Raw genomic sequence first — 57,671 nt, forward strand, 5'->3', positions numbered from 1 at the left:
ATCAGCTGTTTGGCAAAACCAAGACGCTGGCTCAATCCTGCCGCCAAAATCACCACGATTAAATTACTAGGCGTGACGCTCATGATATACCTGTTGAATTTGGGCAGTGATAGATAAAGCCACCGCTTCGGGCGTATCACCACCGAGCGCTAAACCCACAGGATAGAACAAATTAGCAGATTTCACCAGTTGATAACCATCGTCAATCTCACTAAGCAACTGCTCAGTACGATATGTGGGCCCTAATTGCCCAATAAAAAAAGGCGAGTTTTGGGCTTTAAAGGCTTGGCTGAGCCATACTCTGTCTTGACTCAGACTATGGGTCATTATCACCACAGCGGTCGGCTGCGGTGACTCAAAAAAAGTCTGTACAGACTCGGCTTTTTCAAGGGCAATCTGTACAAAATTGGCGTGAGCCTGCCCGCGACAACGGGTAATCACATCCAAACGACTATCAATCACCGTCACCTGCCAGCCTTGCAAATTTGCCATGGTCATCAAAGGTAAACAATCTTGCCCCGCGCCAAAAATTAATAATTGTAGCGGTGGTTGTAGCGTTTCTATAAAGATGCTTAGTTGTTGCGATTGTTTTTGATAAACATGCAGCATAAAGCGACTTTTACGGCTGGCAGCGACTTGATTAACCAATTGCCAATCTTGTTGACCCAATTGCGACAACTGCGTCAAGGGCAGATGTTGCCCAACTATAAACTCATCTGAGTTTGAGGTGATAACTGTAGCCAGTGTTTGTGGCTGTTTTGTCTGTTTTAAGCGCTGAAAACAGGCAAATAATACAGATTGTTCATTTAAAATCAGACGTTCAAATAATACTTGAATGACGCCTTGACAGCCAAGCCCAAAGCCTTCTTGCTCATCACTGTCATCGACCACCTCATCTTGTGATAACTGGCTATCGGTTGCGGTATGATAGGTTTTGAGCGTTGCCCCATCTCGCGTTAGCCAAAAGGCTCGCTGTACCAAGTGCTTTTCAAGACAACCGCCACTCACCATGCCTATGGATTGACCATCGGCTAAAATCAACATTCTAGCACCAGGTTGCCGATAGGCTGACCCTTCGACACTCACCACGGTGGCTAGTACCGCTTCACTGTTGGGCGGTAACTGCTCAAGGGTAGCAAAAATATCAAACAAGTGGTTCATAGCAAATGACAGTGTACCCGATTACAGTAATGGCAACTGGTACAGCAGTTTATCCAAGGTAATGGGATAGTCTCGTACTCTAACGCCTGTGGCATTAAAGATCGCATTGGCAATGGCTGCCCCTGCCCCTGATAATGCCAATTCACCTATACCCTTGCTATGGAGCGGATTGGCATAGGGGTCAGTTTCGGGTAACATTATTACCTCTAAGTCAGGCACATCAGCATTCACACACACCTGATACTCGGCTAAATCGTGATTACATAGACGACCGTCACGTTTGTCATGGTGAATTTGCTCCATCAAGGCAGCCCCTATACCAAACACCATACCACCAAAACACTGCGAGCGCGCTGTTTTTTCGTTTAAGATACGCCCTGCGGCAAATGTGCCTAGCATACGGCGAACCCGAATTTCACCGGTTACCCGGTGTACCCCGACTTCAGCGAACTGTGCGCCATAGCCTGCATGACGGTATTCTTTTTTGGTTTTACCAGGTTCGATTTCACCATTAGCTACCAAGCCATGAGGGGCATATTGCTGCAAAAAACTGCTCAGCGGTAACTGGGTATCGACTTGTTCCCAATCGAGTACATTATCATGATTGTCTACAGAGACCTCAGAATTAAGCCCTGTTTTTTCTGCTAGTTTATCCAACGTATCGGTTAACGTATGGTTAATTTTTTCGCCAATTTTTTCAGCTAGGCTAGGGTCATGCTCAAATTGTCTATATAGATTGCCTTGTTTAAAGCCAATGCTATCGGCATGCAGCCCCACACTCTGGGCAATCTTTTCTCGTAGCGCTTCACATGCCAGATAAATTGAACTACCAGCGCTTGAAGCTCCCCAGCTACCGCCTGACCCTGCAGCAGGGGGCAGATCGGTATCGCCAAGTTTGACCTCGACATGGTCAATCGGTAAGCCCAGCATATCGGCAACCACTTGCGCAAAAATAGTATAGCTACCTGTACCGATATCAGTCATGTCAGTTTCGATACGAGCCATGACCCCAAGCGGTTTGTCAGAGGGCAACAGGCTCACACGGGCTTGTGAGGGTTTTAATTCGTTGCTACGCGCGGCGCACGCCATCCCATAGCCAATCAGCCAATCGCCTTCAAGGCGACTTGCGGGCGTTTGTGGGCGTTCATCCCATCCAAAGGCTTTTGCCCCCTGCTCCATACACGCCAGCAATTTTCGGGTGCTGTAGGGAATTTTTTTGCTTGGGTCTTCGCTCGGTTCATTGCGTTTTCGCAGTTCGATTGGGCACAGCTTTAACGCATGCGCCAGTTCGTCCATGGCACATTCGAGTGCCAACTGACCCACTGCTTCGCCAGGGGCACGCATAGAGCCTGTTAAGGTAAAATTCATGCGCGCCATTTCGTATTTGATTTGGCGATTGTCACCGCCATACAAAAAGTGGGTAGAGACCGCCACTGGCTCAAAAAACGTTTCTGAAGGTAAATTGGTGACAATGCTATTATGAATAATGGTATGGATTTTACCATCTTTATCCGCCCCCAATGCCACCCGTTGTTCAGTGTTGGTGCGTCTGACGGTAGTTTCCATGACTTGCGGTCGGGTCATGTTCACCAGTACGGGGCGTTTTAAGTCTTTAGCCGCAATGGCTGCCATCACCGACTCTGGTGAAATACCCAGTTTTGAGCCAAACCCACCACCAACATAGGGCGATAGCAAACGGACATCATCTTCCGGTATATCTAAGGCTTTGGCAAGTTGTACTTTGGAAGAGGCAAGCATTTGGTTAGAAGTATGAAGGGTTAGCTTACCTTCAAACCAACGCGCCAACGAACTGTGCGGTTCCATCGGCATGTTACTTTGGCTTGGCGTGGTATAAGTCACATCGACTTTGACCTCTGATTGCTTAAGCGTTTTTTCAGGTTTGCCAATGTCGTCACTTTTATCGGTTACCCAATCGATAAATTGGGTGTGCTTTTTTTGCTTGTTAAAGTCAAAATGCCCATGTTTTTCATCATTTTCATAGTCAATCTGTAACGCCTTCGCGCCTTCTTGAGCCGCTTCTAGGGTTTCTCCGACCACCAAGGCAATGGGCTGTCCATGATAAAAAACCTCACTTGCCCCTTGCACAGGTGCCATTTTGACACCCCCTTGTTGCGGGTTGCGTAAAAACAATGGGTCATGAAACACCCCAATCACACCTGCAACTTGTAAGGCGGTATCTTTATGTACTTTTTTTACCTTGCCTTTACCAATGGTTGCGCCGACCATCACCCCATGAAACAAGTCGTCAAATTGGTGCTCAGCAGTATATGTGGCTTTGCCTGCGACTTTTAGGTGTCCTTCGATACGGCTCAGTGGTTTGCCAACGAGTTTACTATCGGTCGTATCTAGCCGTGACTCGACAGGCTTGTCCATGGTCATTTTTTTTTCAAGGGGCGATTCGCCAAAAATTTGTGTTAGGCTCATGCACTCACTCCACTACTTAAAGGACTTGATTGATTGGGTTGTTGTAACGCCCGCTGCACAACATGGTGTAAAAGACGCTGTACTAGCACGGTCTTGTATTCGGTTTGTTCATCGGTTTTTGCTTCTTTGAATAGCGTCGCCACCGCAAGCTCAATACTCACGGCATCGCCCGTGCTGCCGATCAGTATTTTTTCAATCTCGGTATTTCGCCACGGCTGACTGCCAATACCGCCAAATGCAAGTCGCACATTAGTGAGTGTATCATTATCATGCTCAATCACGGCAGCGACGGACACCAAAGCAAAGGCATACGACGCACGGTCACGCACTTTGTCATAACTATGCACGCCTTTTAAGGAGGGCGGTAGAATGATATGGGTAATCAAATCACCTAAATTCAAACAAGTTTCGATATGGGGGGTTTGCTCAGGTAAGCGATAAAATTCAGCGATAGGCACTTGGCGGGTTTGCCCGTCCGCTTGCTGGATAACAATGACCGCATCAAGTAATCGCATTGCCACTGCCATATCCGATGGATGGGTGGCAATACACTGCTCGCTTGTGCCTAAAATTGCTAAGTTCTGATGAAGACCTGCTTTTGCCCCGCAGCCAGAATTGGGCTCACGCTTATTACACGGACTATCAGGCTGATAAAAATAGTAACAACGGGTGCGCTGTAGTAGATTGCCACCGGTACTGGCTTTGTTACGCAGTTGCGGCGACGCACCCGACAACAAGGCACGGGCAAGCACCGCATAATCTTGACGAATGACAGGGTGAGCCGCTAATTCACTGTTACTGACCATAGCGCCGATTTTTAACCCACCTTCTGGCGTGGCTTCAATTGTATTAAGCGGCAAACGTGAAATATCAATCAGCTGTGTTGGCTGTTCGATTTCGAGTTTCATCAAATCAAGTAAATTGGTACCCCCAGCGATAAAAAACGGACGCTTCGCCTCACTCAAATGCCCTTCAGCTAAAATGGCTATTTTGACGGCGTCATCCACCGAGTTGGCGCGCTGATAATCAAACGTTTTCATAGCGACACTCCTGTAGCCTGAGTAGCTGCTGTCTGGGTGGTTACCTTATCTGTCTCTGCCGAAAAACCTGTTTCTTGTAATACTTGTTTAATCGCTCGCACGATGTTGGGATATGCCGAGCAGCGACAAATATTACCGCTCATACGCTCAGAGATTTCTTTATCCAATTGTTGTTTAAATTGTGTTGTATCTTTTGATAAAGGTTGCATCAAATCATCCGACACATGACTTGCCCAGTTTTGGCGTAGCTCTTCAATCATCGCTTTGGTCGAGCAAATTTGCCCAGGGGTACAATAACCACATTGAAAGGCGTCATGTTCCAGAAACGCTTGTTGAATCGGGTCAAGCGCTTCAGGTGAGCCAATGCCTTCAATGGTCTCGATGTTATCGCCCTCGTGCATGACCGCTAGGGTCAGACAGCTGTTGACCCGCTGACCGTTAATCAGCATGGTACACGCGCCACACTGACCGTGGTCACAGCCTTTTTTGCTGCCTGTCAAGCCAAGATGGTTGCGACAGACATCCAGCACCGTGGTGCGTACATCTAGATTCGTCAACGTGTGTTGTTGCTGATTGATAGTAAGTGTTAAGGATTGTGGCATAAAGTTGCTTCTCGTCTAGTTGTTATAGGTTTATTGGTAAGTGTGTTATCTAGAATTAACGCCTGTTATTAAACTTATTTCTAGAAATTCGCTATGCCTTGCCTACGCAAGGATGATGCTAACATTAGAAGGGTTTGTTATTTTTGCGTATGTAGCCATCCCGATTTTTTGGCAATTTTTTTGGCAGTTTCTTTTGCTAATTTTTTTACTAGTTTTTTTGCCAGTCTATTTTGCTAGGTAATTGATTATATTTTTTGAATCAGCTTTTGTATGTTTATTCGTGTAAAGCTCTCAATCAGCAGTATTTAGCTTTTATAAAATTCTGATGGTGTACTTGGATATTATTGGGCGTGCTGACACTTGGCTATTTTGTAGCAAATAATTCATTAACATGGTATTAACTAGGTAATTTTTTTATCATTATCGTGACTGAAATTGTGACTGCAGAGTTTTATATACCGCATAGACTATCAACGATTGTCAAACTTTCCACACTTACTTGCGGTGTTGTGCCGCTCAGTACTCACCTCGCTCACCTTGCTCACCGCTTACGGTGATTTTTTGCCTTTGCCATCGCAAAATACACCCTGTGTTATCAATTTGGAGGATTCATGCGATTTTTTGCAAAAAAGACTGTATTTTTCACAAAAAAAGGGTATTATGCCCCCATAAATTTTGAACGTTATATTGTTAGGTCTTGGGTGCAGTGTCATGGCATTTTGGGGTTTTGCGGTATAACGTTTTTGTTTTGGTGTCAGTCATCCCGACTGATATTTTATTCACAAGTTCGAGAAAGATAGCCACAAGCAAATTTTCTTAAACCCTTATCTGAGATGGTAATCCGATATGAGCGTTCACACCCCTGTACACCCTATTTCTCATGCCACTAACGAATATTACTTAACTCGTCAAAGCACGATGGAATCTAATGTTCGTAGTTATCCCCGCAAACTACCGCTAGCTATAGCTAAAGCCCAAGGTATTTGGGTCACTGATGTTGAAGGCAATGATTACCTTGATTGCCTAGCCGGTGCTGGCACATTAGCCTTGGGTCACAATCACCCAGCCGTCAAACAAGCCTTATACGATGTGTTAGAAAGTGGCCTGCCACTGCACACCCTAGATATCACCACACCTGTCAAAGATGCATTTACCGAATCCTTGCTGTCTTTTTTTCCAAAAGATTTCGTATTGCAATTTTGCGGTCCGACCGGTGCTGACGGTACAGAAGCGGCGATTAAATTAGCAAAAACTTATACAGGGCGTGACAACGTTATCGCATTTAGCGGTGGTTATCACGGTATGACCCATGGCGCGCTTGCCATGACCGGCAATTTGTCTGCTAAAGAGAAAGTTGGCAATTTGATGCCAGGGGTACAGTTTATGCCCTATCCGCATGAATACCGCTGCCCACTTGGGCTTGGTGGTGAAGCAGGCGTGGATGCGCTGACTTACTACTTTGAAAACTTTATTGAAGATGTTGAAAGCGGCGTGGTCAAACCTGCAGCGGTCATCCTAGAAGCGATTCAAGGGGAAGGCGGTGTCGTGCCTGCGCCCAAAAAATGGCTACAGAAAATCCGTGAAGTGACCGCTAAGCATGATATCGTATTGATTTTGGATGAAGTGCAAGCTGGGTTTGCGCGCTCAGGCAAAATGTTTGCCTTCGAACATGCCGACATCGTGCCTGACGTGGTAGTGATGAGTAAAGCGGTTGGGGGTGGTTTGCCATTGTGCGTACTTGCCATCAACAAAAAATTCGACGCATGGGCGCCAGCCGGTCACACCGGTACTTTCCGTGGCAATCAGCTTGCAATGGCGGCATCGATTCAAGTATTGGATGAAATCCGCAGCAAAAACTTGGCAGAAAATGCGCGTATCCGTGGTGAATTCTTGCGCGATGAACTCAAAAAAATCGCCAAAGAATTTCCTTGTATCGGTAACGTGCGCGGTCGCGGCTTGATGACCGGTATTGAGATTGTCGATGAGCGTAAACCTGCTGACCGTATCGGCTCGTATCCTGCTGACATTGACATGGCAAATGCGATTCAAAGAGCGTGTTTTGACAACAAGTTACTGCTGGAAAAAGGCGGTCGTGGCGGTACAGTGATTCGCTTGCTTTGCCCGATTAACATCACGCAAGAAGAATGTGATGCGGTGCTTGAACGCTTTAAAAAGGCAGTGGCTGAAGCCGTGCAAAAAGTACGTGGATAATTGATTATTGCCTATTAAGACGGTAAAGTTACTGACATAGCTTTGCCGTTTTTATTATCTGTTTATTTCATTTTGAGTAAAATATGGAAACCACTATCGCCAAGACCGAACGCCTGATTCGAGAAATCAATCGGATTCATGGTGAGTATTGGCAAGATTATTTTGAAACAGGCAAGGTACAAAAAATCAATCTATCACATACGCTCAAAACCGTCCCTATTGAGCCTATTTTGTCATATCGGCTTAATTTGCATGAAGCGATCAATGATTATTTGGCATTTGCCGATACCCAAAATATCGATTTTTTTTACCGTGTTAAAACGGCTGAAAGTATCTATGACAAAGTCAATCGCTATTTGGCACGAGAAAACCAGTACCCAGTCAATAATATTTTAAATGATATTTTTGGTGCTCGGATAATTTTGCCATCGGCTGATGTGACAGACATCATGGAAAAACTGGATGATTGGAAAACAGATTACAGTCTAAAAAATTGGTATTTACGTGATCTCGACGGGTACATCGGTGTGCATGTGTATTTTAAAAATGCGAGCAATTTTTATTATCCGTGGGAATTGCAAATTTGGGATATAAACGATGCCAAAGCCAATATTGTAAATCATCAACTGTATAAGCGTAATTTTGTAAAATAAATTAACCATTTGCTCGTATCACTCTGTTTAATGACAATTTATAGTTAACTCTATCTTAAAGAATGCAAGGACTTACCATGTCAAACTTATCACAGCACCGCCAAGCGTTATTTTGTAATGACAGCCAATCCATTGCCGATTACCAAAAAAATATGAACACCGCTGTACAAGCCGTCACCGATTGGCTCAAAAACGACAAAATGTACACCGGCGGTAGTATCAAGCAGCTGCGCGCTGAGATTGCTTTTCAGCCATCAAAAGAAGGACTTGGCTTGGAAGATGCGTTAAAACGTTCAGTCGAATTATTTCTTAATAAAAGCTTAAAGGTGCATCACCCACATTCGCTTGCTCACTTGCACTGCCCAACGATGGTGACCAGTCAAATCGCCGAAGTGCTGATAAATGCCACCAACCAATCGATGGACTCTTGGGATCAAAGCCCAGCAGGGTCACTGATGGAAGTGCAACTGATTGATTGGCTACGTCAAAAAGTCGGTTTTGGTAGCGGCCAAGCGGGCGTATTCACCTCAGGGGGCACCCAATCCAACTTGATGGGCGTGTTGCTCGCCCGTGATTGGTGTATCGCTAAAAACTATAAAAATGACGATGGGTCAGAATGGTCAGTACAGCGTGACGGTATCCCAAGCGATGCCATGCAAAAAGTGAAAGTTATCTGCTCAGAAAACGCGCATTTTAGCGTGCAAAAAAACATGGCAATGATGGGTATGGGTTTTCAATCGGTTGTTACTGTGCCAGTCAATGACCAAGCGCAGATGGATGTTGTCGCACTTGAACACACCATGGCGCAACTGAAGGCCGAAGGCAAAATCATCGCCTGTGTGGTCGCTACTGCAGGCACCACGGACGCGGGCGCGATTGACCCAATCCCTGCGATTCGTAAGCTTACCCATGAGTATGGTGCATGGCTTCATATTGATGCCGCTTGGGGCGGTGCGCTGATTTTATCGAATAACTACCGCGATAAACTTGCAGGCATTGAGCAAGCCGACTCTATCACCCTCGACTTCCACAAACATTACTTCCAAAGCATCTCTTGCGGGGCATTTTTGCTCAAAGATGAAGCTAACTATCGCTTCATGCATTATGAAGCTGAGTATTTGAACTCTGCGTATGACGAAGAACATGGCGTACCCAACCTAGTCTCTAAGTCGCTACAAACCACACGCCGTTTTGATGCGCTAAAATTATGGCTGACAGTGGAAGCCTTGGGCGAAGAATTATACGGCTCGATGATTGACCATGGCGTTGATTTGACCCGCGAAGTCGCTGATTACATCAAAGCCACGGATGGGCTTGAATTGTTGGTAGAGCCACAGTTTGCCTCCGTGCTATTTCGCGTGGTACCCAAAGACTACCCGGCTGAGTTGATTGATAGCTTAAACCAAAATGTCGCCGATGAGCTATTTGCCAAAGGTGAAGCCAATATCGGCGTGACGCGCGTCAGTTACCAAAAGCAAGGGGATGCTCACCAAGATGTGCAATCGCTTAAAATGACCACGTTAAGCCCCATCGCGACGCTTGACAATGTCAAAGCCTTATTGGCTCAAGTGTTGGCGCAAGCCGATGACATCAAAGAACGTATTATCACAGGGGATTATCAGCCTGCGATTGATTGATAAGCACAAAAAAAACCGATTCCTTGGCGAATCGGTTTTTTTACTATAGCACTAACATTGACTGTAATTGACCGTCACATCCAGCGTCGGAATCAGATTTGACTGGGCGGCAAAATCCTCGTCTAGGACATTGATAGCAAGCCCGCCCATTGCGGTTTCTTTATATTTTGACATCATATCTCTGCCTGTCTCTTTCATGGTTTTGATGGCTTTATCAAGCGATACCACATGTTGTCCATTGCCTTTAAGCGCAAGCCTTGAGGCATTAATCGCTTTTACTGCCGCCATGGCATTGCGTTCGATACAAGGCACTTGGACCAACCCCGCAATCGGGTCACACGTCATGCCAAGGTGATGTTCGATGCCAATTTCGGCAGCATTGGCACATTGGGCAGGACTGCCGCCAAGCACATAGGTTAACCCTGCCGCCGCCATCGCACACGCCGAGCCGACTTCCCCTTGACAGCCCACTTCTGCGCCTGAGATGCTGGCGTTTTCTTTGATAATGATGCCAATCGCCGCAGCAGTTAGCAGAAAATCATGTAACCCCTGCAGCGTATAACTTGGACAAAAATCTCGATAATAATGCATGACAGCAGGTATCACGCCTGCCGCACCATTGGTGGGAGCAGTCACCACACGTCCGCCACTGGCGTTTTCTTCATTCACTGCCAACGCATACAAATTCACCCAATCCATCACGGCAAGGGCATCATTAAACGCTTTTCGGCTATCGGCAGCGGATAACTGCTGATAAATCGCCTTGGCGCGGCGCTGTACTTGTAAGCCCCCTGGCAAAATACCATCGTGGCGACAACCATCATTGACACAGTCTTGCATGACTTGCCAAATATCGTTAAGTCCACCCAGCAGCTCATCTTCACCCAAGTTAGCCAGTTCATTGGCTCGAACGACTTGGGCGATTGACAGTTGATTGTGTTGGCAAATTTGTAATAATTCTTTGGCGTTGTTAAAGGGATAAGGTACCGGTTTTTTGACGCTTTCAATCACCGGTTCTTTTGCTTGGGCTTCTTGCTCGGTCTGTACAAACCCGCCGCCGATTGAATAATACGTATTTTGGTAAACAATTTCATTGCCTGTAAAAGCAGTGATAGTCAAAGCATTGGGATGATGGGGCAGCGATACCCTACCATTTAGGATTAAATCCTTGTCAGCAACAAAGTTAATTTCATGCTGCTGATTTAGACATAGCGTGTTTTGCGCTTGGATATCGGCAATTTTTTGTAAAATAGCGGCGACATCCGTCGTCTGTGGTTGCTCTCCCATCAAACCTAGCATCACCGCTATATCACTACCATGCCCTTTGCCGGTCGCGCCGAGCGAACCAAACAGCTCGACTTGCACCCTATCCACCTGCGTCAGTAGCTGCTGCTGTGATAATGCGCTAACGAACAGATTCGCCGCTTTCATCGGTCCGACCGTATGCGAACTTGAAGGTCCAATCCCAATTTTAAATAAATCAAAAATACTGATCACTGATAAATCCTATATGCCAATCAGTTGAAAAATTCAATTATGTTGTATCTATTGTGTTAGATAACCACGAATTGCCCATCTGTGTCAATGTGCTATCGGAAAGTTTATCAAATGACAGATGATGGATGATGGATGATAGATACTTGCTACACGCATCGCAACTTTGGCAACTAACCACCTGTGTAACCGCATGAGGAAGAAAATAATTGTTGACAAGGATTAATCTGCTAACGATTCACTTTCTTTACTCGCTAATAAAAGTAGCAGCAATAAACAAACTAAGAAAATCATCATGAGTGCCATGAGATACACGTTGACATACGCCAGTGGCACGCCCATTTGGTTGAGCATCACAGAGGCATTCATCCCAGAGGTGCTAGGCAACACCCAGCGCAAATACTGCAGTGGCTCAGGCAGCATTTGATACGGCCACGAAATTCCTGAGACAAATAGCATCGGCATTGAACTTGCGACCAAAATTTGCATCGCCCGTTCTCGCGCCCCAAACCATACCCCAAGTAGACAGCCCAATGCCGTTACCGCGGGGAAAAACAGGGCAAGCAGTATCAGTGAACCCGTCAGATTTTGGTTACGGATATAATCATTGTTGGAAAATACCCAGCCATAATAAAAACAGCCGAGCACAAAACCAAAACACGCTAAGCCCAATATTCGCGCAAGCCACGTTTTCATCGAAGCGCGGTGTATGTCTTGCTCTGCCCAAGTACCCACTAGCATTGCCGTGCCCATCAAAAACATCTGCTGCAGAATCAATATCGCAACCGCAGGGACAATGTAGCTACCATAGCCTTCGGTACGGTTGTATAACGGATTAATCGTCAGCGCAACAGGGGAAATATTGTTTTTGGCAACCGTGATATCTTGCCCGATGGCGACATTTTTTTGTACTTTCGCCCCTGCGGACACGGTGCCGATGACTTCTAAAAACCCCGTTTGTACTTGTTTATTGAGCAAAAAATAGTTACCGTTGGCAAGGATACTCACCTTGGCAGGTTGTCCTGTGGTCACTTTTTGATATAGCCCTGAGGGTATCACCATGTAGCCTGCAATCTTGCCTTGCCACATCAGCTGCTTGGCACTGTTTTCATCGTTTACAATGGTACTTTGGATGCGCGGATTGGCTTGGGCGTAGCTGATTATGGTCTGCGATAGACTTGAATGGTCATAATCCACTACTGCCACAGGGACATGACGCACCACTTCTTTTGAATACGGCCACGGATAAAAAAAGCCATAAATAATCGGGGCAATCAGTAGCATACTGAGCACCCCTTTGTCTTGAAACACGCTGCGCCATACATGCAAAACTTGCAGCAAAAAACCGCGCTCCCAAATGTTTGGGGCTTTGCTTACGTCGACTTTGCCGGGCGTTGTCTGGGTGGGCATCAGCGTTGCCCCCATTTTTCAGGCTTCAGCAAGGCTTTTTTGGTCAACAACGCGGCTAACAACAAGGTAATCATAACGGCAATAAAAAATCCGATAAAGCTGCTATAGGCAAACGATGGCGGTGCGCCCATTTGTAATTGGGTGGTTTGCAAGTTGAGATAATGGGTTAATGGCAGGGCATTTGCCCAACGCTGCGCGGCAGGACTCATCGCCAAAAATGGAAACGTCACCCCTGAAAAAGCAAATGACGGCGCGGAGATAAATCCGGTAAATGACAAGCCTTGACGATACGAAAACGTGCCGACCGTGAGAATCACCCCAAGCCAAAACGACACCATCATAAACATTAAAAATATCAGATAAGTAATCGCCACAGACGCCAAACGTATGGGGAAAATTTGCATCACCAAGGTCAATGCCACCGCTGCCCAAAGCGTATAGGCAAACATCGCCCAAATTAGTTTGCCATTGAGCCCTGCGATAATCAGCGATAGCTTGGGTTTTTCGTGCCCCAGTGTGACAGGATGGTTAGGATTAAAGGGGCGGTTAAAGGCGTGGTTACTGGCATGGCTACTGGCAAATTTGGGGGATGTTAGCGACTGATACCACTCACCTAACGTCTTGTCGACCAACTCTCGCCCGACAGTTGACGCGCCAATCACCATCGACAAAATATGTAGTAAGGCTGGTACCACCGTGACCGCCAAAAATTGCTGATAGTTATTGGCGGTATTAAACAGTGCCACACTTTGCGATTGTATCGGTGCATAACTGGTTTTGGTCAGGGTGATATCTTCGCCAATGGCGACTCGCCGCTGCATCTCCGCCCCTGCCGAAAAGGTACTAACTGCTGTCTGTACCGCTTTTTGTATCATGCCTGAATGCGTGCCATACTGGGCATTGACATTGAGTAGCAAGCGCGAGGTTTTGCCCGCCAGTAGATTGGTTGAAAAATTCTCTGGAATTTCAACCACCGCCATGACATCGGTAGTCTCGATAGCTTGCTGAGCGGCAGCGGCACTATGAAGGCTTTTGACCACCGCAACCTCAGGCGTCGCATCAATATAACGGATAATCGTCGCGGATTGCGCGGAGTGGTCATTGTCTATGACCGCAATCGGAATCCCGACTGCCATGCCTTTGCTAAAAATCCACCAAACCAAAAATATCAATACGATGGGCATCCAAAACATCAAGGAAAAATCCCAGCGATTTTGCACCAAAAAATCCCATTCACGGCGCGCACTGTACCAAAACGCCGCAAAGAATTGCACAAAGCCTGAGCGATTATCAAACTGCGAATACGCATAACGCTCATTATCATTGTCACCAGCACTGACACTGTCACTGGCATTTGGCACAGCGGACGATGTCGGTGACGGTTTAGAGCGCTTGTTTGAAGTCAGTTTTGATGTCGATTTTGATGCCATAGTTGACTTCATTGTGTTTGGGTTGGCTGCTGGCTTGCCGGTATATCAACCAATACGGTCATGCCCTGTCTTAGGCGTGTATCTGACTGGCTCGGGCGCGCACGAATCTCAAAGGTACGCATATCAAAGCCGTCTTTGCTGTTGGTCGGGCGCCACGTGGCAAAATCTGATAGCACGGAACTTGCGTACACTTTAAACACTTGGCGGTAAGGCTGATTGTTGACCGATAACGCAGGAACCGTACCGCTAAATTCACTGCCGACTGCAAAATGATTTAGGTTATTTTCGGTAACGTTAAGCACGACCCATTGGTTTTTGGGGTCGACAATGGTCATCAGTGGTACGCCCTGTCCAACCACTTGACCTGGTTTGACAATCACGTTGTCCACGATACCCGCAATCGGGCTTTTAAGATTGGCTTCTTCTTTGGCAACCATCGCTTCTTTAAGCTTGCCTTCTACTTGGCTGACTTGTGCTTGGGCAGCGGTTTTATCTTCACTGCGCGCGCCTGTTTTGGCTAACTCATATTGCGCTTTGGCGATTTTAGCTTTATCGACACTGGCGACATAGTTGGTATAGGCTTCGTCACGTTTTTGCCGTGACATCAAGCCTTCTGCCGCGAGTCGGTTGATACGCTCATAGGTGACTTTGGCAAGGTCAGCCGCAGATTGGGCAGCATCGTACTGGTATTTTGCCATTTCAATCTCTTGCGGTCTTGCGCCATTGTTGGCTTTGTCCAGTTGGCTTTGGGCTAATTCTTTGCCTGCTTGTGCTTCTTCGACCTTGGCATTGATTTCTGGGCTATCCATATCAATCAAGCGTGTGCCCACGCTAATTTCATCGCCTTCTTTGACATAAATATTGGCAATACGACCGGCAACTTTGGCAGCGACAGGCGTTTGCTCTACTTCCATATGCCCTTGGATGGTCACAGGCGCGCTGCGCGTTTCGCGCTTGTCTTTGATTAGCCCCCATGCGACCAGTCCAATCAGCCCAAGGATAATCAAAGCAATAATGATGGTGCGGATTTTACTGGGTTTTTTGGTAGGCGGCACGTAGCGGCTATCCGTCGCAGCGGCTGACAGGCTGTCCTCTGCGTGCGGCTCATCGGCAGCTTGGGCGTTCATCGCTGCATTAGCATTATCCGCAGCGCTGTCCAAAGTGTTGTCGTTGTCTTTAGCGTTGTCCATCGCATTGTCTGGTGTTGGGTTTTGTGGATCAGCCATACGGTAAGCCTACTGGTGAAATAAAGACACGGGTTAAAATAATTGATTAGTTCTTACGATGTTCAAAATAAATCGCGGGTAGCTTGACGTCCGCTGCCTGCATATAACGGTTAAACTCTAGCGGCGTACCGCAGCTTTGCATCAAGTCTGCCATTGCCTGTACATAATCATTTGCCGCTTTGGCCTGCTCGGTTTTGGCTTTTTCCAAATTGGCTTCGGCTTGCATCACTTCTACGGCCGTGTTGACGCCTTCTTTAAATCCAAGCTGACGAAAGCGTAGCATCTCACTGGCGAGTTCAATATTGGTATTTAAGGCAATAAAATTATCGCGTGCATTGTTGACTGTTTGCCAATTTTTTTCTACCAATAACATAATATTATCATTGACATCCACTTGGCTAAATTCGGCTTGGTGCAGCTTGGCAAGGCTCGATTGGGTGCTAGTACGGCGATCTACCCCACCCCACAATTTCCAGTTGGCAGACACTCCAGCAATCCAATTTGGGTCAGCGTCGATTTCAGAGCGACCAAAGACGGTGACATTGGGTTTGTAGGCGGATTCACTAAATTCATGCAGCGCTTTGGCTTGGTTGTACTTGGCGGCGACCTTATCAAAACCTGGGTGATGCATTTTAGCCTGCTGCTGAAAATAACTCAGCGGCGGCAACGGCTTGGTGGATACAAATAAAGGCGATGTTGGTTTGATAAAATACGGCGTGCGCAGTAACCGCTGTAGCGCGGTCATGGCAAGCTCAGCATCGTTCAGCGCTTTGCTATTTTCGTATTCGGCATCGGCTAAGGCTTTTTTGGCTTCCAAACGCTCGACTTTTGAAATCAGCCCCACATCGAGTGCGCGCTGTGCGGCATGGTCGGTGGCACGAATCGCATTGAGCGCATCGGCGCGTAGATACGCTGCCATGATGGCAAGCTGGGTTTGAAAATAGCGTTTGGTAAGCGTGGTGTATTGTTCATCCAGTGACAAGTCAGCATCGGCACGGCTTTCATCGGTCATACCATTGAGCAAACTGGTCACTGCTTCGGTTTTATGTCCGTTATAAGCAGACCACAGCACGGTGACATTTGCGCCTGTTCTATTTTTGTCGACATTGGCAGGGATGCTATTGGGAATCGGGTCGGTGATTAAACCACCGATATCTACTGCCGTAGTAGGCAGTGGCAAAGTGATGGGCAAATTGCCAATATTGTTATTGACTGCGTTGTCAATGGCTAGGTTGTTTTTAATGCCCGTGGTATCTATATTGTTATCCACATGTACATGCGTGGCACTGGCACCCAGATACACAATCGGTTTGTTTAAGCCTTTGGTCGACTCAGCTCGCAGCTCATTACTCACGATTGCCGCATTGTCAGCCGCGACTTTGGGTGATACTTTGACTAGGTACTGCTGCGCTTGTGCCAGTGTCAAATTACTGGGCACATCTAGGCCATAACTTGGCGGATAAGGCACCCCATTATTGATAGTAGGATCGTAGCTGAGCCCAGCTGCTTTCCCCCCTTTGACTTCATTGGCGCGGGTCGCGGTTTTTTTCGATGGCGTGTCTGCTGATGGTGCGTCGGTGGCAGGGCTAGCATTGAGTACAGGCTCAGGATTGGGCGGGGTATTGATTATCGGCGTAAACTCCGCGGTATCGCCACTGGTACTGGGCTGCAATCTGCTAGTGGGCTTTGTGGTTGGCGCTGCTGGTGTGGTTTTAGCCAATGTTTTAACAGAATTTTTAGCCGATGTTTTAGCTGATGTTTTAACAGGCGGCTTGTTAGCATTTTTAGTGGGACTACTGGTCGTTTTGGTGGTTTTTGTCGTGGTCGTGGTGGTGGTTTTTGTTGTAGTTTTTGTTGGGGTCGTTTTGGTAGTGCTAGGTTTGGTGACCGTGGTCGCAGCCGTCGCTGCCAAAGATAAGGACAAATTCAACGAAACCATTGCCATCGTAAACGCAGACAGGGTAAGCACGCGTGGTAGTGGCTGCGGATGATGGCTTACTGAGTAAGTCGATGGTTTGATGGATTGATGTAATTTCATACGACTCGCTAATAACTTGCCTATGGCTTTGCCGCAACATAACAACCCCGCAAGCCGTCAATTACCCTAGTAATTGATGCGGTCACCGTTATGATGCCCGTATTACCAAAAAACTGTCTTACCAAAAAACTGTCTTATTAAATAATGTCTTATTAAATAATGCCTAATTAAATAATAATGAAATACCAAAGTGAGCACTAATTGTCATTTTGAATATTAACTAAAGTATAAGATTGTAAAAAGAAAAAAATGACCCGTCAATCTACACTTGTCATATTAACAATATTGTAGTTTTTTTAAAAATATGGCTCATTAAGCCTCACATCATGACTGTTTATTTTTATTTAACAAAGTAAAAATATTTCTCAATCCAAGTAGTCACACAAATCAAACAAGTTAGCTTACCGATGTCATTTAGGCATGCTAAAATGCCTAAAAAAATCCCAGTTCGTACAAGGGATTTTGAACTTTGCCAAACCATACCTAACAACCGCGTTGGGTTTTAACAAAGAAAACACAACATCACTGCTTAACTCATTTAGCCGCCCACGCCCTTGTTTGCTACACTAGAATATTAGGCGTTATTTAAAAAACTTGATTTAAAAACTTGGTGCCATGCTAGATAAGGAAAGAAACGATGCTAAAAGAAAAGGTGCTAAAAGTTAGGCATTTATTGATGGTTGCCATGTTCGCCGTTACTTTATTAGCATGTTCAGTGCCGTCTATGCAACAAAGTTCAAATCCAGCCATAACATCTGAGTCAAAGCCTGCGGTTTCAACTCATACTACTACAAGTACAAGCTATATTTTAGCTGAGCCTTTACCGAATAAAAAATTACGCATCTCGATTACAGCCAAAGAGAAAAGCTTGCGCATTAACAACTGTAATGAGTCTATTACGGTCGCTTTGTTTGAAAAAGATAAAAAAGATGTCGTTTGGGGTGGCGTGTCAGATGCTTGTCGTTCACTTGATATGATTATTCCACAGGGTGCTACGCTAAGTTTTATCACCAAAATTGACGATTCATCGCAGCCTTTGGATTTGAATAAAAATTATCAAGCCCAAATTTTTGGTTTAACTTATGATCCAAATATAACCACCAACCCTATAACATCTACTGAAAGCCTTAGCAACGAATTTAAGCTGATTCCTTAACCAATGAGCCAAACTAACCAAATCCCCCTTGCCCAACGTGTCCGCCCAAAATCGCTTGACGAGGTAATCGGACAAACCCATTTGCTCGGTGCCAACGCACCGATTCGCCGTATCGTTGAGCAAGGTTACTTGCCATCCATTATTTTGCATGGGGAAGCAGGCATCGGCAAAACCACCTTAGCCATGCTATTAGCCGATGCAGTGGGTCGTCCTTTTCGCCCGCTCTCGGCTATCAATGCAGGGGTTAAAGAGCTGCGTGAAGTACTGGCAAAAGATGACGGCCTGTTTGGCGAGCCACCGGTGGTATTTGTCGATGAGATTCATCGGTTCAACAAAGCCCAACAAGATGCACTCCTCGGCGCGGTTGAGTCAGGGGATATTACTTTAATTGGTGCGACCACCGAAAACCCCTCGTTTAGTGTCAATAATGCGCTATTGTCCCGTTGCCAAGTATATCGACTCAACCCCTTGAGCGAAGATGAAATCAGCCAAGTACTACAACGTGCCATTGACGATGATGCAGTTTTTAAACAATTTAAGATTGAAATACAATCAAGCCAAGCGATTTTTGCGCTATCGCAAGGCGATGCGCGTAAGGCGTTAAATTTACTTGAACTCGCCATTCAATCAAGCCCCAATTTTAAGCAAGGCAGCCAGTCACCGATTGTGGTGACTGATGACAGTGTCATCGCGGTGGCAGGTGCAAGTCTGGTACGCTACGACAAATCAGGTGATGGTCATTATGACCTAGTGTCAGCGATGATTAAATCAGTCCGCGGCAGTGACCCTGATGCGGCACTGTATTGGATGGCGCGGATGCTGACAGCGGGCGAAGACCCTGCCTTTATTGCACGGCGGTTGGTGATTTTGGCAAGTGAAGATATCGGACTTGCCAATCCCAATGCGTTACTACTTGCCGATACCGCCCTGCGAAGCGTGCAGAGCATCGGTATGCCTGAAGCGCGGATTATTTTGGGGCAAGCGGTGGTGTATTTGGCGACATCGCCGAAGTCCAATTCTAGTTATCAGGCGATCAATAAAGCGATGCGACTGGCAGAAAATGACCAATCGCCTGTACCGCTACATTTGCGTAATGGCGTCACCAAGCTGATGCGCGCCGAAGGTTATGGTGCCAATTATATCTATCCGCACGACTACCCCAACCATTACCACCCACAGCAGTATCTGCCTGATAATTTGATGGGCACACGGTTGTTTGACTTTGCTGATAATGCCAAAGAACAGCAAACCTATGCCTTTATACAGTGGTTAAAGGGCAATCATTGAACAGCGGTGATTAAAGCGCGGCGGCTAAAAAACCCGTCAAAGCAGACAACGGATGATTTAGCGCAGCCAAATGAACCCTATTCTGTAATAACCAGTACACCATCAGCAATAAAAATACCAATAAAAACCCAAGCTGAATCCACAAAAAATAGCGATGCTTAACACCCAATCGGCGCAGCTTGGCATGGCTATAACTGCCCTTATCAAAGTTGGTATGTTGATGCCTTTGCCATTTGCCCGAACGATAATAGTTTTCTACATCCGCAAGCAACCTTGGCACACTGGCGCTATCAAATTGCGCAGTTTCAAAATAATCTAGCAGGGGGCTGATATCATCGACATCATCCATATCATTGACGCTATCTAAATTGATGCAGTGCATTTTCCAGTGCCCAAACAGCGCATTGGGCGCTTGTCCCTGTCCAATAACGTGAATATTTTTGTGTCTTTTATCGGCTTTGATTTTGTCAAATAGTTGGGTGATAGTACGCTCACTACCTTCCATATATTGTAGAAAGTTGCCTTGCTTGAGAAATAGTACGCTATTGACATTTGCTTGGGTGTTGCGCGCGACTGACTGACGATAGATATCAGGCAACGTCATCGTATGCAAACTTGCTTGTAAGGTGATTTTGCTCGTGTAGATAAGATAAAAGACTGACATCACAGGATCCTTAGATAAATAAATCGGTTAGACGTCTATGACTTTTAATAGCGTTTTCTTCAAACGTATTAAGAATGTAATTTTTATTAATTATTAAGTAATAATATACCAGTTTTTTTTAATTTTTGCTCAAAAATTATACAAAATCACCAATTTTTGTTAATTTTTTCAACCAATCTACCCTAATCTTATGTCTGCGTGCGCTACCAGCGCGTATGGCTATCAATATTTCGCTGCTTAGACTCACTGAGTTAATGCTATAATAGCGCGCAAATATGAAATGAGCGCCCATACTAGCTTCACCCAGTTTGATGAGGTGATTGTTAAGGTTGGTTTGGACAATAGTTTGAACAATACTAGCTGATAGCGCTTATTTTCTGTCCCTATTTGTTAATCAGTTTTTCAACCAGTTTTTTAATCAATGTTATTCCAATAAATCGCTAACAAAGGCACTTTTATGGCATTTAATACAACGGCAGAAATTATCGATGACATCCGTGCAGGCAAAATGGTCGTTTTGATGGATGATGAAGACCGTGAAAACGAAGGCGACTTGGTGATGGCAGCCACCCATGTACGCCCAGAAGATATTAATTTTATGATTACCCATGCGCGTGGCTTGGTGTGTTTGACCATCACCGCTGACCGCAGTGAACAGCTCAATTTACCGCTCATGTCGGATAAAAATGGCGCTAAATTTAGTACCAACTTTACGGTATCAATCGAAGCGGCAGAAGGGGTCACCACAGGTATCTCAGCAGCAGATCGCGCCAGAACCATCCAAACAGCGGTGTCTTCGACTGCCAAACCCGAAGACATCGTACAACCGGGACATGTATTCCCAATCGTGGCACAAAATGGCGGTGTATTACACCGTGCCGGTCATACCGAAGCCGGCTGTGACCTAACACGCTTGGCAGGCCTTGAACCTGCGGCAGTGATTTGTGAAATTATCAAAGAAGATGGCGAAATGGCGCGCCGTGATGACCTAGAGATTTTTGCTAAAGAACATGGCTTAAAAATCGGTACCATCGCTGATTTGATTAATTACCGTATTGCCAATGAGCAAACGGTAGAAGCTATCGCCAATTACCCTATGCAAACTGAGTTTGGTGAGTTTACTGCTTATCGTTTTAAAGAAAAAAATTCAGAGGATACCCATTTGGCACTGGTCAAGGGCAACCCACAAGAAGGCGTGAGCACTGTGCGGGTGCATAGCTTCCAGCCATTGCGCGATTTATTCACCGTGCAGCTACCCAACAGCGGTAAGAGTAACTGGGATATTCATGCCTCACTCAAAGAAATCAGCGAATCAGAGCGTGGCGTGTTCGTCTGGATTGGGCATCAGCAAGCGATTGATATGGGTGAAGCACTCGATAACTTTGTCGCTGACAAACCCAACTCACCGCTTAAACACCAACCCTACCGCAGCATTGGGGTTGGCTCACAGATTTTACGTTATCTAGGCGTGCGTGATATGCGTTTGCTGTCATCACCGCTCAAATTCAACGCGTTATCAGGATTTGACCTAAACTTGGTCGAAACCGTTGCCAACCCACACCACAAATAGCAATTCACCAGACAAAAAAAGCCACGAGCATTGCAGCTTGTGGCTTTTTTAACAATTTTAGTAACAGTTAAACCGTATGACTTTCTAACTCGGCAAGTTGTTGGCGTTGACCCTCAGAAATCGGTTGTTTGTTTTTGCCATTTTGGTCAAAAAACACAATGACGGACGACACGGTAGCGACGACTTTTTGCTGGGCCGTGCTAAAGTAAACATAGTCATGGGTCAGACTGGTATTACCTATTTTTTTGGCACGAATGCCAATCCAAAGCACATCGGGGAAAGTGACCGAATTCAAATACTGGCAAGATGACGAAGCAATCACGGTATGGGTTTGTAAGTTAAACATATCGACTTGTTCAAGGTAGTGGATACGCGCGCGCTGGGCATAGTTGTAATACACCACGTTATTGACATGATTGAACGCATCCATATCGCCCCATTCCACTTTTTGCTCATAGATAACAGCAAAGCCTTTTAATGGGTGATTGTCTTGTTGGGCGATGTTCTGACGGGCAGCATCACTCATTGGGGGATTGGACATATTTTCCTCTCTCATACGGCTACTATTTAACACGAGTTAACACAAGATAAAAATTATTGAATCACTAGCGCAGTCGCATTAGCCCTTGCTGCTGGGTTGTGGCGACCAATTTGCCATTTTGCCAAAATTGACCGTGGTTTAGGCTTTTTGACTGTGACGTGGTATCGCACCACATGTTATAGAGTAACCAATCATTCATATCAAATGGGCGGTGAAAATGCATACTATGGTCGATACTTGCCGCTTGCAACCCTTTAGTCATAAAGCTAATCCCGTGTGGCATCAGCCCTGTACCAATCAAATAAAAATCAGAAGAAAATGCGAGCAGTGCTTGTTGCACTTGAATTGACTGTTTACCCAGCTGCGGAATACGCAGCCAGTTGGCTTGGCTAGGTTCCATGATTTTTGGATGAATCGGGTCACGCGGCTGTACTGGCTTGATTTCGATATGACGCTGGCGCATAAAGCGCGCTTTTAGGGCATCAGGGATTTTGCCTACCACTTGGTCTTTGAGCTGCTGCTCGGTCAGCAACACATCTGGCGTAGGATACGTTGGCATCGCTTGTTGATACTCAAGCCCTTCTTCAAACGGTGAAAAAGACGCCATCATGGTAAAAATAATGCTCGGTTGATTATCGTCATCATATTGGCGTGCTGTCACTTGACGTGAAGCAAGGCTACGACCATCACGTAATTTCTCCACTTGGTAATATACAGGCTTATTGATATCGCCACCGCGCAAAAAATAGCCATGAAATGAGTGGCAAGGTTTTGAATGCTCCACGGTATGGCTGGCGGCCATCAATGCTTGTCCCAGTACTTGCCCACCAAAAATACGCGCGCCGACATAATCGTGGCTTTGCCCAATAAATACATTGTCTTGATACGGCACGAGGGTTAAGGTTTCTAATAACTGCGTGACTAATTGTTGCCAAATCGCTTGCTGCTCAAGCTGCTGCGTTACGGCTGTTACGGGCACCTGTGGTTGGTGAGTGATATCAATCGTATGGGTATGGTTTATATCTTGCTGGCTTGCCATAGACGCTCTTATCATTAACGTTATTTTGGGTAGATAAAATGGATTAAAGTCACTCATTATACAAGAATTTTTGCGTGATAAGGTTTAGAAATTCATCAATCTATGGCATGATAAGACATATTTTAAACCTTGTATTTATCTTTAAAAAACTTACGAAAAAACTCACGCAATCACTAGGCATACTATGAATCACGTAGGGAAAAATTCAGGCACTACCCAAGCGAACAGCAAAGGTACCCATCCTGCTGCTACCCCGCTGTTAAAAAATCTATACCGACAAGTCTCTGGCAAATTATTGGGGCTCGCCGTCAAATCCAAACTTATCGGCGACATCCCCAATATTAGCCAAGCTAGCACCGATGTTAGCGATGAGAAGCTACCGCTAGCTAGCGGTAGCTTAGCAAGCGCCAATACAAATATGGATAGCGACACATCAAGCCAGCGACTCACCTTTTATGTGCTCAAAGAGTATTCTCGTAGCAACAGTATTTTAATTGACCTAGAAACCAAACAATACGACCTACCCCCTGCCCTAGCCAATGTCATCGATCGGGCGCATGGTATTGATGAAAATACCGCAATGATTTTTTTGCATCACCATAAAACAGAAAAACTGTCTCATGACAGCGCCGTATTCTCACCTCGCCTATTACGCTTGATTGAAGCCGTCGAGCAATACCCAACGCTAAAAATTGATTTTATCCCTGTCACTATCTTGTGGGGTCGCGCGCCAGAAAAAGAAGATTCGCTGTTTAACCTCCTCACCGCTGATGAATGGCAAGTACCAAGTATCAGTAAACAGCTATTTAATATCGGGGTTAAAGGGCGGGATACTTATGTGCAGTTCCACGCGCCCAAAGACCTGCGTGGCATTATCGAAGATGAGATTAGCAAAAACCCTGTGCTGCAAGCCGATAGCCTGGCACCCACTGATACTGCTAGTAAAGACCGCCATCATTTACACACCATCACTGCACGGGTACAGCAGCGTTTAGAAGGTTATCTAGATAAACAACAAGAAGCCATCTTAGGTCCTGACTTATCAGACCGTCGCAATGTGGTCGATAAAATTCTGTATACGCCTGCCATTCAGCATGCCGTGAATGTCGATAGCAAAGAAAACTCGCGTGAACTCGCCAAAAGCCGAAAACTGGCGCGTGGCTATTTGAACGAGATTGCCAGTGATTACTCGTATGCAACCGTGCGCTTTTTTGACCGCTTTTTGACCTGGCTATGGACACAGTTGTATGACGGGGTTGAGGTGGCGCACTTTGAGCGGGTACGCGAACTGGCATCCGACCATGAAATCATCTATGTGCCTTGCCACCGCAGTCACATGGACTATCTGTTGCTGTCATACGTGATTTATAAACGTGGGTTGCGTGTGCCCTACGTTGCCGCAGGCGAGAACCTAAACATTCCCGTGCTAGGTCAAATACTACGCAATGGCGGCGCTTTCTTTATGCGTCGCAGTTTTAAAGGCAATCCGCTGTACTCTGCGGTGTTTCGTGAATACGTGCATAGTATGTTGATGCGTAACACGCCGATTGAGTACTTCATAGAAGGCGGTCGTTCGCGCTCAGGACGCTTGTTGCCGCCCAAAAAAGGGATGCTAGCGATGACGGTACAAAGCCATCTGCGCCAAGCGGGCAAACCAATTGTCTTTATCCCGACTTACATCGGTTATGAACGTATTATGGAAGGCGGCACTTATGTGGGCGAACTTAAAGGTAAACCCAAAGAATCTGAGTCGTTATTGGGTTTGTTAAAAGCCAGCCGAAAAATCGAGCGCATCTTCGGTCATGTGCATGTCAGTTTTGGTCAGCCGCTTTATCTGGCTGATTTTATGAAAAAATTTGACGTTGCCCCAAATACCTTACCCAAAGACCGTACCGATAGTGATATGCCTGCCAATGTCACTCACATGATTGACAATTTGGGCATCAAAATCATGCAGCGTATCAACCGCTCTGCGGTGCTTAACCCAGTCACTTTGCTATCTTTGGTACTGCTCGACACGCCTCATGGTGCACTCGATGAGCAAAGCTGTCGTGAACAGTTGGCGCTGTATCAACGTATCGCAGAAAAAATCCCGTATGATGATGATGTATCAATCACCCAGCAAAGCCCAGAATCCATTATCAATTATGGTGTCAAGCTTAAACTCATCGAGCGCACCCCCCATGTGCTCGGGGACTTGATTCGTATTGCGGACGGTCAAGCACCGCTACTGAGCTATTTTCGCAACAATATTTTGCATATTTATATCATCGCGTCACTGTGTGCCTCATTGATACAGCGTAATGGCACCATGAGCCTAAACACCATTGAGCGGGTGGTAGGTATCATGTACCCCTTCTTGCAAGCAGAGTTGTTTTTGAAATACCCACTGCGCACCCTAAATGACACTTTGCGTGAGCATATCGATACGTTGGTCGAAGAAAAAATCATCGTGGACAAAGGGGTGAATGCGGACGGTCATCGCATCCTGACCACGCCAGAGCCGAATACCCGTAGCTATCAGCAGTTGACAGTGCTTGCCAACTCAGTTGAGCAAAGTTTAGAGCGCTACTTTATGGTACTTGCGCTGCTGAGTCAGCAAGGCTCAGGCAAACTCACCAAAGATCAAGTGATTGATTTGGGTCATCTGCTCGGTCAGCGCCTATCCGTGCTATACGAAGATGACATGCCAGATTTCTTTGACCGTGCCTTGTTTACTAGCTTTATGGATGCGCTAGAGCGTTTGGGCTATATTACGGTGTCGGCTAGCGGGGTGATTGAGTTTGATGCTCGCATTCATACCATGGCAAAAAGCGCGCGATTTATCCTTAATATGGACGTGATGCATATCTTACAGCAAATTTCACAACTGACTGATGAGGAAATCAAACGCACCTTGACTGAACTGCAAAACAAAAAGCAACGCAAATTTAGTCGTAAAAAAGCTTAATGCCACCAAAAAATAAAAAACCGTGTTATCACAACACGGTTTTTTTGCATGCAAATCAGCCTAGCGACGCTGCTCGACAATCAGTGAATCAATGCGGCTATTTTGTAGTTGGCGCTGGGCTTGTGCCGCCATCTCTGGGCTACTCATGGCGCGAGAGATAACTTGATAGACAGTTTGGTCATTGCTTAAGCGTTTTTTGACGATTTGGGCATCCACCCCTGCCATTAGCACTTCAGCACGGCGTTTATCCGCATCATCAGCATTATCAAAGCTATTGATTTGCAAGATATAAGTCCGCGTAGGCTCTTCATTGCCAATCACAATGGCATCGGCACTGCTTTTGTCATCGGCAGCGGTGCTGGTGTCTATACTGCTATTGTTGGCTGAAGCCCGTGGTTTGGTACCGTTATCATCAGACAACAAGGGATTATCGACCACGCTGACATTCGCTGATTTGGGCGCACTGGTGCTGTCAGCTTGGGTCAACACTACATCAGGCTGCGCTGAGACTGGCTGACTGGCAGCGGCCTCGTCCGGGACAGCACTGACCTGCTGTTCTTTGAGTAAGTCATAGAACTCGTAGTTATTGGTTTTGGGTTTGTCTTGCACCTTTGGCTGCACCATGGGCACTTCGTCGCTTGTGGTTTTGCCTTGGTTAAATGGATTCCACAAATAAACAAACAGACCAATCCCCACGGTCAATATCATGCCCACCAACATGGCAGCAAAAAACGACATCGTGCTTGGCGCTTTACGCGGGGTCGCTCCTTTGGGTCTTGCCATCATCATCTCCTACGACATGGGATACGGTAATATTACAGCGTTTTTAGCGTATCTTAATCATATCACATACTAGTTGGTGCCGTTAATCCAAGCAAAATTAAGCCGTTTTGAATCACTTGGCGTACCGACTTTGATAACCGCAGACGCGCCTGCATCAAGTCAAGCTCATCTTGGGTCGGGGTTTCGCCATCTTTGGGTAAGATACGGTTGTCGTTGTACCAACCGTGGAACAAGCTTGCCAAATCTTTGAGGTAATTGGTCAATAAATGCGGCTCATAGTTGACCGCAGCACGGCGTAGCACTTCAGGGTAAGAAGCCAGTAAGCTCAATAAATCCGTTTCAACCGGTTGGGTCAGCAGATGTTGGTGGGCTTTGCCGGCTTTATCATCGACCTTGATACCGCGCTCTTCAGTACGCTCAAGCACCCGGCAAATACGCGCATGGGCATATTGAATATAATACACCGCATTATCTTTGGTATGTGATTTGGCAAGTTCTAAGTCAAAGTCAATGTGCTGCTCTGGTTTACGCGCGACATAATAAAAGCGCGCGGCATCATTGCCGACTTCTTGACGCAGTTCACGTAAGGTCACAAACTGACCTGAGCGTGATGACATCTGGATTTGCTCTGTACCGCGCCACAGCGTGACAAACTGCACCAAAATCACATCCATACGCTGGGCATCGTAGCCCATCGCTGTCAATGCCGCTTTCACGCGTTTGATGTAGCCGTGGTGGTCTGAGCCCCAAACATCAATAATTTTGTCATAGCCGCGGTCAAGCTTGTCTTTGTGGTAGGCGATATCCGAGGCAAAATAAGTAAATTGACCATTGGCACGGCGGACAACACGGTCTTTTTCATCGCCAAATTCGGTGGATTTAAACCACAAGTTGCCGTCTTTTTGGTAGAGAAAACCCCGCTGCTCTAATAATTCCAAAGCAGGCACAATGGCATCTTGAATCGATTTTTCGCTAAACCATTGGTCAAAATGGACGTTAAAATCTGCCAAATCATCTTGGATATCTGCCAAGATGGTACTAAGTGCGGCTTCATGAAAAATCTGATAATTATCGCCCAAATTGGCTTTGGCATTGGCAATCAGTCCGTCAATATGGGCTTCTTTATCACCTGAGACACATACTTTTTCGCCGTTGGCATCGATTTGGTACTCGGCATCGGCAGGTACATTGAGTAGCATATGTTCCCAAGCGGTTTTTAGGCTATCGCCATGCTGTTTTTTGATGGGTTTGGCAATATCTTTGACATAATCGCCTTGGTACGCATTGGTGGGAAATACAATTGACTCACCGCACAGCTCAAGGTAGCGCAAATAGGTACTGGTTGCCAAAATATCCATCTGACGACCCGCATCATTGACATAATACTCACGCCCGACTTGGTAGCCAACCGCCTCTAGTAAATTGGCCACGCTCATGCCAAACGCAGCGCCGCGACCGTGACCCACATGCAGGCTTGAGGTTGGGTTGGCAGAGACAAACTCAACTTGGATTTTTTGACCGGCAAATTCTTCGGATGTTCCAAAGTCGCCTTTTTGCTGCATGATGGTATCTAAGATAGCAAAACGCGCGTTATCATCTAAGAAAAAATTAATAAACCCCGGTCCTGCAATCTCAACTTTGCTAATCATGTCCGAGGCAGGCAACATTGCCACGATGGTTTGCGCCAGTTCACGCGGGTTTTTCTTGGCAGTCTTGGCAGCTATCATCGCAAGGTTACTGGCAAAATCGCCGTGCGCTTGGTCTTTGGTGCGGCTGATGGTACTGTTATCAACCCAATCGATTGGCAAAATTTGCTGTTGTTTTAGTGATTCCACCACTAATGCTAAGGCTTGCGAAATGACGGGTTGTTGTTCTGACATGGAAATTCTCTTTGTTGAATTACAGGTTTTGTTGCAGAATTGATAGCTAAAAAAGCACGATAAATCAATGAATCACCATCGATTTGAGGCTATCACTCGCTCATAATCGATGGGCATTGATTTTGGCGTTCAATATACCAATTTTTGATGGTTTTTTCATTATAATCCTGTCAAAAGATACATGCCATTACAAGGAAACGCGGTTTTTTGGCGTATAATATGCGCTAAAATTTTGTAATGTCTGATGACAATAATAGGATAATAACATGTTTGTTTTAGTCTCTAGTGAGTTAATCACCAAACTTGGCATGTATGTGCTGCTGCCTATCTTTATCGCGTTTTTATTTTTTATCATGTACGATATTTCCAAGAAAAACAATGCAGGCAAACAAGGCACATTTTGGATTTTTTTGGCACTGGGCGGCGGTTTTTTTGGCTTTCTCATCAAAATGGTCTTGGAGTGGTATTTTAGTAGGACGCTTTAAACTACCCGGCTCTAAACCTTACTAGCCTAAAACGCCATTACCCCAAATTGCATTACCCTTGTTACTTGTTCATGTGCCGTTACGGTCGTTTGGCTATCATCACCGCACGGGTCGGGCGTTGATAGCCCTCGATGGTTTTGCTGCTATCATTGGGGTCAAGAAAATCGCTTAAAGATTGATAATCCATCCAGTCGGTTTTGCGTTGTTCATCCGTCGATGTCACATCCACATCGACACAGCGCACCGCCACAAAGCCTACTTTGTACAGCCACAGCGACAGTGCCGCAACCGATGGGATAAAATACACGTTATTCATCTGTGCATAGCGCTCACTTGGCACTAGCACGGACGTTGCATCCCCTTCAATCACCAAGGTTTCTAGTACCAATTCTCCGCCTTTTGCTAGCTGATTGTATAATTGCTCAAGATGCTCAAACGGTGACGCGCGGTGATACAGCACGCCCATACTAAACACGGTATGAAACAGACCTGCTTGCCCACTAGTCAAGCTAGGATTGGGCAAGGCTTCAAGCGGTACGGGCACATAGTGCACCCTGTTGCGTCCAAAATCGTTACGGTCAGCGTCTCTGACGAAATGGCGAATCGCCATAAACTGGTGATAAAACAGACACGATGGGTCAATTACAATCACCGTGCTTGCCCCTGCGCCCGCCATACGCCAGCCGTGATAACCAGAACCGCCACCCACGTCTAGCACGCGTTTGCCGTGAAGGGGGCTGATATGCGGCAATACCCTATCCCATTTCCAGTCACTGCGCCATTCGGTATCAATATGGATTTGCAGGTCATCTCCGCCCAGTAAAAAACCGCCTTTGCGCCACGGCATCAAACGTTTGAGTAGTGCATGGGTTTGCTTGTATTCACTGTCTTGCCAATCGAATGCTACGGTGATACAGGGTTGATTTAAGTCTACTTGCGCGTTGTCAACCACGGGCAAGCGTTCAATAAGCGATTGATAAAGTGGCGCATGGGCGTAGCGTGATTTGTCTTTGATGGTAGCGAGCCAGTTGGGCAACTGGGCAAGCCATGCATTGGCAACTGGGTATTTTTCCGCCAATTGCAGCAAGGTAAGATAGACGTCGGTTTCGGCAGTTTTGATAGTATGGTTCATGGTAGACTCTTTTAGGATTGACAGGTTTTCATTGTTTAAGGGCAATCATCACTTAAACGCAATAATCGACGCAAAGTTTAAAAACTGAAACCACGTCAAATGGCGGTCAAACCCCACCGTTGCTAAACGCTGATGATGAAAATCGAGGGTATCGGTGATAAGTACATTCTCCAGTGCATTGCGTTTACCACTGATTTCCATCTCACTATAGCCATTGGCGCGTTTAAAATCATAGTACCGCTCAACGCGCCACGCATCGTCCGCTTCATCGAGTAAATGGGTTTTTTCGGTCAGAATCAAAATACCGCCTTCAGCCAACGCATCATAACAGCGTTTGAGTAACTGCTCGCGCTTGTCAGGGGATAAAAACTGCAAGGTTAAATTGAGCACAATCATATCGCACCGCTCAAACGCCACCTCACACACATCGGCACAAATCAGCTCGATATCATGCTCAGGATAATGCTGCATCAGTACACTTTGCGCTTTGGCAATCATCGGCTCTGAGATATCAATGGCTTTGATTTGCAAATCTTGCGGCGCAAACTCGCCTGCGAGCGCGAAACTCACCGCCCCGAGTGAACAGCCCAAATCATACACGCGGCTGACTTTGTTGCCGTCTTGGTTTGTTTGACGAAAACCGCAATGGCGTTTGGCAAAAATCGGCAACATGGCGAGCATCTGTCCATACCCGGGCACACTACGGCGAATCATATCGGGAAAACAAACCACCACTTGCTCATCAAAGCTAAACCGCGCATTGGCATCTAGCGGCGTGGTAAATAAGGTATCGTGGGGTGGTTTGGCTTGGGACTGACTCATGCGGCTGACTCACTATGGCTGATTGAGCGTTACTAAGACTCAGTATCGCTGACTTAGTATCGCTGACAGTTTTATGCTCGCTTCAACAAGGAAATGCTTAAGGAACACTTAAACTGCCAGGTTTTTAGATAGCGGAAACTTGGTTTACATTGCCTAACTTGAATGGCGATTAAACTTTGCTATTCTAACATTTTCACCCGTTTTACTTTTAATAATTTATTTTAACCCTTATATCAAACCAATGAGATAACCATAAAAAGGTACTATTATGCAAACGATTATTTTAGGTGGTGGCTGTTTTTGGTGTACCGAATCAGTATTTAGCCATGTCAAAGGTGTGACCGATGTCACCTCAGGTTATATGGGCGGTGATGAAGTAAGCGCCAACTACAAAGCCGTCTGTGGCGGCGATACCGGTCATATCGAAGTGATTAAAGTCGATTTTGATGAGACCATTATTCCGCTTGAGACGGTATTGGATATTTTCTTTGCCACCCATGATCCCACAACACAAGACCGTCAAGGTAATGATGTCGGCAGACAATATGCCTCTGTGGTGTTTTACACCGATGAAGCGCAGCAAAAACCGACCATTGACCGTGTGATTGGTGAGCTTCGTGATGAGCAAGGCATCAAGGTGGTGACCGAAGTGCATCCTGCTGCGCAGTTTTTCCCTGCAGAAGACTACCACCAAGATTATTATGCCAACAACCCGACCCAAAGCTATTGCAACTTTGTGATTCCGCCCAAGCTTGCTAAGCTTAAACAATATTTTAGTGGTTTTATGATTGAACAATGAACCGTATCGATACTGTGTTAATGCTTTCAAAATTGGGCTTTACACCGTTAATGCCCAATTTTTTTGAGTTCGACAGTTAAACTTACATCAATAGTGCAAAAATTAACGCTTTATCACCCAATGTGAAAAAATGTAATTAAATGCATTTACTCCTTTCACTAAGCAAGCTTTTTTTATACCCTTGAATGAGTCAAAATTCACCCCGTTTGTTGATGTTTTTATCTGTCACTATTCAAGGTTTGTTATGCGTTTACTTCCGATTTTTATGGCGCTGGCAGGCGTGGCGATGATTAGCCAAGCGAATGCCGCACCGACACCGCCTAATCTTAGCAATGCCCAGTTTCAACAGTGTTTATCCAATCTCAAAAACAGCAGCACCTTTCGCGGTGTATCCAGCACTTTAGAACAATATCGCCCAACTGAGCCTGACCCTAGCGTGATTGTCTCACTCAACTATCAACCTGAGTTTCAAAAAGAAGTGTGGGACTATCTCTCAGGTCTGGTCGATGAAGAGCGTGTGCAAGACGGTATCAATGCCAAAAACCAACTGCAAAGCACGCTAAGCCGCATCGAGCAGCGCTATGGCGTGAAAGGAACGGATGTACTCGGCGTCTGGGGGGTAGAGTCGAACTTTGGTAAGCAGCTGGGTAAAAAAGACTTAATCCAGTCGTTGGCGACCTTGTCTTGCTTTGACCGTCGTCAGTCGTACTTTCGCACGGAATACGCCAACGCGCTGCGTATCTTGCAAAATGGTGATATCCGCCGTGATGACATGACTGGCTCATGGGCAGGGGCGTTTGGGCAAACCCAGTTTATGCCAAGTACCTTCTTACGCTTGGCGCAAGATTTTGATGGTGATGGACGTAAAGATTTGGTCAACAGCCAAGCTGATGCGCTCGCGTCAACGGCCAATTTCTTGGATAAAGCAGGTTATCGCACGGGCGAGCCTTGGGGGTTTGAGGTCAAGCTGCCTTCAGGGTTTTGGGCAGATAGCAACCGCAAAGCCAAAAAACCGATGAGCTACTGGCGCAGTCAAGGTCTGACCCTTGCCAATGGTCAGCCGCTACCCTCTAGCCTTGATAGTGCAGGTTTGTTATTACCTGCAGGTAGCAAAGGTCCTGCGTTCTTAGTGGGTAAAAACTTCGATGCGTTTTATAGTTACAATGCGTCAGAGAACTACGCGCTAGCGATTGCGCATTTGTCCGATATGATTAGCCAAAACCGTACTAGCAACGTCGGCTTTGTCACACCTTGGCCCACGGATGATGCCGGTATTAGTCGCCGTCAAGCCCGTGAAATCCAGCAAGCACTGCTTAATCGTGGGTATGATATTGGTCAAGCTGATGGCATGATTGGCGATAAAACGCGCTATGCCATTCAAGATTTTCAGCGTCAGCAAGGTGTCAACCCTGATGGTCGTGCGGGTATGAAACTCTACCGTATGCTAATGACTCAGCCAATAGGCAATGCTCAGTACCCAAACCAATACCCGACCCAAACGCCCGTTCGATACCAGTCTGTACCGAATTCAACGATTACTGCCACGCCGACTAAAGTGGTACGCGACGCCAATGGGCGCACGAGTTACTATCGTATCGACAATGGGCAAGGTGGGGTGACAACGCCCTAGTCATTGAAACCTTAGTGTTTCAGTGTTAGGCATTAAACCTTAAATGATTTAAACCTGAGTTATTTAAGCCGTAGTCATCTACAATGTTCATCAATTTTTCATTACCCAATAAAAAACCCTTAATGCTGAGATTAAGGGTTTTTGTTGATATCAATACGGTCTTGTTAATATCGACAAATTATACAACCTTATACAATAGGTGGCGGGGTGGGCTCTTCACCATCATCCATTTGGATCGGTTTGACTTCGCCTTTTGAATTGCTGCCCCAATTGTCCTCTTCGTCTTCATCCCACTTTTTGAAGTTATCGCGTGGGTTGATACCACGGCGTTTCATGTCTTCGACTTGCTCTTCGAGGGTGCGAAACTGCTGCGCTTCGTGCATGGTATCTTCAAGTTGGTTGATTTTGTTTTCAAGATCTTCCGCTTGTTGGGTCACATGATTGCTCATAATTTTATCCTCTTTTTATTCTCAATATTATCGTTATGTATGCTGTGAGATTATCATAACACAAACAAATGTGACGCTAGATAGCAGGTCTGTATAACATTATCATGACATGAGTAAATCATGGCTTGGTCAAAGCTGATATAAAATACTTGGGTAAAACGCGCATAAAACCATAAAAAAGGCGTGTTAGAAACGATGGATTAAGCTTGTACAATGATGTTAATCTGCCACAGCTCGCGGATACTTTGCCCTTCTTTGACCGAGAACAACCATCGTTTTTTCACCAGTTGGCTTTTTATCCATTGATAATCGATACTACTGATTTGACAGCGCGAGACCGCATGGATATTGGGTGAGATTTTGAGCGCTTCTGCCATTGCAGCATCTTTGAGGGAATCATTAATTTGGGTCAACATCATATTACTGGTAAAGGGCTGTGGTAATGCTTGTAGCGTTTGCACAATATTACCCCAGCTAAAGGTGTAAGTTGCGCTGATTTCTTGCAAATTGCCGCCTTCAAACGCGTGTGCGGTATAGTTGACCAATAACGCTTCATTGAGCTCTTTTGGCGTAACCTGGGTTGGTCTGGCTTCAGCTTCAGGGGACTGTTGAGTGCCCTCTAGACTGCTATCAGTTAAGGCGGGTTGCACGCCATTACGGATATGAAATCTATCCGAGACAAACATCGACTTTAAATCGCCACTAGCAGTGGCCGGTAGCGTGCTCAATGAACGGGTGTCTTTGACCCAACCTAATCGCGGAAATTTCTCTTTGATTTCCCCAAGCATACGCACGCATTCTGACACGCCATCATGGGTCTGACCGAAGTGAATTACCCGCAAACCCTGTTCTTTAATCACCAAATTAAACAAATCCAACCGTTGGCGTAATAGCTCATTTTGGTTCAGCTGGGTATTGACTAGCGCAATCATCGGGACGCGTTTTGAAGACGCATAGATATAAGATAAGTGCAGATAACTGACACCAGATAGGCTTAAATGACCGTAATCATTGCCCAAAATAAAAATCATATAATCGCATTGGTCGATTTGTTGGCGGCTGTACTCAACAAAATTGGTATTGGTCGCAAGCAAATCCCAAGTCAAAAAATAATCCGTCGATAACGCGTACTCTAGCGCGTTCTCTAGGTAGAGATTTTCATTTCTAACCAAAGAGATATGAATATGATAACGTTTCTTTTGAGACATGCTATCTTCTCCATAACGCTCTAATGAACGCAATTAATTAAAAAAGTAAAGGGTTAAAAGCTAAAAGGGCAAAAAGCCATGCTGACTAACCAACAAGCTCAATACACTGCACCATGTTGAGTCACACACAAGGTAAAAAAATCAATCCCTAACTCTGGCAAAAACCGCTGCAACAAACGCGTTGCCGCCTGCTCAGCGGCAGGTAAGTTGGCGGTGGCATAAAACTGTAACCGTGGTCGCTCTTTATGAGAGGCAAGCTGATTGGCTTGCTCAAGCAAATCATGCACCCGTTTGGCAATGGCATCCCCTGAATCAATCAATGCCACTTGCCCCATAGCTTGGTGGGTCATCAGCTCATCGATACGCTGTGCCAAATAGGCTTTAAAAAAAGGAAAATGGGTACAGCCCAGTACCAGTTGGTCTACCTTTTTAGCCTGTAACTCACTTAGCAAGTGATCTAAATCAGTCACCGCTGGGTGATGGCTTGGCATACCCAATTCCACCCAAGGCACTAGGCTGTTAAAGCTATATTTGTGCACAGTCACTTGCTGCGGTTTAGCGACTTGTTCAATAACTTCATTGAGTAAATACCCGTGCAAGGTCGCTGGGGTTGCCAACACCGCGACTTGCTTGGTCGTCGACTGCATCACCGCAGGTTTTAATGCGGGGACTAAACCGACAATCGGCACTTGAGGATACTGCCGCCTTGCCGCCTGTAATCCATGCGCAGAGGCACTATTGCAAGCTATCACAATAAGTTTACAGCCTTGCGAATGTAGCCATGCCACGGCCTGCAAGGTAAGCTCACAAATCTCTGCTTCACTGCGTGAGCCATAGGGTACGTGCAGGGTATCGGCAAGATAGATATAACGTTCAAATGGCAAGCGCCGCTGCAAATGGGTCAATACCGACAATCCGCCCAACCCAGAATCAAATACGCCTATCGGCGCGCTTGCTAACTCTACCATAGCCTAATCAGTCCAACTCGCAGGGTGTTGCTATTTTAAACCGCAAAATAACTGTACCCATAAAACAGACCACTATCTTATACCAATTTTTAGGTACTCACTACAAAAAAATGCAGTTGCCGAACTTGACAGCCCATTCGTCACTTTACTTGCTCAAAACTTATCAACAGTTTGCTTAACGCTGAGACTTATGCGCTCATGGTCAAGGTAAAAGTGCTATCACCACTGTGCAAAATCAATGACGTCCCCTCTTCACCCTCTATCAACTCACCCAACTTAATCAAATGGTAAAACACATTGCGATGAATGAGTCCGTATAATGCTGAGTCACCATTTTGCCGCACCAACAGATAAGGCTGGCTGGCTTGTTTTTGCTGCAAGCCAGCATCATGCTGGCTTGCATGGGTAAATGGCAGACCCAAACGAATCGGATGCTGCTCGTCAGCAATCACCACATCGCCTTGCGTGGTGGTGAACTGCAACACCGGTTTGCTAGTATCGCCAAATTGCTCGTTAATGACGTCCACTTGATTGACTAGCAGTGGCGCGTCTTCTACTTGGATTTGCCATTTTTCAACAGGGGTTTTTAAAAAATACTCAACGTGGTGGTTGTCATCAACCTCTGACCATAACACTTTGGCAAACAGATCAATGAGTAGTGGACGGGTGATTTGACTGCCTTCATGCCACCACTCGCCATTGGCTTTGACCACCACATCCATCGTACCGCTGAGTTTGGGTTGCCATTTTTCAAGCGGTGGAATTTGGCGTGTCGGATGGTTTGCGTCTGCTACCGCTTGCGAAGCGACCGATTGCTCGATTTGTTGGCTTAGCTCGCCTATATCAAAGCTAGTATCAAAGTTGGGTTTAGACGCTACATTATTAGTATTAGTCATTTTCTGGCTCATATTATGGTAGTTTTTATTTAGATTAGGATTTAGAGTATTGTATGGGTTTATGAATGCCATGATGCGCTGTGTTGACATCACTTTGTGGTACATAGTAGTCAATTCAACGCTGGGTTTCAAATAGTCGCTGTTAGTACCTGTGTCGATTTATTGTATATAAAGGTGACAGATAGCATAAGACAAGCCAAATTGGATGCGATAAATTAAGCCCGGCAGTCATTTTCTCCTGCAAAAATATTAGGTGGTTAAACGGTTAATCTATTATACTAAGTAGTATTTTTTCTGAATTCATATAACGATTCATTATATGTTAAAATCAAGAAAACCATTGATAACATTGCCAGCCTGCGCCAGCAATTATTTGATGAACTGATAATCAAAGGCTAACCTTCCCAATCACTAGCCTTGCAAAAATCATCGTGATGCAACTTAAGTTGAAAGGCTGTCAGATGTAAGCTGATAAATCGCATTGTTTAACCCAATGCGAGCAAGGTTAAGTAAGTTGTCATCACTGAATTTTATTTTTCTAAGGAGTTTGTATGCAAGACATCGAACGCGAGCAAATGGAGTTTGACGTAGTTATCGTGGGTGGCGGACCTTCAGGTCTATCTGCGGCAATTCGTCTACGTCAACTTGCCATTGCTGCTGGCAATCCTGATTTTAGCGTGTGTATCGTTGAAAAAGGGTCAGAATTTGGTGCCCATATCTTATCAGGTGCGGTCATGGAGCCTAATGCACTGACTGAACTGATTCCTGATTGGAAAGAAAAAGGTGCGCCCGTTCGCGTGCAAACCAAAGGTGACCGCGTCTACATGCTCAAAAATGAGACCAAATACCGCGAATTGCCAGAAAAAATCGTCCCAAGCTTGATGCACAACCATGGCAACTACATTATCTCATTGGGTAACCTTGTACGTTGGTTAGCCACCCAAGCCGAAGAGCTTGAAGTGATGATGTTCCCAGGTTTTTCTGCCGCTGAAATTCTCTACAACGAAGATGGTTCTGTCCGTGGCGTATTGACGGGTGACATGGGCGTCAATGCCGAAGGTCAACCAAAATCAGGCTATGAGCCAGGCTATGAGCTACTGGCAAAATACACCATTTTTGCTGAAGGCTGCCGTGGTCACTTAGGTAAACGCTTAATCAGCCGTTTTAACCTATCAGAAGGCAAAGACCCGCAGCATTACGGGATTGGCTTAAAAGAGCTTTGGGAAATTGACCCTGCCAAACACCAAGAAGGTATGGTGCTGCACGGTTCAGGTTGGCCACTTAGCGAGACGCATAGTAACGGTGGTTGGTGGTTATATTTTGACGAAAACAACCAAGTGTCATTTGGTATGGTGATTGACTTGTCTTATCACAACCCTTACCTATCGCCATTTGATGAGTTACAACGTCTAAAAACCCACCCGCTCATTCGCAATATTTTAGAAGGCGGTAAACGCTTATCTTACGGTGCGCGTGCCTTGACCAAAGGCGGTTTAAATTCATTACCAAAACTGTATTTTGCCGGTGGTGTATTAGTGGGTGACGATGCAGGTTTCCTAAACCCAGCAAAAATCAAAGGTACTCATACCGCCATCAAATCAGGTATGTTAGCCGCTGAAGCCGTGTATGAAGCGATTGCGGCTGGTCGTCAACATGACGAAGTGCCAACCTATGAGCAAAAATTCAAAGCATCATGGCTCTACAACGACATGTACCAAGCGCGTAACTTCGCAAATGCGATGCACCGCATGGGTATCTGGATGGGCGGTGCCTTCAACTTCCTAGAGCAAAATATATTTAAGGGTAAAATGCCACTGACTATTCGTGACAGAATGCCAGACTACGATGTGCTTGAGCGCGCAGACCACGCCTATATCCCTGAGTATCCAAAGCCCGATGGTAAGCTGACCTTTGATAAATTATCTTCCGTGTTTATCTCCAATACCAACCACGCTGAAGATCAACCTTGTCACCTAAAACTAACCGATCCAGAGGTACCAATTAAGCGTAACCTCAAAATCTTTGCTGAGCCTGCACAGCGTTACTGCCCAGCAGGGGTATATGAAGTGGTGCAAAGTGACAGCGGCGCAAAATTTGTAATCAACTCACAAAACTGTGTGCACTGTAAAACTTGCGATATCAAAGACCCCTCACAAAACATCACGTGGGTCACGCCAGAAGGTGGTGGTGGTCCAAACTACCCAAATATGTAATGATGTATCAAAAAAAGCCGCTAACGTTAGCGGCTTTTTTACTGGGTTTTGTCAAACTTGTTTAAACCAAATAAGGCTCACCCACTTTGACACGCATGGTTTTACCAACACTGCTTGAATAAGTGGGTTTGGTGATATCACTGACAAACACCCAGTCGCTGGTGCATTGCTCAGGGGTGACTGTCACAATCATATAACCGCGCTGAGAGGTGTCACACCATTTTAACGTACCGCCTTTGACCAACATGGGTAACCCCAGCGATAGCTGTTTTGGGTCAACTGTCGCTAAGTATTCTTCAAAACCTGGCGATGTCACTGATTGTACCGCAAATTCCACCCCGACGGGTTCACCTTTGACATTGACTAGATTATTTGCCCAAGCGTTATGGGTATCGCCTGCCAATACCACTAAGTTTTTTTGCATAGCGTTGGCAATACCATAAATCATCTCGCGTGCCACCGCGTAACCATCCCACGCATCTAGGTTATAAGGAATGAATGGGGCTTGCTGCAATTGTTGTACCATACTCTGCTCTTGCGGCGTCAAGGTCGTGGGCGCGGTCTGCGCTTTTTGCATTAGGGTCAGATAAGTGACGGCATCTACCCCCAAGGCAGGGTTCATAAAGTTGAGCAGTACGGGGGCAGGAATAAACATCTGCCCCATCACCACTTGCTGACCCAGAATTTGCCAAGTCGACTTTGACGCTTGCAATTGACCTGCCAGCCAATTTTGTTGGGGCAAACCAATCAATTGGCGACTGGTATCTTGCATTGCTGTGGTAAATTTCGCGCCATCTAAAGTGAGTTGACCATTGGCGTCTTTAATTAAAAAATTATTGTAATCTAGCTGTTTGTCACGGGCAATGACACGGGTGTCTAGCATATGTAGACTGAGTAAACTACCAAAATCAAAACTACGATAAATTTGCGTCATCACACTATTACGCGTGGGCATCCATTCATGATAGGCTTTCATGGCGTCCATTTTGCGCTGATTCCAATCGCCTTCATTGGGTTGGTGGTTTTCAGCACCCGCTTTATAAGTATCATTACTAATCTCGTGGTCGTCCCATACCGCAATCATTGGCATGGCGGCATGTACAGCTTGCAAATCTTTATCGGTACGGTATTGAGCATAGCGCAAGCGATAGCCAGTAATGGTGAGCAATTCTTCCACTGGGATGACTTCGCGCTTGAGCTGTGCGGCCTGGCTTGAAGCATAGGCAGGTACCGTTTTACCTTGGTCATCGATGGTATGACGACCATATTCGTAGATATAATCGCCTAAATGCAGCAGCACATCAACGTCGCTGCGCTTGGCAATATCGGCATACGCATGAAAATACCCTGCAGGATAGTTTGAACAGCTCACCACCGCAAGTTTCACTTGATTGACATTCGTGACAGGTAGGGTTTTGGTTTTGCCAATCGGACTGGTGACACCACCACATATAAATCGATAAAAGTAAGGGGTGTTTGGCTGTAAACCCGTGGCATCCACCTTGACCGTATAATCTTGCCCACCGTTTGTTTTGCTCGTGCCTTTATTGATGATGGTGTTAAACGTATTATCACTGGCAATTTGCCAATCGACATCAAGGCTGCTGCCACTGTTCGTCGGTGTCACACGAGTCCATAAAATCACTTTGTCAGCAAGCGGGTCGCCACTGGCTACGCCATGTAAAAAGCTAACCTGCGCTGTGTTATCATTATCATCATTGTCATTATTACAGCCGGCTAGCAACATCGATGCACCTGCGGCAGTCGCAAGCGATGTTGATTGTAAAAAACGGCGACGGTTGATACTTGGGGTTGATGGCTGGGTGTCTTTAAGCAAATTGTGGATAGGAGAAGTTTGCTCAGCGGGTTGGTCAGTCATGGGGTTTCCTCTAGATAAGGCAAAGCAACAATATGAAAAGTCAAATTGTGATAAAAAGATACGCTATCGCTAAGAAACATTAGCTGACTAAGGTGACAACCGTATGACGATTGAATGAACAATTAACGGCAAATTTTAGCCAATAAAAAAGCTGACCGAAGTCAGCTTTTGTGCAGCAAAACATATAGGGAACAAAACATTCAGGCAATAAAACTAGACATAAAACCTAGTCGCTTATCAAGACTAGTAGCTAGATACCTGCAGCCGCTTTAAATGCCGCTTCATCAAAGTCATCACCATGGGTCACAACGATGGTGCCATTAGGGTTAACATTGACAAACTTGACCCCTTTGATGTCTTCGGTTTTCTTGATGATTTCATCAGCAGCGGCTTGGTCTGCGATAGGTAAATCGTATTTAGTTTGTGGCATAACATATATCCTTAAAATATTGATAATTCTAAATTAATAACCGTGATATTGCCCCGTGTATAAAAAATCAACTAAAACCAATAGTCATACAAGTGTCCATTCATCCATCAGTCATATGGCATAAAATAACAAAAAATTGCGGATGTGAATAGGCCCTTTATCCGTAAAAACAACGTTTTATCAGAATTTAAGCCTCTACTATGGGCTATCATGCGTTAATGTATTTGATGGCATCGGGTGTCCAATGGCTGATATATTGCTGCACTTGTGATTTGCGATTTTCATCAGCAATTAGGTACTTAGCAATCGCTTGCGCCACGATTAGCAAGCTTTCATCTCTGGCTAGGTCACTGACATAGTAGCTGTCAAATCCTGTCTGCCGTTTACCCAAAAGCTCCCCTGCACCGCGCAGTTCCAAATCTTTTTGCGCAATCACAAAGCCATCATTGCTATCTCGCAGCACATTGAGCCGCTCGATACCCGTTTCTGACAATGGCGTTTGATAAAGCAATACGCAAAAGCTTTTTTGGGTGCCACGCCCCACGCGTCCGCGTAGTTGGTGCAATTGCGATAACCCTAATCGCTCAGCATTTTCAATCACCATCAGCGAAGCATTGGGCACATCGACCCCGACTTCAATCACGGTGGTAGCCACTAGCAAAGCGGTTTTACCGGCTTTAAAATCCGCCATGACCGCTTGTTTGTCATTGGGCTTCATTTTGCCATGCACCAAGCCAATGTTGAGATTGAGCCTGTCATTCAAATCGGCATAAGTCGCTTCAGCGGCTTGGGCGTCAAGCACGGTAGACTCTTCGACCAGTGGGCACACCCAGTAAGCTTGTTTGCCTTGCTCGCAGTTGACAGCGATACGCTCAATCACTTCATCACGTCGGTCACGGCTTATGGTGACGGTGGTGATGGGGGTGCGGTTGGGCGGTAGTTCATCGATGATGGACGTATCCATATCACCAAATGCACTCATGGCAAGGGTACGCGGTATAGGTGTGGCTGTCATAATCAGCTGATGCGGTGTGGTATGCGCCAAGCCTTTATCGACCAGCGCCATTCGCTGCTCCACCCCAAAACGGTGCTGCTCATCGATAATCACTAAGCCCAACTTGGCAAAATTAACATGCTCTTGAAATAGCGCATGCGTACCGACCACGATTTGCACCTCGTTGTCTTGTACTTGTTGCAAGGCTTTTTCACGCGCTTTGGCTGTTTGCTTGCCCACCAGCCAACCCACACCGATGCCAAGCGGTTCAAACCAGCTTTTAAAGTTATTAAGATGTTGCTCCGCCAAAATCTCTGTCGGTGCCATCACCGCCACTTGCCAGCCGCTATCAAGCGCATAGCACGCCGCCAAAGCTGCTACCAAGGTTTTGCCTGCGCCAACATCGCCTTGCACGAGTCGCAGCATGGGCACTGACGTTGACAAATCTTTGACGATTTCCGCTACTACCCGATTTTGGGCATGGGTAGGGGTAAAAGGTAAATTGGCTAACAGCCGATTGGCAAGCGCGCTTGTGGCATCACATCGCGGTGCTTTATGCTGATAAAGTTGTTGCTTGCGGTACAGTAGACTCAGCTGGTGCGCGAGCATTTCTTCGATAATGAGCCGCTGACAGGTCGGATGGCTGCGATTTTTTAACGCCGCTAATACCAACATTTGCTTGTTCAAATCGGTATAAATCGGTGGCTGATGGATAAAGCTAATGGCTTCTAGCAAGCTAAATTCCCCAAATGGGTTGTGGCTACCTGCCAGTAACGGAAACTGTTGGCTCAGCGCACTTTGTACGATTTGCCACTCAGCATCACTGATAGTAGCCATCACAGGATTGGCTTGTTTAACCGTTTGCAGCGCAAGTCGAATCAAGCTACGCAGTTTATTCTGATGCAAGTTTTTGACCGTTGGATAAACAGGTATCAGCCCTGTATTGGTCAAGGGTTGATATCCAGTAATAATTTCATATTCAGGGTGGCTGATTTGGGTGCCATACTTACTGATACTGATTTCACCAAACACACGCAAGGTATTGCCCACTGCCATGGCATCGGTCAATCCACGATAGACTTTGAAAAAGCGTAATGTTGTTTGTGCTGTCTTATCTTGCAATGTCACGCTGAGGCCCATCTTTTTGTTGTCGACGCGGACAACGGTGCCTTGTAGCAATGCCGATTGTCCATCGACGACATCACACATATTGACCAGTCGGCTGCGATCCTCATAATCACGGGGCAAATGTAGCAACAAATCAAACACGCGCTCAATACCAAGTTGGTCAAGCTGTTCAGCGATTTTACTACCCACGCCAGCAAGTGCGGTGACAGGAAGATTAAAGATGTCAGGTTTTAGCGTCATATTATAAAGTTAGCTTATCTGCCTATAATAAAAATAGCATGAAAAAACACCAAATTAAGTTAGAATACATAGCGACACAATTTACGCTTTATAACCGATGAACTCAACAAATTTATCATTTAATAATATTGCTGTTTTGATTGATGGCGATAATATCAATGCAAAAAATATTGAAAGTATTCTAGCTAAGGTCAGTACCCTTGGCACAATCGCCTGCAAGCGAATTTATGGCGACTTTAAACAAGGCAAACTAGCAATCAAATGCAAAACAATCTGTTAATGATTCGGCAAAAACCGAGTCAAAATAAGACAAAAAATCTACCAACCGATGCGACTACGCTCATTCAAGAGCAAAAATTGCTCGATGATATTTATGAGATTTTCGCCAAACCCATAATCAAAAAATTATTGACTAAAAACCAAGGTTGGCTACATATTGGACAGTTTGGCAGCGAGCTTAAAAACAAAGGCTATAACCCCACCCAATTTGGGGTTAAAAATTTTACCCAATTGGTAGAAAATATTGCCATTTTAAAAGTTAAAAGACAACCCAGTGTCATTATGATTGCTCTACGTACTTAGGCTTGCTATGAAACCGCTTTCTTTTTTTGCCCTGATAACTACTAGCATTTGTTTTACGGTTACCGCCTGCACTAAAACGCCAGTGATAACCACCCAACCTATTAAACCACCCGTTCAACCATCAGCAAAGCCCAAAATCGCCCTTGTATTAGGCGGTGGCGGTGCCAAAGGTTTTGCTCATGTCGGCGTCATCAAGGTACTGGAAAAAAATGGCATCACCCCCGACTTAATCGTCGGTACCAGTAGCGGCAGTCTAGTCGGTAGTTTATACGCCAGTGGCAAGTCCGCTAGCGAACTTGAAGACATCGCAACCCATGTTAGCAATAATGAATTGCTCGATTATAGCTGGAGCAAACAAGGCTTTATCGAAGGCATCAAATTACAAAACTGGGTAAATACTCAAGTCGATAATCAACCGATTGAAAAACTCCCCATCCGTTTTGCCAGTGTCGCCACCGATTTAACCACCAAGCAAAAAGCCGTCTTTGATAAAGGCAATACCGGTCTTGCGGTGCGTGCATCCAGTAGCGTGTATGGCGTTTTTGTACCGCCACGTATCAACAATAAACGCTATGGCGATGGCGGTCTGACAAGCCTTGTGCCTGTGCAAACTGCCAAACAAATGGGCGCAGATATTATCATCGCAGTAGATGTCTCAAGCCCGCCAAAAAACAGTCATCCGCAGGATTTTTGGGCGCTACTGGATAAGACATTTGCCGTCATCCCCCATCAAGCAAATGCTGCTGAAATCAAATGGGCGGACGTGGTGATACGCCCGGCCGTTGGTGATATTGGCACGACCAATACCATAGCTAGAGAAGCGACGATAAAAGCAGGGGAAATTGCAACCTTAGCAAAGCTCAGCGATATCGAGCAAAAAATCGGCAAGTTTCAAAAATTGTAAATAAAAAAACCGCTCATTCAATTGAGCGGTTTTATGCGTTGAGCCCTTCTAGGCATTGCTTCTAGGTATTGAGCGCTTATTATTTTACTTTTAAACGATATTTCACCATCGCTACTTCATTAAGACCCAAACCTGGTACATCCCACTGTATGGCTTTATAGTAAGCCATCGGTAAGTTCTGTAGCACGCCATTCATGTTGGTTTTTAGTGGCATATATTGAAAATTGGCACCGTCCATACTACCAAACGCACGGGTTGGCTCTACATCGCTCGTGCTCACTAATTCCATATTGGCTGGAATATTCATGGTCACTTTCATGTTGCGGATTCGGTCAGGGCTGTTATTGGTTAAGTAGCCGCGATATTCTACGACGTTGCCTGGTGCAAGGCGCGTTTGTGCATTGATGGGGCTTAACACTTCTTGACCTTGTGGATCCTGACCAACAACAGAGGCTAAAATGCGGGTTTGAACTTGACCAGCAGCGGGGGCTGAGATAGGTGCTGCTTGACTATTATCAACAGGGTCTAATGCCACCGTTGGTAGCACAGCCATTGCGGCGGCTGATGCCCCAAGTGAGGCGGTCATTAGCGCGAATACTGAAAGCTTTTGCATGAATATTCTCCATTAAATCATGATTTTCAAATGTTCAAAATTGTTGTGTCAGCGGGTGCTAGCGTATTCTCTTTTTTTGGCAGGTTGGCATACACCGCTGATTGGGTGGTCAAATAGGTTAATGCTCGACTATAGATTAGCATAACAAACTTTACAATTTAACTCACTAGCAAGTTGAAAGTTGCGGGATGAATTTACTAAATACAAACAGCGCAGCCAAAATCAGTAAGATTAGCTATTGTATTTTGTAAGGTTTATTGATAGCCTTATCGTTAGTCTCTGAGCGATGCGCGCAATCACGCTGTTAAACTTACATGTATGTTTAATTAAAAGAGACAAAACTTTATCGTGCGCTGTTTGTACGTCTACTTTTTTTATCATGTCTACTGTTATCATGCCAACTTCAACCGATACTTCAGCAAGTTTTACCCATGGCAATGCACCACTTGCCGATGGCGAAACCATGACTGACAATAACCCTATACTTGCCTATCACGCTATGATTGATTTACCCAATACTGCCCAACAAAATGCCGCTGCCACAACCCCAGCTTATGTTACCCCGCCTTATGTATTATGGTTTCGTAACTTTGCGCCCTATATCAACACCCATCGTGGCAAGACCTTTGTCATTATGTTCAATGGCGAAGCGGTCAATCACGACAATTTTAGCCATTTGATTCATGATTTTGCGCTGCTACATAGTCTTGGCATTAAGCTCGTACTCGTCCACGGTGCGCGTCCGCAAATTGATGCCAATCTTGCCGAGAACCATATCGAAACACCGATGGCGGATGATGTGCGCATCACTACAAAAGAAGCCATGCCGTATATCCTAAAAGCTGTTGGCTCAATTCGCCTGCAAATTGAAGCGCAGCTATCGATGGGACTTGCCAACTCGCCGATGTATGGCTCTCGTATTGATGCCATCTCAGGCAACTTCGTCACCGCCCGCCCTTACGGTATCCGTAATGGCATCGATTATCAATTTACTGGGGAAGTGCGCGCGATTGATGCCGAAGCCATCCACAACAATTTAATCCATGATCATGTGGTAATTTTGGGTAGTATGGGCTATTCTGCGACCGGCGAAGTATTTAACCTGCTGGCTGAAGATGTGGCGCTACAAGCCGCGATTAGTCTAAAAGCGGATAAATTAATTTTCTTGGGTGAGCAAACAGGTATCTATAAAGATGGCACTCACCTGCTTAAAGAAATGATTCCGCATGAAGTGACACGCTTCTTACGGGATGTTCCTGAAAGCTCAGAAATCGCGCGTTTCTTACGGGCAGCCAGCGATGCTTGTCAATACGGCATCCACCGTACCCATATCATCTCCTATGCCAAAGATGGTGCACTACTTGAAGAGTTATTTACCCGTGACGGCTCAGGGACGCTAATCTCCCATGACCCGTATGAAGAAATTCGCCGTGCCGATATCGATGATGTGGTAGGTTTGATTGAACTGCTAGAGCCACTCGAAGAACAAGGTATTTTGGTCCGTCGTTCACGTGAGGGTTTAGAGAGCGATATCGAAAACTTTAGCGTGATTGAGCGTGATGGCATGGTATTAGGCTGCGCGGCTTTATACCCACTCAACGACCAAGCCGCGGAAGTGGCTTGTGTGGCTGTCCATCCCGATTATCGCAATGGTAGCCGTGGTGCAGATTTAATAGCATTCTTAGAGCAACAAGCGCGTAGCCGCGGCCTCCATGAACTCTATGTATTGACTACTCGCACCGCGCATTGGTTTGTCGAGCAGGGGTTTATGGAAGTCCCTGCTGAATCGCTACCTGCTGACCGCTATGCCTTTTATGACAATACTCGCAATTCTAAAGTATTAAAAAAGGTGCTTTAAAGGTACGCTTTTCAAGCCCTCATATAAAAAACGCTCAATAGGAATATGAGCGTTTTTTTATAGCCAACTGGAGAAAACTTCTTAAAGTTTGACGGGTTGGGTCACAGGTGGATTGACTTGTAACAGCTCAATATCAAAAATCAACACGCTATTGGGTTCGATATCGGCATTGCCTGCTTCGCCATACCCCAAATTAGCGGGGATAAACAGCCGGTATTTACCCCCTTCTTTCATCAACTGTAACCCTTCTGTCCAACCTTTAATCACTTGGTTGAGTGGGAAAGTCACAGGTTCGCCACGTTTATAAGAGCTGTCAAAAATGGTACCGTCAATCAAGCGACCTTCGTAGTGGACTTTGACTTTGTCCGTCGCTTTAGGCGATTTGCCTCTCCCTTGTGTTAGCACTTGGTATTGTAGACCCGACGCGGTAGTCTTCACGCCTGATTTTTTGCCGTTTTCTAGCAAGAACTGTTTGCCTTTTGCTGCATTACTAGCTGCTAACGCTTGTACTTCTTTGGCATAGGCAATTTCTTTGTTTTTTTGATAGTCTAGCAATACTTTTTGCATTTGTTTTTTGTCAAGATTGGGCGACTGCGCTAAGTATGCATCCCGAAATCCCTGAAAAAACGCATCAAGATTTAAGTCATCAATACTGTCTTTGTTGCTCTCACCCATTAGATAGCCAAAGCTATAGCCGACTTGTGCCAATGCTGGGCTAGTTGCCGTCACTGTGGACTTTGGTACATACACAGAGGACGCAACTTTGTTTGTGCCAGTGCTGGCGGGTGCGGCATTTGCACTGATTGACGTAACTGCTAATAGCATGCCAGTAGCGATGCCAGTCACTAAACTTACTTTTTTATATCCTAAACTCATTGGGATGTTCCTTTGCCATCGTGTCGATGAGTAGGGCGAGCGAACTCGATAGTTACGCTTGCCCGGCTGATTGAGATCACCTATCTGACGCCAACCCCACCTATTGAGCAGGTTGAGAAGCTGACTGCATGGATTCAATTTGTTGTTGTAGTTGGGCTTGGATATCTGCTGCGGCAGGCTGTGCGGCATCAGCCGGTGGGTTGACTTTTAGCAAATCAACATCAAAAATGAGCACACTATTTGGCTCAATACCACCTTGGGGGGCGCCTTGCTCACCGTAAGCGAGTTTTGATGGAATGTAGAAGCGATATTTGCCGCCTTCTTTCATTAACTGTAAGCCTTCGGTCCAACCTGGGATAACTTGGTTAAGCGGGAATACCGCAGGCTGACCGCCATGCTGTGCGGTGCTATCAAACACTTTACCGTCTAACAATTTACCTTCATATTGTACCGCTACGATATCTGTGGCTTTTGGCTGCGCGCCGGTACCTTCTTTGAGCACTTCATACTGTAAGCCAGACGCGGTGGTTTTGACACCCGCTTTTTTAGCGTTTTGCGCTAGGAAAGCCTCGCCTTTGGTTTGGTTGTCTTGTAGGCGTTTTTGGATTTGATTTTGCTCATAGGTTTGTACCGCTTTAATCATTTCTTCACGGGTCATGGTCGATTCTTTACCATTAAAACCGTCATTGATACCTTGATTGATATCAGCAGGATTGAGGTCTTTGGCGTCTTTTTTGACGTTTTGACCCATCATATAACCTAGGCTATAACCTACCTTTGCCACTTCACTGCTTTGGGCATTGATAGCGGCTGAATTACCCGCCAACTGACGGCTACCGATGGCGGCTACTTGTGGGTCGTTGCCAAAACTTTTGATAAAAACGGGTGATAATGCCAAAGCACCTAACACAACTGCTGCCAATACGGGAACTGTATTATTGCTCATAAAATTTCCTATCTGATATGTCCAATTAAGGTCTAATAACTATTAAAAAATCGTCTCAAAATTGTATCTATCATAGCAGAAATAGTTTGTAAAACCTATGGCATCGTCAGCTTTAGGTTTTTTTGTGGGCAAATAGCGGCGATAGCAAAACGGTCTTTACCTCGATACCCTTTTATTGACCGTATCGGCAGCAGAAGGACTTTCATACCGCATTTTTACCCTTTTTTTACCCTATCAGCCCGCTAATGATAAATGGGATGAATGTGACAGCAGGCTTGTTAAGCCGTTGGCATAAAGCTACCTTAACTAAAAGTAGCTCAACATAAAAACAGCATGAGAAATTTATGGGGTAGCTAAGACAGTTAGCCATGCAAATCTTGTAACGGCTGTGACATTTTCTCAAAGTATTTGCCTTTGACGCCGCGATAGTTTTCTAAAATTTTGGGTAAATCGGCGTCATAGTCGCCTGTTGGGTAAAACAAGGGCATAAAGCGCATTTGTTTGGTGTTATAGTCCATCGCAATCGGTAAAATGGGTACGCCTGCCCCTACGGCAATATGATAAAACCCTGTTTTCCATTTTTCGGTATAACTGCGTGTCCCTTCAGGTGCCAACCCTAACCAAAGCTGCTCTTGTTGTTTAAACTGCTCCAAAGTCGCCTGCAAAGTCGAGCCTTTTTTCTGACGGTCAATTGAGATCATACCGCCCCACTTTAAAAAAGGCCCGATGAGGGGGAGACGAAACAACTCTTTTTTGCCCATGAGTTTGACATCAATGCCAAGCGTTAAAATACCCATCACCGCGTTCCAACCGTCTTCGTTTGAGGTGTGAGGGGCAGCGAGCATCACTAGTTGTTTGACATCAGGTACGTCACCGACCACTTGCCAACCTGTTATTTTTAAGTATTTTGCGGCAAGTTTGGCGATTTTTGGGTCATGACGGCGCGGCACGTTAGACCCAAATTGGCTAGGGTCTACTGGCGTTTGGTTGATATCCATGAATATACTCTTTGAGATACTAGATTGAATTAAAATACTAGGCTAAAATTTTCAGTTTACATTAGTTCACTGAAATTAGCAAATTTGTTGATTGAAGAGAGTTATAACAAACTTTTGGGCTGAAGGATGATAATACTTGCACCCAACAATATTACCAAACCGCCAATGCTGTCCCAGTGCGTCAGAGAAACGCCATCGACAAATTTTAGCCATACCAAAGCCGTCGCGATATAGATGCCACCATATGCGGCATACACTCGCCCTGTCGCGGTGGGATGAAGGGTCAATAACCATACGAACACGGCGAGCGTGATGGTCATAGGTACAATGAGCCAAAGCGGTTTGTGCTGTTTGAGCATCAGATAGCCAAGATAACAACTGACAATCTCGGCAATGGCGGTGATAAAGAATAAAAGCAGGGTAATCAACAGTTTAGTCATATTCGCGGATTTGCCCCATGTTAGATGTTAGGCTGAAGGAGAAAGTTGATAAATCGCATCACGAGCGTCATTTTCTTTTGAAAAGTCTAACGCGTCATAGGATTTATCTACTTGATAATGTTTAAACGTATCAGATAGCCATACACTGTCAAAAGTACACGCTATCAGTGTAAGCTTAACGTCAATCATTTTTGCCTAGCCATTAAACCCCAATTTCCGCCAAATCGCCTTTTTGCTCAAGCCATACTTTACGGTCGCTGGCGCGTTTTTTGGCAAGCAGCATATCCATCACGCTATCGGTCGCAGTTGGGTCATCAAGGTCTAGCTGCACCAAACGTCGCGTATCAGGATTCATCGTGGTTTCACGTAGCTGTTCGGCACTCATCTCGCCCAAACCTTTAAAACGGGTAATTTGCGGCTTTTTATTTTTTGCCACTTTTTTCAAGATTTGCTCAAGCTCGTCATTATCAAGGGCGTACTCCACATCTTTGCCAATATCAATGCGGTATAGTGGTGGCATAGCGACATACAAATGCCCTGCATCAACGACCGCTTTAAAGTGTTTGACAAACAGCGCACACAGCAATGTGGCAATATGCAGTCCATCCGAATCGGCATCCGCCAAAATACAGATTTTATCATAACGCAGTTCGCTCAAGTCGTCCGAATCAGGATCAACGCCAATGGCAATGGCAATGTTGTGGATTTCTTCACTGGCAAGCACCGTATCGGGTGACACTTCCCATGTGTTCAAAATCTTGCCTCGCAGGGGCATAATGGCTTGGAAGTGACGGTCACGGGCTTGTTTTGCCGAGCCACCTGCCGAATCCCCTTCCACCAAAAACAGCTCTGCGCCATCTCGCAAATCACCGCGACAATCCGCCAATTTGCCTGGCAGTGCAGGTCCTTGGGTGATTTTTTTACGCTCAACTTTTTTGGCAGATTTGAGCCGTTTGCCTGCTTTATTAATCGCCAATTCAGCGATTTGTTTGGCAATCTCCGAGTGTTGGTTGAGCCACAGGCTAAAGCCATCTTTGGCAAAGGCTTGTACCACGCCCGCCGCTTCTCGGCTCGATAAGCGCTCTTTGGTCTGTCCGCTAAATTGCGGTTCGGAGAATTTTAGCGATAAAATATAATTGACCCCATCCCACACATCTTCAGGAGCGAGTTTGACGTTGCGCGGCAGTAGATTGTGCAGTTCACAAAATTCTTTTAACGCGTCAGTAATGCCTGTGCGTAGTCCATTGACGTGGGTGCCACCTTGTGCTGTAGGAATCAAGTTAACGTAGCTTTCTTGCACAGGCGTACCACCCTCGCTAAGCCAACAAATGGCAAAGCTTAACCCTGCTCGTTCGCCTTTTTTGGCGTCGTAATTAAACACGAATGGCTGTTCTGGGAGAATGATTTCTTCGACCAGTTGCTCGGTGAGATATTGCGATAGCCCATCGGTAAATTGCCAAACGTCTTTATCGCCGTCAATGTCATTGATAAAAGTGATGGTCAGCCCTGCCGATAACACGGCTTTGGCTTTAAGATGGTGTTTGAGTTGTTTAATGTTAAATTTTGGTGAATCAAAGTATGTTTCATTGACCCAAAATCGCACCAACGTACCGCGTTTTTTCTTGTTAGAAGACGGCGCAACCGCCAGCGGGGCAACGGCATTGCCATCGACAAATTGCATGGTGAATGCTTCGCCATTTCGCCACACAGTGACATCGACTTTGTGCGACAAAGCATTGACGACTGAAATCCCCACGCCATGCAGACCGCCTGAGACTTGGTAGTTGTCGGTAGAAAATTTACCGCCTGCGTGTAGGCGTGTCAAAATCAGTTCAATCCCCGATTGGTTAAATTCGGGGTGAATGTCGGTCGGCATGCCACGTCCGTCATCTTCGACTGACAGAGAGCCGTCGGTGTGTAGAATGACAGTAATGTTTTTGGCGTGACCTGCAAGCGCTTCGTCCACCGAGTTGTCGATGACTTCTTGGGCAAGGTGGTTGGGGCGGGTGGTGTCAGTGTACATACCAGGACGACGGCGTACCGGGTCAAGACCTTCTAATACTTCAAGTGATGTGGATGTGTAACTACTCATAACAACCTTAATTTTTTAAAATTTTAAATGATTCATAACAAATACAAATAGTAGATATAGCTAGTGATATGACGCAAACCCATTTTCTAGGTTAATGCTTGAACTTTTGACCAACATTTTTTATTTAATCAACGGCAAGCCGAACAAGAACAGTATGATTTGCGGTAGTTTGGTTTCAAAATCACTCATCACATGGTCGCCACCCTCTTCCACAATGATATGGCTTTGGGCATTGCTTTTTTCCAAAGCGCTTTGACTAAAATAATTGACCGCATCTTGGAAATTAAGCAACTCATCGCCTTTTTTCAAGATTACCAATAAATTCTGCGGATTGAGCGATTGTTCGGGGCGATTTGCTACCAGCCACTCAATATCTTTTTTACTAATATGCCAACCATCGGGGGTCACGTGACCGATATAATCATCGGGCAAACCGTCAAAATCTTCCCCAAAAAAACGCTTGAGACTTGTGCCACTGTGCACACTTGGATTGAGCAATACCGTTTTTTTACCTGTCAAATTTGCCAAAATATTGCCATAAAATCCACCGAGCGAACTACCGACCAAACCTGTATTCGGGTCTTTGGCAATAATTTCTTGGATTAAAGCAATCGACTCGTTGGGTGAACGATTCAAGTCGGGCGCAACGACATGAATTTGTGGAAAATTTTTGGCACAAAAATCTTTGAGTTTTTGCGCTTTTTCGGCGTTTGGATTACTATCAAGTCCGTGAATATACACAATTTGCATGGTTTTCTCGCTATTTTTTAATTATAGTAAATTATCATATCGACTGTGGTTGATTTGGCCAACATTTAATCTTAGCATTGCTTGGCTAAAATAGCCATGATGCGAGGTTTCAACACGTTAAAATTTGTCGTGTTAGTTAGATAGCCGTAGTTGAAGGTACGTTTTTGCCTGTGTTATTTGATTTTCAGTCCAGTTAACCCTATCTCTGCATAGGTGGATTACTTGTCCATTTGCATGGCGTAGTCAGGAGTTATCACCGCGATGGAGCAGCAAGAGTTATTTGAGATTGCCAGTCCTTGTATTCAAGTCTGCGAGCTTGATAAACAGGGGTATTGTAAAGGCTGTTTGCGCAATCGTACCGAGCGTGACCTTTGGCTTATGATGAATGACTCCCAAAAGCGGCAAGTACTTAAGTTATTGACTATCCGACGACTCAAACGACTGCGTGCCGAGCGTTTGGCGCACCAAACCCCCACTCAAACTGCGCAAGAAGATGAGATAAATTTGACATTGTTTGAAGATAATGAAAATAATGTTGGCGACTAATTGATTAATTGATCGTAATGTCTACTAAAAAAAATTAGGTTGAATGCATGAATAGTTCTTGGTTTAAGCAGGTTTGGCGACTTGCATTAACAGCGATTACGGTATTGATTTTTTTCATGGCAATTCGTGCGCTTTACCGTTTGACCAAAACTGTGCACTATCAAGACGTTCTAGACGCTATCGCGCATATTCCTACTTTCCATCTTATTATCGCCGCCATCGTGGTGGCTTTTGGTTATTTAGTACTCACCATTTATGATTTTATTGCACTACGCCAAATCGGCAAAAAACTTGATTACCCGCATGTCGCCCTCACCTCTTTTACCGCTTATGCCATTAGCCACACCATTGGGCTCAATCTTGTCACCGCGAGTGGTATCCGTTATCGTAACTATCGCCGTTTTAATCTGAGTCATAATGAAATTGCCAACATCGTCTGGATGGTGTCAATGGCATTTACCTTTGGTATTACCACGTTGATTGGGGCGTCTTTGACTAGCCATCCTGATATTACCATTCAACTATTATCCGAACTGGATAAATCCCTTGGCATCTTTGAGCATACTTTCTATGTACGGATGCTTGGCATCATCATGTTAATCGTTATTGCAGCGATTATTGTGTACGCTGGCAGGCAAGGCAAACATGTGGTGATTCGGGGTTGGCGTTTTGACTTACCGCCCGCCAAAATTGTGCTGCAACAGATTGCGATTGCCATTTTAGATTTAAGTACCGTGGCATTGGTACTATACTTACTATTGCCGCCTTCTGAGCATATCAGTTATTGGGCGACCTTTTCTGCGTTTATTCAATCAATGGCAATCGGTATTTTAAGTCATGTCCCTGGGGGATTGGGCGTATTTGAAGTGGTTATGATTACGGCTTTGCCCAAAGTCGATCGGACGCAGATGCTGGCAGTATTATTGATTTTTAGATTACTGTATTACATCATGCCATTTTTGGTTGCCTTACTGGCATTATTGGCATATGAGGCAAAGCTATATTTGAGTGAAAACTCTGACAAAAAAAAATAACCTTTTACATTGTTAACACTTTGCATCAAACAAACATGTTTTCATATCGTAAAAGGTTATTTTAAGCATGTTTGGTATGATCATACCAGATTAAATAGACCTGTTAAATCGACCTATCTTATCACTTTAGTGTTTAAACTTTTCGGCTAATAAAGGCGATAATAAATAAAATCACTGCTACTGCCAAGAACACATATGCCAAGTTTGCCGATAAACCTGCGACACCACCAAACCCTAAGAAACTAGCAATGAGTGCGATTACCGCAAAAATAATAGCCCAACGAAACATGATAATTCTCCTTTTTTATTGTTTTAAATGTCCTGTTTTTGCACTTAGAAATTTTGCATTAGACACTTTGCATTTTAGTTGTTAAAGCCTGTTAACCTATGCTTTATTGCATGAGTACATATTAAAATAATTCTATAGCGTTGTAACGAGCACTTTTGTAAGGTTTGTGGCTTTCTCATAGCCTGTGTATAACAAAGTGCAAAAAAAACCATGCATGGTTAATGATGTTCATGCTTCTGGTAAGCATTAGTAAGTATTGCAATGCTGTGTTAATGTAGCTGTAGCTTGCATTGACAATCTCACTGATTGTTAACGCCACCGAATGACTTCCTTAATGGCATTAGGATTTGTTTACGTATTCTCAACATTTTGTCCCTAATCCTTACATTGTTGCGGCCGATGATTGTTTTATAATGGCATCTAGGCTTTTAGTATTCCCTTAACAGTGATTCTCTTTATAATACTGTCATATTTGGGAATTATACTAACTACCTATATAACTATAGAATAACTATAGACACAAGTATAGCAATCAACAATGAGGAAAAAATTATGAAAAAGTTAGCCACAACACTTACTGCATTAGTCATAGCAACAGGTCTTACCGTGAGTGCCCAAGCAGCGACTAAAGTAACAACTACGACCAAATCGACTACCACACACAAAAACGTCGCATCGGCAAAAGCAAAACCGCAAAAAGCGACGCAAAAATCCACAAAAGCCTCAAAAAATACTCACAGTACCAAAGCTTCAGCCAAGGCTAAAAAAGGCAGCAAAGCAACGCCAAGAACCAGTGAAGTAAACATTGATATCCCAGCTGACCTAAAAATCGACGAAAGCACTAACAAATCTGTTGCGCCAAGAGCACCTATGAATGCTCAACCCAATCCTGTAGTTGTGGTCCCTGTAGTAAAAGTTATCCCAAAAGGGCCTGCGGTTCAAGCAGTCACCGTTAAACCTATTGACGACAATACAGCGATTGCCTCAACAACGACGACCGTACCCGTTGACGTACAAACTGTACCTGTTGTAGTAAACCCATAATCGCTAATTGTTAAACGATTTTTATAAAAAAAGATGCCTGTGTGGCATCTTTTTTTTGTGGATTATTAGCTAATTAGTGTATTGATTATTTGGACAATAAAGAAGACACGCTTGATACCCTTTTTTTATTGTTCCTTTTTTATTGTTATATCGCTCAAAATCTTTAACAACTTTTAGCGATGATAAGCGTATTTGGGATCCGCTGCTGC

At 45.3% G+C, this 57,671-nt stretch carries 50 protein-coding genes (2 of these 50 cut by a window edge); 17 read left to right on the forward strand and 33 right to left on the reverse strand.

Going from position 1 to position 57,671, the window contains the following annotated elements; translation table 11 throughout:
- The 5 genes in view from RTS09_RS06325 to RTS09_RS06345 are tightly spaced (at most 21 nt apart) and all read right to left on the reverse strand, a layout consistent with a single transcriptional unit that may run on beyond the window.
- Window positions 1-83, reverse strand: the start of a protein-coding gene (locus RTS09_RS06325; RefSeq protein WP_312535307.1) for a nucleotidyltransferase family protein. It extends 607 nt beyond the left edge of the window; the window shows 83 of its 690 coding nt (coding positions 1-83); the start codon lies at window positions 81-83; its stop codon lies off the left edge, out of view.
- On the reverse strand, window positions 67-1,161 hold the full coding sequence (locus RTS09_RS06330; protein WP_312535310.1) for an XdhC family protein: 1,095 nt from the start codon (window positions 1,159-1,161) through the stop codon (window positions 67-69). The genes RTS09_RS06325 and RTS09_RS06330 overlap by 17 nt, the downstream gene beginning before the upstream one ends.
- Before the next feature lie 21 nt (window positions 1,162-1,182).
- Complete coding sequence (locus RTS09_RS06335; protein WP_312535313.1) at window positions 1,183-3,606, reverse strand: molybdopterin cofactor-binding domain-containing protein; 2,424 nt, start codon at window positions 3,604-3,606, stop codon at window positions 1,183-1,185.
- Window positions 3,603-4,646 carry an FAD binding domain-containing protein gene (locus tag RTS09_RS06340; RefSeq protein ID WP_159675716.1) on the reverse strand — a complete coding sequence of 348 codons (1,044 nt, stop codon included), beginning with the start codon at window positions 4,644-4,646 and terminating at the stop codon, window positions 3,603-3,605. The genes RTS09_RS06335 and RTS09_RS06340 overlap by 4 nt, the downstream gene beginning before the upstream one ends.
- Window positions 4,643-5,248 carry a 2Fe-2S iron-sulfur cluster-binding protein gene (locus RTS09_RS06345; protein WP_159675715.1) on the reverse strand — a complete coding sequence of 202 codons (606 nt, stop codon included), beginning with the start codon at window positions 5,246-5,248 and terminating at the stop codon, window positions 4,643-4,645. The genes RTS09_RS06340 and RTS09_RS06345 overlap by 4 nt, the downstream gene beginning before the upstream one ends.
- A gap of 846 nt (window positions 5,249-6,094) precedes the next feature.
- On the opposite strand from RTS09_RS06345, the gene RTS09_RS06350 reads away from it, so the two are divergent.
- From RTS09_RS06350 to RTS09_RS06360, 3 genes are all read left to right on the forward strand, one after another.
- On the forward strand, window positions 6,095-7,459 hold the full coding sequence (locus RTS09_RS06350; RefSeq protein ID WP_060995331.1) for a diaminobutyrate--2-oxoglutarate transaminase: 1,365 nt from the start codon (window positions 6,095-6,097) through the stop codon (window positions 7,457-7,459).
- An 83-nt stretch (window positions 7,460-7,542) separates the two neighbouring features.
- Complete coding sequence (locus RTS09_RS06355) at window positions 7,543-8,112, forward strand: nucleotidyltransferase family protein (RefSeq protein WP_312535318.1); 570 nt, start codon at window positions 7,543-7,545, stop codon at window positions 8,110-8,112.
- A 77-nt stretch (window positions 8,113-8,189) separates the two neighbouring features.
- Complete coding sequence (locus RTS09_RS06360) at window positions 8,190-9,749, forward strand: pyridoxal phosphate-dependent decarboxylase family protein (RefSeq protein WP_312535321.1); 1,560 nt, start codon at window positions 8,190-8,192, stop codon at window positions 9,747-9,749.
- 51 nt (window positions 9,750-9,800) lie between these two features.
- Here the strand turns inward: RTS09_RS06360 and RTS09_RS06365 are convergent, their stop codons facing one another.
- The 5 genes from RTS09_RS06365 to RTS09_RS06385 form a co-directional block, all read right to left on the reverse strand.
- Window positions 9,801-11,246 (reverse strand): L-serine ammonia-lyase, encoded by a 1,446-nt coding sequence (locus tag RTS09_RS06365; protein ID WP_312535323.1) that lies wholly within the window; start codon window positions 11,244-11,246, stop codon window positions 9,801-9,803.
- 219 nt (window positions 11,247-11,465) lie between these two features.
- Window positions 11,466-12,653 carry an ABC transporter permease gene (locus RTS09_RS06370; protein WP_312535325.1) on the reverse strand — a complete coding sequence of 396 codons (1,188 nt, stop codon included), beginning with the start codon at window positions 12,651-12,653 and terminating at the stop codon, window positions 11,466-11,468.
- Window positions 12,653-14,083 (reverse strand): ABC transporter permease, encoded by a 1,431-nt coding sequence (locus RTS09_RS06375; protein ID WP_312535327.1) that lies wholly within the window; start codon window positions 14,081-14,083, stop codon window positions 12,653-12,655. Before RTS09_RS06375 ends, RTS09_RS06370 begins: the two co-directional genes overlap by 1 nt.
- A gap of 8 nt (window positions 14,084-14,091) precedes the next feature.
- Complete coding sequence (locus RTS09_RS06380; RefSeq protein ID WP_179286581.1) at window positions 14,092-15,309, reverse strand: HlyD family secretion protein; 1,218 nt, start codon at window positions 15,307-15,309, stop codon at window positions 14,092-14,094.
- A 46-nt stretch (window positions 15,310-15,355) separates the two neighbouring features.
- Window positions 15,356-17,347 carry a TolC family protein gene (locus RTS09_RS06385; RefSeq protein ID WP_312535334.1) on the reverse strand — a complete coding sequence of 664 codons (1,992 nt, stop codon included), beginning with the start codon at window positions 17,345-17,347 and terminating at the stop codon, window positions 15,356-15,358.
- Window positions 17,348-17,984: 637 nt separating this feature from the next.
- On the opposite strand from RTS09_RS06385, the gene RTS09_RS06390 reads away from it, so the two are divergent.
- Window positions 17,985-18,503 carry a hypothetical protein gene (locus RTS09_RS06390; RefSeq protein ID WP_312535337.1) on the forward strand — a complete coding sequence of 173 codons (519 nt, stop codon included), beginning with the start codon at window positions 17,985-17,987 and terminating at the stop codon, window positions 18,501-18,503.
- 3 nt (window positions 18,504-18,506) lie between these two features.
- On the forward strand, window positions 18,507-19,790 hold the full coding sequence (locus RTS09_RS06395; RefSeq protein ID WP_312535340.1) for a replication-associated recombination protein A: 1,284 nt from the start codon (window positions 18,507-18,509) through the stop codon (window positions 19,788-19,790).
- A 10-nt stretch (window positions 19,791-19,800) separates the two neighbouring features.
- Here the strand turns inward: RTS09_RS06395 and RTS09_RS06400 are convergent, their stop codons facing one another.
- A complete protein-coding gene (locus RTS09_RS06400; RefSeq protein WP_312535342.1) occupies window positions 19,801-20,454 on the reverse strand; it encodes a BLUF domain-containing protein in 654 nt (217 codons plus the stop codon).
- A gap of 457 nt (window positions 20,455-20,911) precedes the next feature.
- On the opposite strand from RTS09_RS06400, the gene ribBA reads away from it, so the two are divergent.
- The gene (ribBA, locus tag RTS09_RS06405; RefSeq protein ID WP_312535344.1) at window positions 20,912-22,024 is read left to right on the forward strand and encodes a bifunctional 3,4-dihydroxy-2-butanone-4-phosphate synthase/GTP cyclohydrolase II; all 1,113 of its coding nucleotides are present in this window, start codon (window positions 20,912-20,914) and stop codon (window positions 22,022-22,024) included.
- A 67-nt stretch (window positions 22,025-22,091) separates the two neighbouring features.
- Here the strand turns inward: ribBA and RTS09_RS06410 are convergent, their stop codons facing one another.
- Window positions 22,092-22,565 (reverse strand): acyl-CoA thioesterase, encoded by a 474-nt coding sequence (locus RTS09_RS06410; RefSeq protein WP_312116146.1) that lies wholly within the window; start codon window positions 22,563-22,565, stop codon window positions 22,092-22,094.
- Between the two features lie 64 nt (window positions 22,566-22,629).
- Complete coding sequence (locus RTS09_RS06415) at window positions 22,630-23,604, reverse strand: acyl-CoA thioesterase (RefSeq protein WP_312535347.1); 975 nt, start codon at window positions 23,602-23,604, stop codon at window positions 22,630-22,632.
- 184 nt (window positions 23,605-23,788) lie between these two features.
- Between RTS09_RS06415 and plsB the strand changes: the two genes are divergently transcribed.
- Window positions 23,789-26,554, forward strand: a complete 2,766-nt coding sequence (gene plsB, locus RTS09_RS06420; protein ID WP_312535350.1) for a glycerol-3-phosphate 1-O-acyltransferase PlsB — start codon at window positions 23,789-23,791, stop codon at window positions 26,552-26,554.
- Window positions 26,555-26,614: 60 nt separating this feature from the next.
- On the opposite strand, the gene RTS09_RS06425 is transcribed toward plsB, so the two are convergent.
- Both RTS09_RS06425 and argS read right to left on the reverse strand, forming a co-directional pair.
- Entirely contained in the window at window positions 26,615-27,337 is a 723-nt protein-coding gene (locus tag RTS09_RS06425; protein ID WP_312535355.1) for an SPOR domain-containing protein, read from the reverse strand.
- Window positions 27,338-27,399: 62 nt separating this feature from the next.
- Window positions 27,400-29,217, reverse strand: coding sequence for an arginine--tRNA ligase (gene argS / locus RTS09_RS06430; protein ID WP_312535358.1), 1,818 nt, complete (start codon window positions 29,215-29,217; stop codon window positions 27,400-27,402).
- A 266-nt stretch (window positions 29,218-29,483) separates the two neighbouring features.
- Here argS and RTS09_RS06435 point away from each other — a divergent pair, with 266 nt between their 5' ends.
- Complete coding sequence (locus RTS09_RS06435) at window positions 29,484-29,702, forward strand: DUF2788 domain-containing protein (RefSeq protein ID WP_007117392.1); 219 nt, start codon at window positions 29,484-29,486, stop codon at window positions 29,700-29,702.
- Window positions 29,703-29,781: 79 nt separating this feature from the next.
- On the opposite strand, the gene cmoB is transcribed toward RTS09_RS06435, so the two are convergent.
- A complete protein-coding gene (gene cmoB / locus RTS09_RS06440; RefSeq protein WP_312535361.1) occupies window positions 29,782-30,834 on the reverse strand; it encodes a tRNA 5-methoxyuridine(34)/uridine 5-oxyacetic acid(34) synthase CmoB in 1,053 nt (350 codons plus the stop codon).
- A gap of 48 nt (window positions 30,835-30,882) precedes the next feature.
- A complete protein-coding gene (gene cmoA / locus RTS09_RS06445) occupies window positions 30,883-31,656 on the reverse strand; it encodes a carboxy-S-adenosyl-L-methionine synthase CmoA (RefSeq protein ID WP_312535364.1) in 774 nt (257 codons plus the stop codon).
- Between the two features lie 268 nt (window positions 31,657-31,924).
- On the opposite strand from cmoA, the gene msrA reads away from it, so the two are divergent.
- Together msrA and RTS09_RS06455 are read left to right on the forward strand one after the other, a co-directional pair.
- Window positions 31,925-32,455 (forward strand): peptide-methionine (S)-S-oxide reductase MsrA, encoded by a 531-nt coding sequence (gene msrA, locus RTS09_RS06450; protein ID WP_284034948.1) that lies wholly within the window; start codon window positions 31,925-31,927, stop codon window positions 32,453-32,455.
- Window positions 32,456-32,699: 244 nt separating this feature from the next.
- Window positions 32,700-34,085: a lytic murein transglycosylase gene (locus tag RTS09_RS06455; protein WP_312535370.1), complete on the forward strand. Its 1,386-nt coding sequence runs from the start codon at window positions 32,700-32,702 to the stop codon at window positions 34,083-34,085.
- 188 nt (window positions 34,086-34,273) lie between these two features.
- On the opposite strand, the gene RTS09_RS06460 is transcribed toward RTS09_RS06455, so the two are convergent.
- From RTS09_RS06460 to RTS09_RS06475, 4 genes are all read right to left on the reverse strand, one after another.
- Window positions 34,274-34,534, reverse strand: a complete 261-nt coding sequence (locus RTS09_RS06460; RefSeq protein WP_203171302.1) for a hypothetical protein — start codon at window positions 34,532-34,534, stop codon at window positions 34,274-34,276.
- Window positions 34,535-34,734: 200 nt separating this feature from the next.
- Window positions 34,735-35,742 carry a DUF4062 domain-containing protein gene (locus tag RTS09_RS06465; RefSeq protein WP_203171301.1) on the reverse strand — a complete coding sequence of 336 codons (1,008 nt, stop codon included), beginning with the start codon at window positions 35,740-35,742 and terminating at the stop codon, window positions 34,735-34,737.
- 98 nt (window positions 35,743-35,840) lie between these two features.
- On the reverse strand, window positions 35,841-36,710 hold the full coding sequence (gene murI, locus RTS09_RS06470) for a glutamate racemase (protein WP_312535373.1): 870 nt from the start codon (window positions 36,708-36,710) through the stop codon (window positions 35,841-35,843).
- 188 nt (window positions 36,711-36,898) lie between these two features.
- Window positions 36,899-37,606: a DUF1285 domain-containing protein gene (locus tag RTS09_RS06475; protein ID WP_312535376.1), complete on the reverse strand. Its 708-nt coding sequence runs from the start codon at window positions 37,604-37,606 to the stop codon at window positions 36,899-36,901.
- A gap of 551 nt (window positions 37,607-38,157) precedes the next feature.
- Here RTS09_RS06475 and RTS09_RS06480 point away from each other — a divergent pair.
- Entirely contained in the window at window positions 38,158-39,819 is a 1,662-nt protein-coding gene (locus RTS09_RS06480; RefSeq protein WP_007115862.1) for an electron transfer flavoprotein-ubiquinone oxidoreductase, read from the forward strand.
- 61 nt (window positions 39,820-39,880) lie between these two features.
- Here the strand turns inward: RTS09_RS06480 and RTS09_RS06485 are convergent, their stop codons facing one another.
- The 3 genes from RTS09_RS06485 to recG all read right to left on the reverse strand — a co-directional run bounded on the left by RTS09_RS06485 (window position 39,881) and on the right by recG (window position 44,490).
- Window positions 39,881-41,698, reverse strand: a complete 1,818-nt coding sequence (locus RTS09_RS06485) for an alkaline phosphatase D family protein (protein ID WP_099807413.1) — start codon at window positions 41,696-41,698, stop codon at window positions 39,881-39,883.
- 250 nt (window positions 41,699-41,948) lie between these two features.
- Window positions 41,949-42,128 (reverse strand): hypothetical protein, encoded by a 180-nt coding sequence (locus RTS09_RS06490; RefSeq protein ID WP_099807412.1) that lies wholly within the window; start codon window positions 42,126-42,128, stop codon window positions 41,949-41,951.
- A 208-nt stretch (window positions 42,129-42,336) separates the two neighbouring features.
- On the reverse strand, window positions 42,337-44,490 hold the full coding sequence (recG, locus tag RTS09_RS06495; RefSeq protein ID WP_312535383.1) for an ATP-dependent DNA helicase RecG: 2,154 nt from the start codon (window positions 44,488-44,490) through the stop codon (window positions 42,337-42,339).
- Window positions 44,491-44,751: 261 nt separating this feature from the next.
- Between recG and RTS09_RS06500 the strand changes: the two genes are divergently transcribed.
- Together RTS09_RS06500 and RTS09_RS06505 are read left to right on the forward strand one after the other, a co-directional pair.
- Window positions 44,752-45,072: an OST-HTH/LOTUS domain-containing protein gene (locus RTS09_RS06500; protein WP_312535386.1), complete on the forward strand. Its 321-nt coding sequence runs from the start codon at window positions 44,752-44,754 to the stop codon at window positions 45,070-45,072.
- 7 nt (window positions 45,073-45,079) lie between these two features.
- Window positions 45,080-45,976, forward strand: coding sequence for a patatin-like phospholipase family protein (locus RTS09_RS06505; protein ID WP_312535389.1), 897 nt, complete (start codon window positions 45,080-45,082; stop codon window positions 45,974-45,976).
- 79 nt (window positions 45,977-46,055) lie between these two features.
- On the opposite strand, the gene RTS09_RS06510 is transcribed toward RTS09_RS06505, so the two are convergent.
- Window positions 46,056-46,589, reverse strand: a complete 534-nt coding sequence (locus RTS09_RS06510; RefSeq protein ID WP_284034955.1) for a hypothetical protein — start codon at window positions 46,587-46,589, stop codon at window positions 46,056-46,058.
- A gap of 499 nt (window positions 46,590-47,088) precedes the next feature.
- Between RTS09_RS06510 and argA the strand changes: the two genes are divergently transcribed.
- Window positions 47,089-48,447, forward strand: coding sequence for an amino-acid N-acetyltransferase (argA, locus tag RTS09_RS06515; RefSeq protein WP_096489580.1), 1,359 nt, complete (start codon window positions 47,089-47,091; stop codon window positions 48,445-48,447).
- A gap of 81 nt (window positions 48,448-48,528) precedes the next feature.
- Here argA and RTS09_RS06520 read toward each other — a convergent pair whose 3' ends face one another.
- From RTS09_RS06520 to RTS09_RS06545, 6 genes are all read right to left on the reverse strand, one after another.
- Window positions 48,529-49,323: a BamJ family beta-barrel-assembly machinery protein gene (locus RTS09_RS06520; protein ID WP_312535391.1), complete on the reverse strand. Its 795-nt coding sequence runs from the start codon at window positions 49,321-49,323 to the stop codon at window positions 48,529-48,531.
- A 100-nt stretch (window positions 49,324-49,423) separates the two neighbouring features.
- Window positions 49,424-50,269, reverse strand: coding sequence for a BamJ family beta-barrel-assembly machinery protein (locus RTS09_RS06525; protein ID WP_050325169.1), 846 nt, complete (start codon window positions 50,267-50,269; stop codon window positions 49,424-49,426).
- 362 nt (window positions 50,270-50,631) lie between these two features.
- Window positions 50,632-51,267, reverse strand: coding sequence for a lysophospholipid acyltransferase family protein (locus RTS09_RS06530; protein ID WP_312535393.1), 636 nt, complete (start codon window positions 51,265-51,267; stop codon window positions 50,632-50,634).
- 101 nt (window positions 51,268-51,368) lie between these two features.
- Window positions 51,369-51,707, reverse strand: coding sequence for a YnfA family protein (locus tag RTS09_RS06535; protein WP_065253566.1), 339 nt, complete (start codon window positions 51,705-51,707; stop codon window positions 51,369-51,371).
- 202 nt (window positions 51,708-51,909) lie between these two features.
- Window positions 51,910-53,799 carry a DNA topoisomerase IV subunit B gene (gene parE / locus RTS09_RS06540; RefSeq protein WP_312535396.1) on the reverse strand — a complete coding sequence of 630 codons (1,890 nt, stop codon included), beginning with the start codon at window positions 53,797-53,799 and terminating at the stop codon, window positions 51,910-51,912.
- Window positions 53,800-53,919: 120 nt separating this feature from the next.
- A complete protein-coding gene (locus RTS09_RS06545) occupies window positions 53,920-54,549 on the reverse strand; it encodes a YqiA/YcfP family alpha/beta fold hydrolase (protein WP_144918679.1) in 630 nt (209 codons plus the stop codon).
- 261 nt (window positions 54,550-54,810) lie between these two features.
- Between RTS09_RS06545 and RTS09_RS06550 the strand changes: the two genes are divergently transcribed.
- Complete coding sequence (locus tag RTS09_RS06550; RefSeq protein ID WP_312385996.1) at window positions 54,811-55,095, forward strand: DUF1289 domain-containing protein; 285 nt, start codon at window positions 54,811-54,813, stop codon at window positions 55,093-55,095.
- A gap of 47 nt (window positions 55,096-55,142) precedes the next feature.
- Complete coding sequence (locus RTS09_RS06555; protein WP_312535402.1) at window positions 55,143-56,129, forward strand: putative bifunctional lysylphosphatidylglycerol flippase/synthetase; 987 nt, start codon at window positions 55,143-55,145, stop codon at window positions 56,127-56,129.
- Window positions 56,130-56,262: 133 nt separating this feature from the next.
- On the opposite strand, the gene RTS09_RS06560 is transcribed toward RTS09_RS06555, so the two are convergent.
- On the reverse strand, window positions 56,263-56,418 hold the full coding sequence (locus RTS09_RS06560) for a DUF1328 domain-containing protein (RefSeq protein WP_007115844.1): 156 nt from the start codon (window positions 56,416-56,418) through the stop codon (window positions 56,263-56,265).
- Between the two features lie 552 nt (window positions 56,419-56,970).
- Between RTS09_RS06560 and RTS09_RS06565 the strand changes: the two genes are divergently transcribed.
- Window positions 56,971-57,462, forward strand: coding sequence for a hypothetical protein (locus RTS09_RS06565; protein WP_312535405.1), 492 nt, complete (start codon window positions 56,971-56,973; stop codon window positions 57,460-57,462).
- Window positions 57,463-57,635: 173 nt separating this feature from the next.
- Here the strand turns inward: RTS09_RS06565 and sstT are convergent, their stop codons facing one another.
- Window positions 57,636-57,671, reverse strand: partial view of a serine/threonine transporter SstT gene (sstT, locus tag RTS09_RS06570; protein WP_312522219.1) — the final stretch only. 1,200 nt of this gene lie beyond the right edge of the window; only the last 36 of its 1,236 coding nucleotides appear in the window; its start codon lies off the right edge, out of view — the gene reads right to left on this strand; it ends in the stop codon at window positions 57,636-57,638.

The organism is Moraxella sp. CTOTU47618 (assembly GCF_032017425.1).
GTDB classification, from domain to species: Bacteria; Pseudomonadota; Gammaproteobacteria; order Pseudomonadales; family Moraxellaceae; genus Faucicola; species Faucicola tetraodonis.

Coding starts and splice junctions, on each gene's coding strand:
- RTS09_RS06330 (WP_312535310.1), bottom strand. CDS start 1,161: ATGAACCACTTGTTTGATATTTTTGCTACCCTTGAGCAGTTACCGCCC.
- RTS09_RS06335 (WP_312535313.1), bottom strand. CDS start 3,606: ATGAGCCTAACACAAATTTTTGGCGAATCGCCCCTTGAAAAAAAAATG.
- RTS09_RS06340 (WP_159675716.1), bottom strand. CDS start 4,646: ATGAAAACGTTTGATTATCAGCGCGCCAACTCGGTGGATGACGCCGTC.
- RTS09_RS06345 (WP_159675715.1), bottom strand. CDS start 5,248: ATGCCACAATCCTTAACACTTACTATCAATCAGCAACAACACACGTTG.
- RTS09_RS06350 (WP_060995331.1), top strand. CDS start 6,095: ATGAGCGTTCACACCCCTGTACACCCTATTTCTCATGCCACTAACGAA.
- RTS09_RS06355 (WP_312535318.1), top strand. CDS start 7,543: ATGGAAACCACTATCGCCAAGACCGAACGCCTGATTCGAGAAATCAAT.
- RTS09_RS06360 (WP_312535321.1), top strand. CDS start 8,190: ATGTCAAACTTATCACAGCACCGCCAAGCGTTATTTTGTAATGACAGC.
- RTS09_RS06370 (WP_312535325.1), bottom strand. CDS start 12,653: ATGCCCACCCAGACAACGCCCGGCAAAGTCGACGTAAGCAAAGCCCCA.
- RTS09_RS06375 (WP_312535327.1), bottom strand. CDS start 14,083: ATGGCATCAAAATCGACATCAAAACTGACTTCAAACAAGCGCTCTAAA.
- RTS09_RS06380 (WP_179286581.1), bottom strand. CDS start 15,309: ATGGCTGATCCACAAAACCCAACACCAGACAATGCGATGGACAACGCT.
- RTS09_RS06385 (WP_312535334.1), bottom strand. CDS start 17,347: ATGAAATTACATCAATCCATCAAACCATCGACTTACTCAGTAAGCCAT.
- RTS09_RS06390 (WP_312535337.1), top strand. CDS start 17,985: ATGCTAAAAGAAAAGGTGCTAAAAGTTAGGCATTTATTGATGGTTGCC.
- RTS09_RS06395 (WP_312535340.1), top strand. CDS start 18,507: ATGAGCCAAACTAACCAAATCCCCCTTGCCCAACGTGTCCGCCCAAAA.
- RTS09_RS06400 (WP_312535342.1), bottom strand. CDS start 20,454: ATGTCAGTCTTTTATCTTATCTACACGAGCAAAATCACCTTACAAGCA.
- ribBA (WP_312535344.1), top strand. CDS start 20,912: ATGGCATTTAATACAACGGCAGAAATTATCGATGACATCCGTGCAGGC.
- RTS09_RS06410 (WP_312116146.1), bottom strand. CDS start 22,565: ATGTCCAATCCCCCAATGAGTGATGCTGCCCGTCAGAACATCGCCCAA.
- RTS09_RS06415 (WP_312535347.1), bottom strand. CDS start 23,604: ATGGCAAGCCAGCAAGATATAAACCATACCCATACGATTGATATCACT.
- plsB (WP_312535350.1), top strand. CDS start 23,789: ATGAATCACGTAGGGAAAAATTCAGGCACTACCCAAGCGAACAGCAAA.
- RTS09_RS06425 (WP_312535355.1), bottom strand. CDS start 27,337: ATGGCAAGACCCAAAGGAGCGACCCCGCGTAAAGCGCCAAGCACGATG.
- argS (WP_312535358.1), bottom strand. CDS start 29,217: ATGTCAGAACAACAACCCGTCATTTCGCAAGCCTTAGCATTAGTGGTG.
- RTS09_RS06435 (WP_007117392.1), top strand. CDS start 29,484: ATGTTTGTTTTAGTCTCTAGTGAGTTAATCACCAAACTTGGCATGTAT.
- cmoB (WP_312535361.1), bottom strand. CDS start 30,834: ATGAACCATACTATCAAAACTGCCGAAACCGACGTCTATCTTACCTTG.
- cmoA (WP_312535364.1), bottom strand. CDS start 31,656: ATGAGTCAGTCCCAAGCCAAACCACCCCACGATACCTTATTTACCACG.
- msrA (WP_284034948.1), top strand. CDS start 31,925: ATGCAAACGATTATTTTAGGTGGTGGCTGTTTTTGGTGTACCGAATCA.
- RTS09_RS06455 (WP_312535370.1), top strand. CDS start 32,700: ATGCGTTTACTTCCGATTTTTATGGCGCTGGCAGGCGTGGCGATGATT.
- RTS09_RS06460 (WP_203171302.1), bottom strand. CDS start 34,534: ATGAGCAATCATGTGACCCAACAAGCGGAAGATCTTGAAAACAAAATC.
- RTS09_RS06465 (WP_203171301.1), bottom strand. CDS start 35,742: ATGTCTCAAAAGAAACGTTATCATATTCATATCTCTTTGGTTAGAAAT.
- murI (WP_312535373.1), bottom strand. CDS start 36,710: ATGGTAGAGTTAGCAAGCGCGCCGATAGGCGTATTTGATTCTGGGTTG.
- RTS09_RS06475 (WP_312535376.1), bottom strand. CDS start 37,606: ATGACTAATACTAATAATGTAGCGTCTAAACCCAACTTTGATACTAGC.
- RTS09_RS06480 (WP_007115862.1), top strand. CDS start 38,158: ATGCAAGACATCGAACGCGAGCAAATGGAGTTTGACGTAGTTATCGTG.
- RTS09_RS06485 (WP_099807413.1), bottom strand. CDS start 41,698: ATGACTGACCAACCCGCTGAGCAAACTTCTCCTATCCACAATTTGCTT.
- RTS09_RS06490 (WP_099807412.1), bottom strand. CDS start 42,128: ATGCCACAAACTAAATACGATTTACCTATCGCAGACCAAGCCGCTGCT.
- recG (WP_312535383.1), bottom strand. CDS start 44,490: ATGACGCTAAAACCTGACATCTTTAATCTTCCTGTCACCGCACTTGCT.
- RTS09_RS06500 (WP_312535386.1), top strand. CDS start 44,752: ATGCAAAACAATCTGTTAATGATTCGGCAAAAACCGAGTCAAAATAAG.
- RTS09_RS06505 (WP_312535389.1), top strand. CDS start 45,080: ATGAAACCGCTTTCTTTTTTTGCCCTGATAACTACTAGCATTTGTTTT.
- RTS09_RS06510 (WP_284034955.1), bottom strand. CDS start 46,589: ATGCAAAAGCTTTCAGTATTCGCGCTAATGACCGCCTCACTTGGGGCA.
- argA (WP_096489580.1), top strand. CDS start 47,089: ATGATTGATTTACCCAATACTGCCCAACAAAATGCCGCTGCCACAACC.
- RTS09_RS06520 (WP_312535391.1), bottom strand. CDS start 49,323: ATGAGTTTAGGATATAAAAAAGTAAGTTTAGTGACTGGCATCGCTACT.
- RTS09_RS06525 (WP_050325169.1), bottom strand. CDS start 50,269: ATGAGCAATAATACAGTTCCCGTATTGGCAGCAGTTGTGTTAGGTGCT.
- RTS09_RS06530 (WP_312535393.1), bottom strand. CDS start 51,267: ATGGATATCAACCAAACGCCAGTAGACCCTAGCCAATTTGGGTCTAAC.
- RTS09_RS06535 (WP_065253566.1), bottom strand. CDS start 51,707: ATGACTAAACTGTTGATTACCCTGCTTTTATTCTTTATCACCGCCATT.
- parE (WP_312535396.1), bottom strand. CDS start 53,799: ATGAGTAGTTACACATCCACATCACTTGAAGTATTAGAAGGTCTTGAC.
- RTS09_RS06545 (WP_144918679.1), bottom strand. CDS start 54,549: ATGCAAATTGTGTATATTCACGGACTTGATAGTAATCCAAACGCCGAA.
- RTS09_RS06550 (WP_312385996.1), top strand. CDS start 54,811: ATGGAGCAGCAAGAGTTATTTGAGATTGCCAGTCCTTGTATTCAAGTC.
- RTS09_RS06555 (WP_312535402.1), top strand. CDS start 55,143: ATGAATAGTTCTTGGTTTAAGCAGGTTTGGCGACTTGCATTAACAGCG.
- RTS09_RS06560 (WP_007115844.1), bottom strand. CDS start 56,418: ATGTTTCGTTGGGCTATTATTTTTGCGGTAATCGCACTCATTGCTAGT.
- RTS09_RS06565 (WP_312535405.1), top strand. CDS start 56,971: ATGAAAAAGTTAGCCACAACACTTACTGCATTAGTCATAGCAACAGGT.